Origin of the sequence: Arthrobacter phoenicis, assembly GCF_047238215.1 — a bacterium.
Taxonomy (GTDB): Bacteria; Actinomycetota; Actinomycetes; order Actinomycetales; family Micrococcaceae; genus Arthrobacter.
In genome coordinates this window covers 1,535,647-1,591,754 of sequence record NZ_JBDFMK010000001.1, presented here as the reverse complement: position 1 = coordinate 1,591,754, position 56,108 = coordinate 1,535,647, and the positions used below count along the sequence as shown (strand labels likewise).

55 protein-coding genes and 1 tRNA gene (2 of these 56 only partly in view) are annotated in these 56,108 nt (G+C 70.0%); 39 read left to right on the top strand and 17 right to left on the bottom strand.

Translation table 11 applies throughout. The features are described from left to right. The 6 genes from ABC337_RS07430 to ABC337_RS07405 all read left to right on the top strand — a co-directional run. Positions 1-97, top strand: the 3' end of a protein-coding gene (locus ABC337_RS07430) for a DUF3180 domain-containing protein (protein WP_412884515.1). Its footprint begins 428 nt before the window's first position; only the last 97 of its 525 coding nucleotides appear in the window; its start codon lies off the left edge, out of view; the stop codon is at positions 95-97. After that, a complete protein-coding gene (locus ABC337_RS07425) occupies positions 78-590 on the top strand; it encodes a PH domain-containing protein (RefSeq protein WP_412884516.1) in 513 nt (170 codons plus the stop codon). The genes ABC337_RS07430 and ABC337_RS07425 overlap by 20 nt, the downstream gene beginning before the upstream one ends. Beyond that, the gene (locus ABC337_RS07420) at positions 587-2,206 is read left to right on the top strand and encodes a PH domain-containing protein (RefSeq protein WP_412884517.1); all 1,620 of its coding nucleotides are present in this window, start codon (positions 587-589) and stop codon (positions 2,204-2,206) included. The genes ABC337_RS07425 and ABC337_RS07420 overlap by 4 nt, the downstream gene beginning before the upstream one ends. Next, complete coding sequence (locus ABC337_RS07415; protein WP_412884518.1) at positions 2,199-3,092, top strand: Rossmann-like and DUF2520 domain-containing protein; 894 nt, start codon at positions 2,199-2,201, stop codon at positions 3,090-3,092. Before ABC337_RS07420 ends, ABC337_RS07415 begins: the two co-directional genes overlap by 8 nt. A 25-nt stretch (positions 3,093-3,117) precedes the next feature. Beyond that, on the top strand, positions 3,118-4,002 hold the full coding sequence (panC, locus tag ABC337_RS07410; protein ID WP_412884519.1) for a pantoate--beta-alanine ligase: 885 nt from the start codon (positions 3,118-3,120) through the stop codon (positions 4,000-4,002). A 106-nt stretch (positions 4,003-4,108) separates the two neighbouring features. Further along, positions 4,109-5,668, top strand: coding sequence for an MDR family MFS transporter (locus ABC337_RS07405; RefSeq protein ID WP_412884520.1), 1,560 nt, complete (start codon positions 4,109-4,111; stop codon positions 5,666-5,668). Positions 5,669-5,776: 108 nt separating this feature from the next. Here ABC337_RS07405 and ABC337_RS07400 read toward each other — a convergent pair whose 3' ends face one another. Together ABC337_RS07400 and ABC337_RS07395 are read right to left on the bottom strand one after the other, a co-directional pair. Next, positions 5,777-6,610, bottom strand: coding sequence for an alpha/beta fold hydrolase (locus tag ABC337_RS07400; protein ID WP_377971159.1), 834 nt, complete (start codon positions 6,608-6,610; stop codon positions 5,777-5,779). Between the two features lie 9 nt (positions 6,611-6,619). Further along, positions 6,620-7,243 (bottom strand): thymidine kinase, encoded by a 624-nt coding sequence (locus ABC337_RS07395; protein ID WP_290257006.1) that lies wholly within the window; start codon positions 7,241-7,243, stop codon positions 6,620-6,622. An 89-nt stretch (positions 7,244-7,332) separates the two neighbouring features. On the opposite strand from ABC337_RS07395, the gene lysS reads away from it, so the two are divergent. The 4 genes from lysS (at position 7,333) to ABC337_RS07375 (ending at position 12,356) form a co-directional block, all read left to right on the top strand. Next, a complete protein-coding gene (lysS, locus tag ABC337_RS07390; RefSeq protein ID WP_412884521.1) occupies positions 7,333-8,862 on the top strand; it encodes a lysine--tRNA ligase in 1,530 nt (509 codons plus the stop codon). Positions 8,863-8,864: 2 nt separating this feature from the next. Next, the gene (locus tag ABC337_RS07385; RefSeq protein ID WP_412884522.1) at positions 8,865-9,059 is read left to right on the top strand and encodes a hypothetical protein; all 195 of its coding nucleotides are present in this window, start codon (positions 8,865-8,867) and stop codon (positions 9,057-9,059) included. A 130-nt stretch (positions 9,060-9,189) separates the two neighbouring features. Then, positions 9,190-9,516, top strand: a complete 327-nt coding sequence (locus ABC337_RS07380; protein ID WP_290257003.1) for a histone-like nucleoid-structuring protein Lsr2 — start codon at positions 9,190-9,192, stop codon at positions 9,514-9,516. A 347-nt stretch (positions 9,517-9,863) separates the two neighbouring features. Then, complete coding sequence (locus ABC337_RS07375; RefSeq protein WP_412884523.1) at positions 9,864-12,356, top strand: ATP-dependent Clp protease ATP-binding subunit; 2,493 nt, start codon at positions 9,864-9,866, stop codon at positions 12,354-12,356. Positions 12,357-12,489: 133 nt separating this feature from the next. On the opposite strand, the gene ABC337_RS07370 is transcribed toward ABC337_RS07375, so the two are convergent. Beyond that, a complete protein-coding gene (locus tag ABC337_RS07370) occupies positions 12,490-12,936 on the bottom strand; it encodes a Rieske (2Fe-2S) protein (protein ID WP_412884524.1) in 447 nt (148 codons plus the stop codon). A gap of 124 nt (positions 12,937-13,060) precedes the next feature. Between ABC337_RS07370 and ABC337_RS07365 the strand changes: the two genes are divergently transcribed. The 5 genes from ABC337_RS07365 to dhaM all read left to right on the top strand — a co-directional run bounded on the left by ABC337_RS07365 (position 13,061) and on the right by dhaM (position 18,467). Beyond that, complete coding sequence (locus tag ABC337_RS07365) at positions 13,061-15,181, top strand: S9 family peptidase (RefSeq protein ID WP_412884525.1); 2,121 nt, start codon at positions 13,061-13,063, stop codon at positions 15,179-15,181. 58 nt (positions 15,182-15,239) lie between these two features. After that, entirely contained in the window at positions 15,240-15,749 is a 510-nt protein-coding gene (locus ABC337_RS07360; protein WP_412884526.1) for an amino-acid N-acetyltransferase, read from the top strand. 404 nt (positions 15,750-16,153) lie between these two features. Continuing rightward, on the top strand, positions 16,154-17,155 hold the full coding sequence (gene dhaK / locus ABC337_RS07355) for a dihydroxyacetone kinase subunit DhaK (protein WP_412884527.1): 1,002 nt from the start codon (positions 16,154-16,156) through the stop codon (positions 17,153-17,155). Positions 17,156-17,157: 2 nt separating this feature from the next. Next, on the top strand, positions 17,158-17,799 hold the full coding sequence (gene dhaL / locus ABC337_RS07350) for a dihydroxyacetone kinase subunit DhaL (protein WP_290256997.1): 642 nt from the start codon (positions 17,158-17,160) through the stop codon (positions 17,797-17,799). Next, a complete protein-coding gene (dhaM, locus tag ABC337_RS07345; protein ID WP_412884528.1) occupies positions 17,796-18,467 on the top strand; it encodes a dihydroxyacetone kinase phosphoryl donor subunit DhaM in 672 nt (223 codons plus the stop codon). Before dhaL ends, dhaM begins: the two co-directional genes overlap by 4 nt. Before the next feature lie 23 nt (positions 18,468-18,490). On the opposite strand, the gene ABC337_RS07340 is transcribed toward dhaM, so the two are convergent. Further along, positions 18,491-19,309, bottom strand: coding sequence for an HhH-GPD family protein (locus tag ABC337_RS07340; RefSeq protein WP_412884972.1), 819 nt, complete (start codon positions 19,307-19,309; stop codon positions 18,491-18,493). A gap of 324 nt (positions 19,310-19,633) precedes the next feature. Between ABC337_RS07340 and ABC337_RS07335 the strand changes: the two genes are divergently transcribed. Beyond that, positions 19,634-20,314 (top strand): hypothetical protein, encoded by a 681-nt coding sequence (locus tag ABC337_RS07335; RefSeq protein ID WP_412884529.1) that lies wholly within the window; start codon positions 19,634-19,636, stop codon positions 20,312-20,314. 67 nt (positions 20,315-20,381) lie between these two features. Here ABC337_RS07335 and disA read toward each other — a convergent pair whose 3' ends face one another. Next, on the bottom strand, positions 20,382-21,458 hold the full coding sequence (disA, locus tag ABC337_RS07330) for a DNA integrity scanning diadenylate cyclase DisA (protein WP_412884530.1): 1,077 nt from the start codon (positions 21,456-21,458) through the stop codon (positions 20,382-20,384). A 328-nt stretch (positions 21,459-21,786) separates the two neighbouring features. Between disA and ABC337_RS07325 the strand changes: the two genes are divergently transcribed. After that, positions 21,787-23,400: a peptide chain release factor 3 gene (locus ABC337_RS07325; RefSeq protein WP_412884531.1), complete on the top strand. Its 1,614-nt coding sequence runs from the start codon at positions 21,787-21,789 to the stop codon at positions 23,398-23,400. Positions 23,401-23,586: 186 nt separating this feature from the next. After that, positions 23,587-24,954: a GAF domain-containing serine/threonine-protein kinase gene (locus ABC337_RS07320; protein ID WP_412884532.1), complete on the top strand. Its 1,368-nt coding sequence runs from the start codon at positions 23,587-23,589 to the stop codon at positions 24,952-24,954. Positions 24,955-25,013: 59 nt separating this feature from the next. Here ABC337_RS07320 and ABC337_RS07315 read toward each other — a convergent pair whose 3' ends face one another. Beyond that, positions 25,014-26,216: a PucR family transcriptional regulator gene (locus tag ABC337_RS07315; RefSeq protein WP_412884533.1), complete on the bottom strand. Its 1,203-nt coding sequence runs from the start codon at positions 26,214-26,216 to the stop codon at positions 25,014-25,016. 97 nt (positions 26,217-26,313) lie between these two features. Here ABC337_RS07315 and ABC337_RS07310 point away from each other — a divergent pair, with 97 nt between their 5' ends. Together ABC337_RS07310 and ABC337_RS07305 are read left to right on the top strand one after the other, a co-directional pair. After that, entirely contained in the window at positions 26,314-27,381 is a 1,068-nt protein-coding gene (locus ABC337_RS07310) for a ferredoxin reductase (protein WP_412884534.1), read from the top strand. A 13-nt stretch (positions 27,382-27,394) separates the two neighbouring features. Beyond that, positions 27,395-28,579 carry a fatty acid desaturase family protein gene (locus ABC337_RS07305; protein WP_412884535.1) on the top strand — a complete coding sequence of 395 codons (1,185 nt, stop codon included), beginning with the start codon at positions 27,395-27,397 and terminating at the stop codon, positions 28,577-28,579. 247 nt (positions 28,580-28,826) lie between these two features. Here the strand turns inward: ABC337_RS07305 and ABC337_RS07300 are convergent, their stop codons facing one another. The 3 genes from ABC337_RS07300 to ABC337_RS07290 all read right to left on the bottom strand — a co-directional run bounded on the left by ABC337_RS07300 (position 28,827) and on the right by ABC337_RS07290 (position 33,700). Beyond that, positions 28,827-30,914: a heavy metal translocating P-type ATPase gene (locus tag ABC337_RS07300; protein ID WP_412884536.1), complete on the bottom strand. Its 2,088-nt coding sequence runs from the start codon at positions 30,912-30,914 to the stop codon at positions 28,827-28,829. Between the two features lie 133 nt (positions 30,915-31,047). Next, the gene (gene radA / locus ABC337_RS07295) at positions 31,048-32,421 is read right to left on the bottom strand and encodes a DNA repair protein RadA (RefSeq protein WP_412884537.1); all 1,374 of its coding nucleotides are present in this window, start codon (positions 32,419-32,421) and stop codon (positions 31,048-31,050) included. 151 nt (positions 32,422-32,572) lie between these two features. Further along, the gene (locus ABC337_RS07290; RefSeq protein WP_412884538.1) at positions 32,573-33,700 is read right to left on the bottom strand and encodes an FUSC family protein; all 1,128 of its coding nucleotides are present in this window, start codon (positions 33,698-33,700) and stop codon (positions 32,573-32,575) included. A 271-nt stretch (positions 33,701-33,971) separates the two neighbouring features. Here ABC337_RS07290 and pstS point away from each other — a divergent pair, with 271 nt between their 5' ends. The 4 genes from pstS (at position 33,972) to pstB (ending at position 38,154) form a co-directional block, all read left to right on the top strand. Beyond that, positions 33,972-35,090: a phosphate ABC transporter substrate-binding protein PstS gene (pstS, locus tag ABC337_RS07285; protein ID WP_412884539.1), complete on the top strand. Its 1,119-nt coding sequence runs from the start codon at positions 33,972-33,974 to the stop codon at positions 35,088-35,090. A gap of 193 nt (positions 35,091-35,283) precedes the next feature. Next, a complete protein-coding gene (pstC, locus tag ABC337_RS07280; RefSeq protein WP_412884540.1) occupies positions 35,284-36,216 on the top strand; it encodes a phosphate ABC transporter permease subunit PstC in 933 nt (310 codons plus the stop codon). Then, on the top strand, positions 36,217-37,326 hold the full coding sequence (pstA, locus tag ABC337_RS07275) for a phosphate ABC transporter permease PstA (protein WP_412884541.1): 1,110 nt from the start codon (positions 36,217-36,219) through the stop codon (positions 37,324-37,326). 48 nt (positions 37,327-37,374) lie between these two features. Beyond that, on the top strand, positions 37,375-38,154 hold the full coding sequence (gene pstB, locus ABC337_RS07270; protein ID WP_290256982.1) for a phosphate ABC transporter ATP-binding protein PstB: 780 nt from the start codon (positions 37,375-37,377) through the stop codon (positions 38,152-38,154). Between the two features lie 66 nt (positions 38,155-38,220). On the opposite strand, the gene ABC337_RS07265 is transcribed toward pstB, so the two are convergent. The 3 genes from ABC337_RS07265 to ABC337_RS07255 form a co-directional block, all read right to left on the bottom strand. Beyond that, positions 38,221-39,237 (bottom strand): inorganic phosphate transporter, encoded by a 1,017-nt coding sequence (locus tag ABC337_RS07265; RefSeq protein ID WP_412884542.1) that lies wholly within the window; start codon positions 39,235-39,237, stop codon positions 38,221-38,223. A gap of 1 nt (position 39,238) precedes the next feature. Beyond that, positions 39,239-39,856 (bottom strand): DUF47 domain-containing protein, encoded by a 618-nt coding sequence (locus ABC337_RS07260; RefSeq protein WP_356902961.1) that lies wholly within the window; start codon positions 39,854-39,856, stop codon positions 39,239-39,241. Between the two features lie 322 nt (positions 39,857-40,178). After that, on the bottom strand, positions 40,179-40,835 hold the full coding sequence (locus ABC337_RS07255; RefSeq protein WP_290256979.1) for a hypothetical protein: 657 nt from the start codon (positions 40,833-40,835) through the stop codon (positions 40,179-40,181). Positions 40,836-41,072: 237 nt separating this feature from the next. On the opposite strand from ABC337_RS07255, the gene ABC337_RS07250 reads away from it, so the two are divergent. From ABC337_RS07250 to ABC337_RS07230, 5 genes are all read left to right on the top strand, one after another. Next, positions 41,073-41,145 (top strand) — tRNA-Lys (locus ABC337_RS07250). Positions 41,146-41,274: 129 nt separating this feature from the next. After that, the gene (locus ABC337_RS07245; RefSeq protein ID WP_412884543.1) at positions 41,275-41,778 is read left to right on the top strand and encodes a MarR family winged helix-turn-helix transcriptional regulator; all 504 of its coding nucleotides are present in this window, start codon (positions 41,275-41,277) and stop codon (positions 41,776-41,778) included. Between the two features lie 63 nt (positions 41,779-41,841). Then, positions 41,842-42,168 carry a hypothetical protein gene (locus ABC337_RS07240; protein ID WP_412884544.1) on the top strand — a complete coding sequence of 109 codons (327 nt, stop codon included), beginning with the start codon at positions 41,842-41,844 and terminating at the stop codon, positions 42,166-42,168. Beyond that, positions 42,165-43,073: a serine/threonine-protein kinase gene (locus ABC337_RS07235; RefSeq protein WP_412884545.1), complete on the top strand. Its 909-nt coding sequence runs from the start codon at positions 42,165-42,167 to the stop codon at positions 43,071-43,073. Before ABC337_RS07240 ends, ABC337_RS07235 begins: the two co-directional genes overlap by 4 nt. A 54-nt stretch (positions 43,074-43,127) precedes the next feature. Beyond that, positions 43,128-43,940, top strand: coding sequence for a putative protein N(5)-glutamine methyltransferase (locus tag ABC337_RS07230; RefSeq protein WP_412884546.1), 813 nt, complete (start codon positions 43,128-43,130; stop codon positions 43,938-43,940). A gap of 171 nt (positions 43,941-44,111) precedes the next feature. On the opposite strand, the gene ABC337_RS07225 is transcribed toward ABC337_RS07230, so the two are convergent. The 4 genes from ABC337_RS07225 to ABC337_RS07210 form a co-directional block, all read right to left on the bottom strand. Further along, positions 44,112-44,513 carry a YtxH domain-containing protein gene (locus ABC337_RS07225; RefSeq protein WP_412884547.1) on the bottom strand — a complete coding sequence of 134 codons (402 nt, stop codon included), beginning with the start codon at positions 44,511-44,513 and terminating at the stop codon, positions 44,112-44,114. 123 nt (positions 44,514-44,636) lie between these two features. Continuing rightward, complete coding sequence (locus ABC337_RS07220) at positions 44,637-44,900, bottom strand: GlsB/YeaQ/YmgE family stress response membrane protein (RefSeq protein ID WP_412884548.1); 264 nt, start codon at positions 44,898-44,900, stop codon at positions 44,637-44,639. Between the two features lie 174 nt (positions 44,901-45,074). Further along, positions 45,075-45,284, bottom strand: coding sequence for a dodecin (locus ABC337_RS07215; protein ID WP_290256972.1), 210 nt, complete (start codon positions 45,282-45,284; stop codon positions 45,075-45,077). A gap of 90 nt (positions 45,285-45,374) precedes the next feature. Continuing rightward, positions 45,375-46,226: an SGNH/GDSL hydrolase family protein gene (locus tag ABC337_RS07210; protein ID WP_412884549.1), complete on the bottom strand. Its 852-nt coding sequence runs from the start codon at positions 46,224-46,226 to the stop codon at positions 45,375-45,377. 143 nt (positions 46,227-46,369) lie between these two features. Between ABC337_RS07210 and ABC337_RS07205 the strand changes: the two genes are divergently transcribed. Further along, a complete protein-coding gene (locus ABC337_RS07205) occupies positions 46,370-46,627 on the top strand; it encodes a metal-sensitive transcriptional regulator (RefSeq protein ID WP_290256971.1) in 258 nt (85 codons plus the stop codon). A gap of 105 nt (positions 46,628-46,732) precedes the next feature. Here ABC337_RS07205 and ABC337_RS07200 read toward each other — a convergent pair whose 3' ends face one another. Further along, the gene (locus tag ABC337_RS07200) at positions 46,733-47,443 is read right to left on the bottom strand and encodes a FadR/GntR family transcriptional regulator (RefSeq protein ID WP_412884550.1); all 711 of its coding nucleotides are present in this window, start codon (positions 47,441-47,443) and stop codon (positions 46,733-46,735) included. A 169-nt stretch (positions 47,444-47,612) separates the two neighbouring features. Between ABC337_RS07200 and ABC337_RS07195 the strand changes: the two genes are divergently transcribed. The 9 genes from ABC337_RS07195 to ABC337_RS07155 all read left to right on the top strand — a co-directional run. Continuing rightward, positions 47,613-49,100 (top strand): four-carbon acid sugar kinase family protein, encoded by a 1,488-nt coding sequence (locus tag ABC337_RS07195; RefSeq protein ID WP_412884551.1) that lies wholly within the window; start codon positions 47,613-47,615, stop codon positions 49,098-49,100. Positions 49,101-49,129: 29 nt separating this feature from the next. Then, positions 49,130-50,023 carry an NAD(P)-dependent oxidoreductase gene (locus tag ABC337_RS07190; protein WP_412884552.1) on the top strand — a complete coding sequence of 298 codons (894 nt, stop codon included), beginning with the start codon at positions 49,130-49,132 and terminating at the stop codon, positions 50,021-50,023. A gap of 87 nt (positions 50,024-50,110) precedes the next feature. Then, positions 50,111-51,577 (top strand): GntP family transporter, encoded by a 1,467-nt coding sequence (locus tag ABC337_RS07185; RefSeq protein ID WP_412884553.1) that lies wholly within the window; start codon positions 50,111-50,113, stop codon positions 51,575-51,577. Then, entirely contained in the window at positions 51,577-52,449 is an 873-nt protein-coding gene (locus ABC337_RS07180) for a class II fructose-bisphosphate aldolase (RefSeq protein WP_412884554.1), read from the top strand. The genes ABC337_RS07185 and ABC337_RS07180 overlap by 1 nt, the downstream gene beginning before the upstream one ends. Before the next feature lie 57 nt (positions 52,450-52,506). Next, positions 52,507-52,911 carry a DUF1304 domain-containing protein gene (locus ABC337_RS07175; protein WP_412884555.1) on the top strand — a complete coding sequence of 135 codons (405 nt, stop codon included), beginning with the start codon at positions 52,507-52,509 and terminating at the stop codon, positions 52,909-52,911. Positions 52,912-53,013: 102 nt separating this feature from the next. Then, complete coding sequence (locus ABC337_RS07170) at positions 53,014-54,348, top strand: acyltransferase family protein (protein ID WP_412884556.1); 1,335 nt, start codon at positions 53,014-53,016, stop codon at positions 54,346-54,348. Continuing rightward, complete coding sequence (locus ABC337_RS07165) at positions 54,345-54,689, top strand: GNAT family N-acetyltransferase (RefSeq protein ID WP_412884557.1); 345 nt, start codon at positions 54,345-54,347, stop codon at positions 54,687-54,689. The genes ABC337_RS07170 and ABC337_RS07165 overlap by 4 nt, the downstream gene beginning before the upstream one ends. An 83-nt stretch (positions 54,690-54,772) precedes the next feature. Beyond that, positions 54,773-55,675, top strand: coding sequence for a hypothetical protein (locus tag ABC337_RS07160; RefSeq protein WP_412884558.1), 903 nt, complete (start codon positions 54,773-54,775; stop codon positions 55,673-55,675). 77 nt (positions 55,676-55,752) lie between these two features. Continuing rightward, positions 55,753-56,108: the beginning of an SDR family NAD(P)-dependent oxidoreductase gene (locus ABC337_RS07155; RefSeq protein WP_412884559.1), read on the top strand. 430 nt of this gene lie beyond the right edge of the window; 356 of the gene's 786 nt are visible here — the first part of the coding sequence; its start codon is at positions 55,753-55,755; its stop codon lies beyond the right edge, outside the window.

Below are 56,108 nucleotides of genomic sequence, written 5' to 3'. Positions count from 1 at the left end.
CCCGCCGGAGGACGGCGACGCCGGCAAGCCCCCGGGGGTGGCCGGGAAGCGCGGCAAACCCGAAGCCGAAGGCGAATATGCCTACCGAGGCGATTGACCCGCCGGGCATCTCCTGGCTGCGGGTCTCGCCGCGCTACCTGACGGCCCGCCTGCTGGGCTGGGGCGCCGAAGCCGTGCTCGTCACCGCCGCCGTGGCCACGCCGCTGGCGCTGGTGCTCGCCGGAGCGTGGCGGTGGCCCCCGCTGTGGTTCGCCGTCGCGCTGCCGTCCGCGTACCTGCTGCTGGCCCTCTGGCGGCTGGTGCTGATCCCGCGCCAGGTCCGCGCCGTCGGCTACGCCGAACGCCTCGATGACCTGTTGATCCGCCGCGGCATCCTCTTCCAGCGCACCCTGGTGGTGCCGTACGGCCGGATGCAGTACGTGGACATCGCCGCCGGACCCCTGGAGCGGGCGCTGGGGCTCTGCACGCTGAAACTCCACACCGCCTCCGCCGGGACCAGCGCCGTGATCCCGGGCCTGCCCGCCTCGGAGGGCGCCCGGCTCAGGGAGCAGCTGACCGCCCGCGGCGAGGCCCGGCTGGCCGGACTGTGAACGGCGAGACCGACAACTGGCAGCGGGTGCACCCCGCGTCGCCGTTTGTCCGCGGCTGGCTGGCACTCGCGGCGTTGTTCTTCTTCTTCGGCCGCGACGCCGCCGAACGGCTGCTGCGCGGCGGCCCGGTCTTCGACGAGCGCTTCGCGGGCCGTGCGCCCTGGCTGCTGCTGGGCGGCGGCACCATGCTGCTGCTGGTGGTGGCCGGCTTCGTCCTGAGCTGGTATTTCACCCGCTACCAGGTGGCCGGTGGCTTCGTCCGGGTCACCACCGGCGTACTGGTCAAGCAGCACCGGCAGGCCCGCCTGGACCGGGTCCAGGCGATCGACGTCGTCCAGCCGCTGCTGGCCCGTATCTTCGGCCTCGCCGAGCTGCGCTTCGAGGTGGCCGACGCCGGGCAGTCGGCGGTTCACCTGGCCTACCTGCGCGTCGCGGAGGCCCGCCGGCTGCGCGCCGAGATCCTCGACGCCGCCGTCCGGGACGCCGCAGCGCACGCCGCTGCGGGGCCTTCTGCCCCTGGACCTGACGCGCAGCGACCTGGTGCCCAGCTCGGTGCACAGGCCGCCGCGGGACCTGCGGGACTTGGGGCGCCGCCCGGGCCGCCCGCGCCTGTAGACCCGACCGAGCGGCCGGTCCTGGCCGTGCCGCCCCGACGCTTGGCCGGTTCGCTGCTGCTCAGTGAGCAGGCCGTGGTCCTGCTGCTGGGTGCCGCGGCGTCCGTGCTGCTCTCGGCCCTGACGGAAAACCGGAGTTTCTCCTTCTACCTGGTCCCTGCCGGTCTCGGTATCCTGGCTGGCTTCTGGGCCTCCTTCAGCAAGGGCTTCAACTTCACCGCGGCTGCCTCCCCGGCCGGGATCCGGCTGCAGTACGGGCTGCTGGACACCCTGGCCCAGACGCTCCCGCCGGGCAGGATCCAGGCCCTCCGGATCAGCCAGCCGCCGCTCTGGCGGCCGCTGGGCTGGTACCGCATCCAGGTCAACGTCGCCGGCTACGGGACGCCCGGCCAGGACGGCGAACGATCCGCCCGGACCACCCTGCTGCCGGTCGGCACCCTGCAGGACGTGACCGCCCTGCTGGACCTGGTGCTGCCGGAAGCAGCGGCTGCGCAGCCACGCGCAACTCAGCCCGAAGCCACGAATACCGGACGCCCTGACGCCCACGCCGTCCTCATCGCCGGGCTGAGCGGGCTTGCGCCCGCTGCCCGCGTCCAAGCCCGGCGGAACCCGGCCCAAACCACGGGCGATACCGACGGCGGCTTCACCACCACCCCGCGCCGCGCCCGGCTGCTCGCCCCGCTGGGGTGGCGGCGGAACGGCTTCGCCGAGACCGGCAGCGCGCTGCTGATCCGCACCGGCCGCTGGTGGCGTCACCTGACCGTCGTGCCGCACGGACGCACCCAGTCCATCGCCCTGCACCAGGGCCCCGTGGCGCGGCGCTTCGGCGTCGTGGACCTGGTCCTGCACACCACCTCCGGACCGGTGGCACCCAGAGTCATCCAGGGGGGCCTGGCCGAGGGCCGCGCCCTGCTCCTCGCCCAGGCTGCCCGCCTGAGCCCCAAATCCCAGCCGGCGGGAAACCCCGCCGGAGATCCACAGGAAGGCCCACAGCATGGCTAAGCCAGGACGCCTCGGCGTCGGAATTATCGGCGCAGGAAAGGTCGGTGCCGTGCTCGGCGCCGCCCTGCGCGCCGCCGAACACGCCGTCGTCGGCGTCTCCGCCGTCTCCGAGGCCAGCCGCGAACGGGCGGACACGCTCCTGCCGGGCGTTCCCATCCTGGAGATCCAGGACATCGTCGAACGCGCCGAACTGGTGCTGCTGGCGGTCCCGGACGACGCCCTCGGCCCGCTGGTGGACGGACTCGCGAAACTCGGCGCCTGGCAGCCGGGGCAGCTGGTGGCCCACACCTCCGGGCGCTTCGGCGTCGGCATCCTGCATCCGGTCCGCGCCGCCGGCGCCGTGCCGCTGGCCCTGCACCCGGCCATGACCTTCACCGGCATGAGCCTGGACCTGACCCGGCTGCTCGACTGCACCTTCGGCGTGACCGCGGACCCGGCCATGCTCCCGATCGCCCAGGCCCTGGTGGTGGAGATGGGGGCCGAACCCGTCGCCATCGCCGAGGGGGACCGGCCGCTGTACCACGCCGCCCTGGCCCACGGCTCGAACCACCTGGTCACCCTGGTGGCGCAGGCCGCGGAAATGCTGCGCGAGGTGGGCGTCGAGGAACCCGGCCGCATGCTGGGCCCGCTGCTGCGCGCCAGCCTGGAGAACGCCCTCGCCTCCGGCGAATCGGCGCTGACCGGACCGGTGGCCCGCGGCGACGCGGGCACCGTCGCCGCGCACGCGGAGGCGCTGCGCGACCTCGACGGCGGCTCCGGCGGGGATATTCTGGAGGCCTACCTGGCCATGGCGCGGGCGACGGCCCGCCGCGCGGGCAGCCGTGGGCTGCTCCGGCCGGACCAAGTCGACGGCATCCGCCAGGCGCTCGACGGCGCACCGGACTGATTGATTCCTGAGGAAGGACCCCGATATGCCCATCCAGCTGGTGACCACCGCCGCTCAGCTGCGTGCCGAGAGTGCCCGCCTGCTCACCGAAAAGGGCGGCAGCTCGCAGGGCATCGTCCCCACCATGGGCGCCCTGCACGAGGGCCACGCCGCACTGGCGCGCACCGCCGTCGCGCAGAACGACGTGGTGGTGGCCACCATCTTCGTCAACCCGCTGCAGTTCGGCGAGGCCGTGGACCTGGAACGCTACCCGCGCACGCTCGAGGCGGACCTGGCGCTCCTGGAGGCGGAGGGCGTGGACCTTGTCTTCGCGCCGTCCGTCGAAGAGGTCTACCCCGGCGGGGAGCCGATGGTCAGGATCACCTCGGGCGCGCTGGCCGAGAAGTGGGAGGGCGCGTCCCGTCCCGGGCACTTCGACGGCGCGCTGACCGTGGTGGCGAAGCTGCTGCACTACGGGCTGCCGGGCGCCCAGGCCGACTACCGGGCGTACTTCGGCCAGAAGGACGCCCAGCAGCTGACCCTGGTGCGCCGGATGGTGGCGGACCTGAACTTCCCGGTGGAGATCGTGGCCGTCCCGATCGTGCGGTCAGCGGACGGGCTGGCGCTCTCCAGCCGGAACCGCTTCCTCTCCGACGCCGAACGCGAGGCCGCGCTGGTCCTCTCGCGGGCGCTGCGGCTGGTCGAGGACCGGGCCAACGCGCACGAACCCCTAGACCTGGACTCCGCCCGGGAGCTGGTGGAGTCCCAGCCGCTCGTGGAACTGGACTACTTCGACGTCGTCGATCCGCGCACCCTGGAACCGCTCGCGGAGAACTGCCGCGAAACGCCGTTCCGGGGCGAGGCCCTGGTGCTCATCGCGGCCAAGGTGGGCCCGGTGCGGCTGATCGACAACGTACCGCTGGACTCCTAGGGAACAAATAGTCCGCCGGGAGGGAATGACCTTTCCGGCCTGAGGGTTGAAAATCGTAGTGGCGGCCGTGTCCGCCAATCCGCCATCACATCCCCGAGGGAACCCCATGCCTGAAGAAGCCCGTTCCACCGTCCAGGAGGGCCTGGCCCCGCCCCGGACCGACGCCGAAAGCACCGTCGCCGGAAGCGCCGACGCCCAAAGCACCGGAACCGGAAACCGCGCGGAGACCGCCGCCGGCGCCCCGGCAAACGCCCGCGCAGCCAAACCCGCGCCGGAGAAGCTGTCCCGCGAATCCGTGACGGTCATCGCCACCTTGCTGGTGGCCACCTTCGTGGTGATCCTGAACGAGACCATCATGAACGTCGCGCTGCAGCGGCTCATGGTGGACCTGCGCGTGGACGCCCCCACGGTCCAGTGGCTGGCCACCGGCTTCATGCTGACCATGGCCGTGGTCATCCCCACCACCGGGTTCATCCTGCAGCGGCTGACCACCCGGGCCGTCTTCATGCTGGCCATGGGACTGTTCTCCGGCGGCACCCTGCTGGCCGCCCTCGCCCCGGGCTTCACGGTCCTGCTGCTGGCCCGGATCGTCCAGGCCGCCGGCACCGCCATCATGCTGCCGCTGCTGATGACCACCATCCTGACTCTGGTGCCGATCTCCCGCCGCGGCGCGGTCATGGGCAACGTCAGCATCGCGATTTCGGTGGCCCCGGCCATGGGCCCCACCGTCTCCGGCCTGATCCTGCAGAACTTCTCCTGGCGCTTCATGTTCGTCTTCGTGCTGCCGATTGCCCTGCTGGCCCTGGCGATCGGGGCCAAGTTCCTGCGCAACATCGGCGAGAACGAGAAGATCCGCCTGGATGCGCTCTCCGTGGTCCTGACCATCCCGGCCTTCGGCGGCGTGGTCTACGGGCTGAGCCAGATCGGCGGCGGCGCCTCCGGTCCACCCGCCCCCGCGGTGGCCGCGCTCGCCGTCGGCGTGGTGGCCCTGACCGCCTTCGTGTTCCGGCAGCTGAGGCTGCAGAAGCGCGACGAGCCGCTGCTGGACCTGCGGGCCTTCAACTTCCGGATGTTCACCGTCTCCGTGCTGCTGCTGGTGGTCGCGATGGTCGCGCTGTTCGGCGCCGTCATCCTGCTGCCGCTCTACCTGCAGGAGATCCGCGGCCTGAAGTCGCTGGAAACCGGCCTGGTGCTGCTCCCGGGCGGCCTCGCGATGGGGCTACTGGGCCCGGTGATCGGCCGGCTGTTCGACAAGGTGGGCCCGCTGCCGCTGACCGTGACCGGTTCCGTGCTGATGGTGCTCTCGCTCTGGCAGCTGGCCGGACTGGATGCTCAGTCTCCGGTGGGCTGGATCATCGGCCTGCACGTGACCCTCAGCTTCGGCCTGGCGCTGCTGTTCACGCCCGCCTTCACCACCGGACTGAACCCCTTGCCGCCGCACCTGTATTCCCACGGTTCGGCCATCCTGAGCACCCTGCAGCAGGTAGCCGGGGCGGCCGGCACCGCGCTGCTGGTCTCGATCTTCGCGGTGGTCTCCGTTGCGTCCGGTCCGGCAGCGGGCATGCACGCGGCGTTCCTGACCGCCGCCGCGATCGCCGTCGCCGCGCTCGTGCTCTCGCTGCTGATGCGCAAGACCGAAGGGGCTGCCGGGCCCGCGGGCCACTGAGAAACCCGGCCCACTGAGAACCGGGCCTCTGAGAGGGGGGAGCGGGCAAGTCCCGCTCCCCGCGCCCGGGTCAACAGACGCGGCTGGTGCCGCCGCGGGGGACTTGCGTCAGCCGGCGAAGAAGGCGCTCAGCTCCGAGATGAGCTTCTCCGGTGCCTTGTTCACGCCGTCGTGGCCCATGCCCGGCAGGATCGTGTAGCTCGAACCGGAGAGCACGTCGTGGATCTGGGCGCAGGCCACGCCGAAGTACGCCGGGCTCTTCTCGCCCACCACGATCAGGGTCTCCAGCGGCAGGGCCAGGAACGGTTCGGCCGGCATGTCGGCGGCGATGATCGCCTTGATCTCGCGGACGCCGGTCTTCATCAGTTCGCGCAGCTGCTTGCCCACCGGGGTCCCGGCGGTCAGCTTGTTGGCCAGGGTCAGCATGGACAGCGGCATCCGGGAAACGGCGCTTCCGGTCTCCAGCCCGCGCACCAGCACGGCCAGGGCCCGGTCGTCGTCGCCGGCGGCGGTGAGGCGTTCGTACTCGGGAATCCAGTCAGCGGTGACGCTGTGGTTGACCGAGACGGCCGGGTCGTAGACCGCCAGCCGCTCCACCGGCAGGGTGCGGGCGGCGTGCAGCGCGACGGCGCCGCCGAAGCTGTGTCCGAACACGTCCGTGCTGTTGGTGTGCTTCATCACGGCGTCGAGGTCGTGGATGTCCACGTCCAGCGTGTAGTCCTCCGGCTGCGGGGAGGATCCGCCGCGGCCGCGGCGGTTGAAGGTGTGGACCGGCCGGCCGAGGGAGGCGCTGAGCTTCTGCGCAAACTTGGTGTAGTCGGCGGCGGTCACCATCGAGGCGGACACGACGACGACGCCGGAGCCGGCCGCGGACAGTTCCGCCCCCGTGCTGAACAACTCGAGGGTTCCGCCGTCGGGGGTGTGGATGTTCTCGCGGGTCATGGCTTGAGCCTAGCCCAGCCGGCCGCCGGATACCTCGAGATAGCAGGAGCCGCAGAGGGATTCGTACCAGGCGTCCTGGCCGTCGATGGCGACCTGTTCGCCGTCGAACACCACCCGGTCGCCGATCCGGCGGGTGTTGAAGATCGCCTTGCGGCCGCAGCGGCAGATCGTCTTCAGCTCCTCCAGGGTGTGCGCGATCTCCAGCAGCCGCAGCGATCCCGGGAAGGCGCGGGTCCGGAAGTCCGTGCGGATGCCGTAGGCGAGCACCGGCACGTTGTCCAGGACGGCGATCCGGAACAGGTCATCCACTTGCTCCGGCGTCAGGAACTGCGCCTCATCCACCAGCAGGCACGCCACGGGCGGGGTGTCGACGTGCTGCAGCAGCGCGTCCGGATCGTCCCCGTGCGCCAGGGCGGAGAACAGTTCCCGCGCGGACGCGCCCGCCGGGATCAGGAAATCGACGTCGCGGGTCATGCCCAGGCGGGAGACGACGGCGGTGTCGCCCTTGGTGTCGATGTCCGGCTTGGCCAGCAGCACCCGCTGGCCGCGTTCCTCGTAGTTGAAGGCCGCCTGCAGCAGGCCCGTGGACTTGCCGGAGTTCATCGCGCCGTAGCGGAAGTAGAGCTTGGCCAAGGGGGTCCTTTCAGGAGCGGTCGCCCCCGATTCTAGTGCCACCGGCCGCGATCCCGGGCGCTCAGGAATCCCCGGTAAACTTAGGGATTGTGACTTCCCAAAACACCCCCGCCCCGAACACGCCCGAGCACTCTGACGCCAGCGAACAGACCCTGGTCCGGATGGAAAAGCGCGCGAAGCTGATCGAGCGCGGGATCGAGGCCTACCCCGTGGGCGTCGAGCGGACCCACTCGCTGACCGATATCCGGGAGAAGTACGCCCACCTCGTCGCCGACGAGACCACGGGCGACGTCGTCGGCGTCACCGGCCGCATCGTCTTCATCCGTAACACCGGCAAGCTCTGCTTCGCTACCCTGCAGGAGGGCGGCCTCGACGGCAAGGCGGTCCGGCTCCAGGTCATGCTCAGCCTGGCCAACGTCGGCGAGGAGGCGCTCGCCGACTGGAAGTCCCTCGTGGACCTCGGCGACCACGTCTTCATCAAGGGTGAGGTCATCTCCTCCCGCCGCGGCGAGCTCTCCGTCATGGCCGAGTCCTGGTCCATGGCGTCCAAGGCCCTGCGCCCGCTGCCCGTGCTGCACGCGGAACTGAACGAGGAAACCCGCGTCCGCCAGCGCTACGTGGACCTGATCGTCCGCGACGAGGCCCGCGAGATGGTCTACACCCGCGCCGCGATCACCCGCTCCATCCGCGAAACCCTGCACCGCCAGGGCTACGTGGAGGTGGAGACCCCGATGCTGCAGCTGGTCCACGGCGGCGCCACCGCCCGCCCGTTCGAGACGCACATGAACGCGTTTGACCAGAAGATGACCCTGCGCATCGCCACCGAGCTGTACCTCAAGCGCACCGTCGTCGGCGGCATCGACCGGGTCTACGATATGGGCCGCGTCTTCCGCAACGAGGGCGTCGACTCCACCCACAGCCCCGAATTCACCACCCTGGAGAGCTACGAGGCGTGGGCCGACCAGTTCGTCATGGCGGACCGGATCAAGGAGATCATCCTCGACGCCGCGGACGCCGCCGGCGTGGGCCGGGTGCTGCAGACCGAGGCCGGCGAGATCAACCTCGACGGCGACTGGGCCTGGATGGCCGTCTACCCGGGCCTCTCCGACTTCGTCGGCCAGGAGATCACCCCGGACACTCCGGCCGCCGAGCTGCTGGCACTCGCGGAAAAGCACGAGGTCAAGGTTGACGCGGCCTGGGACGCGGAGAAGCTCGTCGTCGAACTCTTCGGCGAACTGGTCGAACCCACCCTGCTGAACCCGACCTTCGTCTATGACTACCCGCCGTCCGCGCAGCCGCTGGCCCGCCAGCACCGTGAGGACGGCCGCCTGATCGAGGCCTGGGACCTGATCATCGGCGGCATGGAGCGCGGCACCGCGTTCTCCGAGCTGATCGACCCCGTCATCCAGCGCGAACGCCTCACCGAACAGTCGCTGCGCTCCGCCGCCGGCGACGTCGAGGCCATGCAGCTGGACGAGGACTTCCTCCGGGCCCTCGAATACGGCGCCCCGCCGATGGGTGGCATTGGCCTCGGCATCGACCGGCTGGTGATGCTGTTCACCGGTGCGGGCATCCGCGAGACCATCCTGTTCCCGCTGCTCAAGCCCGAAGGCAACTGATCATGGATTACATTGCCGTGCTGCTGCCCTCCGTGGTGGTGGGCCTCATTTTCTGGTTCGTGATGAAGGCAATATTCAACGCCGATAAAGCTGAACGCCAGGCCGAGGCCCGCGCCCAGGCGGAGTCCGACGCAGCAGCAAACGCCCCGGCCGCGAATTCCGCGCCGGATCAGGGGCATTCCCCGGAACAGCCCTAGAAAGTCATTAGCCGACTCTGTTTTCCCACAGCGTAGTTTTCCGCTTTGACTCGGCGCCATAAAGAGATGGATACTTTTTACAGTTACATCCTGCTTTTCTAAATGCTCCTCCTTCGAAAAGAGAGTCTTTATGGCACAGAAAGTTGAAATCATCCTCGTGGATGATCTGGATGGGGGATCCGCGGACGAAACTGTCCGGTTTGGGCTGGACGGCGTCAGTTACGAAATTGACCTGTCGGCCAACAATGCTTCAGAACTGCGTTCGTCGCTCGAACGTTATGTGGGCCAGGCCCGCAAAACGTCCGCCGGCCGGCCAACCCGCACGAAGGCCGCCAGCGGCCGAAATCAGGATTCGGCCCAGATTCGCCAGTGGGCCCGTGACAATGGCTACGCGGTCAACAGCCGTGGCCGAATCCAAGCCGAAATTCAGGAAGCCTACCAAAAGGCCAATTCCTAGGATTGGCGCCGTTTCCGGCCCCTAAGGCCGGAACGAATTGCCCGAAGCGAAGCCCCCGCCATCCGGTGGGGGCTTCGCTGCGTCCGAGGTCCGTACGCTCCTCCCCGGTTACCGGGCGGCTGCGGCTTGCCGGGCCGACGCCGGGGCCCGGCCGGGCCGGAATGCAGCCGTTTCCGGGGACCCCTCGCCCTGGTGCGGCGGAGGTAACCGGGGAGGGACGCACGCACGGGCCGTGCACGCCGCCCGGGTCCCCGCAACCGCCCCGGTTTCCCCTGTGGCGAACAAGCCACAAATTACGAAGACCGCCACGTAGCATCAAAGTACGTCGTAGCTAGGAGTGTGGCGAAATGTTTGAGCGATTTACGGACCGTGCCCGTCGCGTAGTTGTGCTTGCCCAAGAAGAGGCACGCATGCTGAACCACAATTACATCGGTACCGAACACATCCTCTTGGGTCTGATCCATGAGGGTGAAGGTGTTGCCGCCAAAGCCCTCGAGTCCTTGAGCATTTCGCTCGACGGCGTCCGCGAACAGGTGCAGGAGATCATCGGGCAGGGCCAGCAGGCACCGTCCGGTCACATCCCCTTCACGCCGCGGGCCAAGAAGGTGCTGGAACTCTCCCTGCGCGAGGCCCTGCAGCTCGGCCACAACTACATCGGCACCGAGCACATCCTGCTCGGCCTCATCCGCGAGGGTGAAGGCGTTGCCGCACAGGTGCTGGTCAAGCTCGGCGCAGACCTGAACCGGGTCCGCCAGCAGGTCATCCAGCTGCTCTCCGGCTACCAGGGCAAGGAATCGGCCGGAGCCGGTGTCGGCGCCGGCCAGGCCGAGGGTACCCCCGCCGGCTCGGTCGTCCTCGACCAGTTCGGCCGGAACCTGACCCAGGCCGCCCGGGAGAACAAGCTCGATCCCGTGATCGGCCGCGAGCAGGAAATGGAACGCGTCATGCAGGTCCTTTCCCGCCGCACCAAGAACAACCCCGTCCTGATAGGTGAACCCGGTGTCGGTAAGACCGCCGTCGTCGAGGGCCTGGCCCAGGCGATCGTCCGCGGCGACGTCCCGGAGACCATCAAGGACAAGCAGCTCTACACCCTGGACCTCGGTTCCCTGGTGGCCGGCTCCCGCTACCGCGGTGACTTCGAAGAGCGCCTGAAGAAGGTCCTCAAGGAGATCCGCACCCGCGGCGACATCATCCTGTTCATCGACGAGATCCACACCCTGGTGGGTGCCGGCGCGGCCGAGGGTGCCATCGATGCGGCCTCGATCCTGAAGCCCATGCTGGCCCGCGGCGAGCTGCAGACCATCGGTGCCACCACGCTCGATGAGTACCGCAAGCACATCGAGAAGGACGCCGCCCTGGAGCGCCGCTTCCAGCCGATCCAGGTCAAGGAGCCCTCCGTCGCGGACGCGATCGAGATCCTCAAGGGCCTGCGTGACCGCTACGAGGCGCACCACCGCGTGACCATCACCGACGGCGCCCTCGCCTCGGCCGCGAGCCTGTCCGAGCGCTACATCTCGGACCGCTTCCTGCCGGACAAGGCCATCGACCTGATCGATGAGGCCGGCGCCCGGCTGCGCATCCGCCGGATGACCGCTCCGCCGGAGCTGAAGCTGATGGACGAGAAGATCGCGGCCATGAAGCTGGAGAAGGAATCGGCGATCGACGCCCAGGACTTCGAAGGTGCCGCCTCGCTGCGCGACAAGGAGCAGAAGCTCATTGCCGAGCGTGCCGAGAAGGAACGCCAGTGGAAGACCGGCGGCATGGACGACATCTCCGAGGTGGATGAGGACATCATCGCCGAGGTGCTCGCGAACTCCACCGGCATCCCGGTCTTCAAGCTGACGGAGGAAGAATCCTCGCGCCTGCTGAAGATGGAAGAGGAACTGCACAAGCGCGTCGTCGGCCAGGACGAGGCCATCAAGGCCCTGTCCCAGGCGATCCGCCGCACCCGTGCCGGCCTCAAGGACCCGAAGCGTCCCGGCGGCTCGTTCATCTTCGCCGGCCCCACCGGTGTCGGCAAGACCGAACTGGCCAAGGCCCTCGCTGAGTTCCTGTTCGGCGAGGAAGATGCGCTGATCACCCTGGACATGTCGGAGTACTCCGAGAAGCACACCGTCTCGCGGCTCTTCGGTGCCCCTCCGGGCTACGTGGGTTACGAGGAGGGCGGCCAGCTGACCGAGAAGGTCCGGCGTCGTCCGTTCTCCGTGGTGCTCTTCGACGAGGTGGAAAAGGCCCACGCGGACCTCTTCAACTCGCTGCTGCAGATCCTGGAAGACGGCCGCCTGACCGACTCCCAGGGCCGCGTGGTGGACTTCAAGAACACCGTGATCATCATGACCACCAACCTCGGTACCCGGGACATCTCCAAGAGCGTCGCCACCGGCTTCCAGTCCGGCACGGACACGCAGACCGGCTACAACCGGATGCGCGCCCGGGTCACGGAGGAGCTCAAGCAGCACTTCCGCCCCGAGTTCCTGAACCGTGTTGACGACGTCGTGGTCTTCCCGCAGCTGACCCAGGACGAGATCATCGAGATCGTCGACCTGTTCGTCACCCGCCTGGAGCGCCGCCTGAAGGACAAGGACATGGGCATCGAGCTCACGCCCGCGGCCAAGGTGCTCCTGGCTACCCGCGGTTACGACCCCGCGATGGGTGCCCGGCCGCTGCGCCGCACCATCCAGCGCGAGATCGAGGACCAGCTCTCCGAGAAGATCCTCTTCGGCGAGCTGCACTCCGGTGACATCGTGGTGGTCGACGTCGAGGGTGAGGGCGACGAGGCGAAGTTCACCTTCGCCGGCAACGCCAAGCCGAGCATCCCGGAGATCGCGCCGACCCACTAGGGCAGGTTCGCTGCTCCGCAGCACCACACGCAACGGCCCCGGCCGCTTCCCTTACGGGAGCGGCCGGGGCCGTCGTCGTTAAGCCGTTGAGCGCTGGAGCGCCGGGGCTCGCGCCCAGGTTCGCGACGGGTCATCAGGCGGTAACGGTGATCCATTCGCCGTCGATCGCGGCCTTCAGCTTGGCCAGCGGCGCGCGGGCCGGACCCTGGATGACGCTGCCGTCGCTGCCCTTGAAGGAGGAGCCGTGGCAGGGGCATTCGAAGTCGCCGCCGGCCGGGGCCACCGGGCAGCCGGCGTGGGTGCAGGCGGCGTCGTAGGCCAGGACGGTCTTCTCGTCCGGGCGGAAGATCACCACGGCCTTGCCGTTGACCTTGCCGGTGGCGGTCCCGCCCACCTTGACCTCGCTGACCTTCCCGACCTGCACCGGGGTGCCGGCCGGGACAGAAGACGCCGCGGCGTCGCTGGTGGCGGCCGCGTCGGACTCCGGCCCGGAGCAGGCGGAGAGCGTCAGGGCGGTGCCGCCGGCCGCTCCGGCGCCAAGCAACAGGGAACGTCGGGGGAGCATCTGTTCAGGATTCATGGGCCCATTCTGCCAAGCGGCGCTGGGAATTGGCTGCGGACGGGCACCCCGGAATCTTGAAAGCATTGTTTCACTCTTAGTGAACCCGGTGTGAGCGGGAGCACATCGGGTGTTGAATCGGACCATGCCTTCAACCGAAACGCCTGCGACCGGCGGGCTTCCCCAGACACCCTTCCACGACCTGGACCACTACCTGGCCATCCCGCGCATCAGCGGCCTCGCCATGAGCCCGGACGGCCGGCGACTGGTCGTCTCCGTCGCCACCCTGAACGACAAGGGCACCGACTACCGCACCGCGCTCTGGGAGATCGACCCGGCCGGGACGCGCCCGGCCCGCCGGCTGACCCGCAGCGCCAAGGGCGAGGCCGGGGCCGCGTTCGCGGCCGACGGCACCCTCTACTTCACCTCCGAGCGCCCCGACCCGGAGAACCCGGACGCCGACGCGGTCAAGGCCCTCTGGGCGCTGCCGGCCGACGGCGGAGAGGCACGCCTGGCTCTCTCCCGCGCCGGTGGGGTCAGCGGCGTGCTGGCCGCCCGGGACGCCGACGCCGTGTTCGTCACCGCCCCGGTCCTGGCCGGCTCCACGGAGGAGGCCGACGACGAGGACCGCCGGAAGGCCCGCAAGGACAAGAAGGTCGCGGCCATCCTGCACACCGGCTACCCGGTGCGGTACTGGGACGCCGACCTCGGCCCCGGCCAGCCCCGGATCTTCGCGGTCGAACCCGGTGCGGAACCGGAGAACGGCACGCCTGGAACGGTCGACGCCGCCACCCCCGCCATCCTGCGCAACCTCACCCCGGAGGCGGGCAGCGGGCTCCGCGAGGCCGAGATGTCGGTCAGCCCGGACGGGAAGACCGTCTACAGCAGCTTTACCCGGCCGCTGGCCAACGCCGACTCCCGGATCGTCCTGGTGGCCGTGGACGTCGCCACCGGCACCACGCGCGTCCTGCTGGATGAGCCGGGAATGAGCTACTTCCCCGGGCCGGTCAGCCCGGACGGCCGCACCCTGGCCGTGGTCAGCGAAACCGACACCACCCCGGAGCAGGCGCCGCAGGTCCGGCTGCACCTGCTGGACCTCACCGGCCCGGACGGGAAGCTCAGTCCGCTGGCGGAAGGCTGGGACCGCTGGCCGCGCCCGGCCGCCTGGCTGCCGGACGGATCGGCCCTGCTGGTCACCGCGGACGAGGACGGGGCCACCCCGGTGTTCCGGGTGGACGTGGCGGGCTCCGGCACCGGCAGCGCGGCCGCTTCACCGCGCCGGCTGACCGGCGATGCCGCGGCCTACACCGACGTCGTCGTCTCCCCGGACGGGCGCCACGCCTATGCGCTCCGCAGCTCCTACGAATTCCCCGCCGAGGCGGTCCGGATAGACCTCGCCTCCGGCGACGTCACCCGGCTGCATGCTCCCGCCGGGCGGCCGGCGCACCCGGGCCGGCTGGAACGGGTGGAAACCACCGCCGCGGACGGCCGGCGGGTCCCCGCCTACCTGGCCCTGCCCGACGACGCCTCGGCGGAGAACCCGGCCCCGCTGCTGCTCTGGATCCACGGCGGCCCGCTGGGCTCCTGGAACGCCTGGACCTGGCGCTGGAACCCCTGGCTGCTGGTGGCCCGGGGCTACGCCGTCCTGCTCCCGGACCCGGCCCTGTCCACCGGCTACGGCCAGGACCACATCCAGAGCGGCTGGGGTGAGTGGGGCAAGGCCCCCTTCACGGACCTGATGGCGATCACCGACGCCGTCGTGGACCGGCCGGACATCGACCAGACCCGCACCGCGGCGATGGGCGGCTCCTTCGGCGGCTACATGGCCAACTGGGTGGCCGGCCAGACGGACCGGTTCAAGGCGATCGTCACCCACGCCAGCCTCTGGGCGCTGGACCAGTTCGGCCCCACCACCGACGCGGCCCAGTACTGGCTGAAGGAAATGACCGAGGAGATGGCCGCGGCCAACTCCCCGCACCTGTTCGTGGAGAACATCCGCACCCCCATGCTGGTGATCCACGGTGACAAGGACTACCGGGTGCCGATCGGCGAGGGCCTGCGGCTCTGGTACGAGCTGCTCGCCAAGTCCCAGCTCGCCGCGGACGGGGACGGCCGCACCGACCACCGGTTCCTTTACTTCCCGGACGAGAACCACTGGATCCTGCAGCCGCAGCACGCCAAGGTCTGGTACGGCGTCGTCGAGCACTTCCTCGCCCGGCACCTGCTGGAGGAGGACATCCCGGTGCCCGCGGAGCTGGGCGTCTAGCCCGCCGGCAAGGCGGGAGGCGCACGGGGGCGGCGGGGCGGAGCCGTAGGATGGGGCTGTGACTGAGCCCATCCGGATCCGCCCTGCCCGCACCCACGACGTCGCCGCGATCAAGACCCTCGTGGCACCCCTGGCGGACCAGCGGATCCTGATGGCGAAGGAGACGGTCGCCTACTACGAGAGCCTGCAGGAGTTTCGGATCGCCGAGTCGCCCGACGGCGAGATCATCGGCTGCGGCGCGCTGCACGTGATGTGGGAGGACCTGGCCGAGGTCCGTACCCTGGCCACCTCCGACGCGTGGCGCGGCAAGGGCGTTGGCCACCAGCTGGTGGAGCACCTGCTGGATGACGCCCGCGCGCTGGGCGTCTCCCGCGTCTTCTGCCTCACCTTCGAGGTGGAGTTCTTCAAGCGCCACGGGTTCGCCGTCATGGCGGACCAGACGGCGGTGGACCCCGTGGTCTACTCGGAGCTGCTGCGCTCCCACGACGAGGGCGTCGCCGAGTTCCTGGACCTTGCCCGGGTCAAGCCCAACACCCTCGGCAACACCCGGATGATCCGCGCCCTGTAAGGGCCGCCCGGCCTCTTCCGCCACCTCCACTCGGTGGATAAACTGATGCCGGCCCGGCGGGGAAGGGCCGCCGTCGTCCGGAGGCAGACTGTGCAACACCGCGTGATCTTTCCTGACTTTTCCGCGTTCCAGATGTCCGTGGACGCCCCTCCGCTGCCGCCGTGCGACGCTCCCGGCTACGGAGGCGGAACGGGAGGCGGCGCCGGAGCGGACGGCGAACCCGGCGGCGCCCCGGACGCAGGCGTGGGCCCCGGCCGGCGGATGCCCCCGCAGGAGGGACTGGGCCCGGACGCGTGGCCGGAGTTCCCCGCCAAGGTCCAGCCCGGCCCCGGAGCCTACCGCGCGCCGGATGCCGGTAGTAGGGTTCAACCAAAGCAGCCAGGACACCATCCAGGAGCGCAGCCATGAAGAAACTCATCAACGATCCCAAGGCCGTGGTCGACGAATCAGTGGAGGGCTTCGGACTCGCCCACGCGGACCTCGTCACCGTCCACCCCGACCCGAAATACATCGTCCGCAAGGATGCCCCGGTGGCCGGAAAGGTAGGCCTCGTCTCCGGCGGCGGCAGCGGCCACGAACCCCTGCACGGCGGCTACGTGGGGAAGGGCATGCTGGACGCCGCGGTCCCCGGCGCCGTCTTCACCTCGCCCACCCCGGACCAGATCCTGCCGGCCACGCTCGCGTCCAACTCCGGCGCCGGCGTCGTCCACATCGTCAAGAACTACACCGGCGACGTGCTGAACTTCGAGACCGCCGCCGAGCTCGCCCAGGCCGAGGGTGTGGAGGTCCGCACCGTGCTGGTCAACGACGACGTCGCCGTGCAGGACTCGCTCTACACCGCCGGGCGCCGCGGCGTGGGCGGAACCGTCCTGGTCGAGAAGATCGCCGGTGCCGCGGCCGAGCGCGGCGATGATCTGGACGCCGTGGCCGCGATGGGGGACCGGGTCAACCAGAACGTGCGCAGCATGGGCGTGGCGCTGACCGCCTGCACGGTCCCGCACGCGGGCGTCCCCAGCTTCGAGCTGGAGGACAACGAGATCGAGATCGGCATCGGCATCCACGGCGAACCCGGCCGGCACAAGATCCCCATGGAGCCCGCGGACGGCATCACCGACCGCCTCCTGGATCCCGTGGTCAGCGACCTGGGCCTGGCGTCCGGGGACAAGGTCCTTCTGTTCGTCAACGGCATGGGCGGCACTCCGCAAAGCGAGCTCTACATCGTTTACCGCCGCGCGGTGCACCGGCTCGAGGAGCAGGGCGTGAGCGTGGAGCGCTCGCTGGTGGGCAACTACATCACCTCCCTCGAGATGCAGGGCTGCTCCATCACCGTCCTGAAGCTCGACGACGAGATGACAGCCCTCTGGGACGCACCCGTGCACACCGCGGCCCTGCGCTGGGGCGCCTGACCGTGGGGCTGGACGTCGGCTGGGCCGTGCGCTGGCTGACCTTGTCGGCGGAGGCCATGGCCGAGCACCGGGTGGAACTGATCGAACTGGATCGGCCCATCGGGGACTCGGACCACGGCGAGAACATGGACCGCGGCTTCAAGGCCGTGATGGACAAGCTCGCCGAGGCGCCCCCGGAAACCGCCGGAGCCGCGTTGAAGCTGACCGCCATGACGCTGATGTCCAAGGTGGGCGGAGCCGCGGGACCGCTGTACGGCACCGCCTTCCTGCGGGCAGCCACCGCCCTCGGCGACGCCGCGGACATCGACGCCGGCACGCTGGCCACGGCACTGACGGCCGCCCGGGACGGGATCGTGGCCCGCGGCAAGGCCGAATCGGGGGACAAGACGATGGTGGATGCCTGGACCCCTGCCGTTGACGCGGGTTCGGCCGCTGCCGGGGCCGACGGCGGCAGCCCGGGCCGGGTGCTGGCCGCGGCGGCTGATGCCGCGGAAGCGGGGGCCGTCTCCACCGACCCGATGCAGGCGCGCAAGGGCCGCGCGAGCTACCTGGGGGAGCGAAGCATCGGCCACCGCGACCCGGGCGCCGTCTCCACCGCCCTGATCCTGCGCGCCGCCGCCGAGGCCGCTGAGGGCGCCGCATGACGGTGCGGCTGGTGGTGGTCTCACACAGCGCGAAGATTGCCGAGGGCGCCGTCGAACTCGCCGCCCAGATGGCGCCGGACGTGCCCATCATCGCCGCGGGCGGCACCGACGACGGGCGGATCGGAACCAGCCTGGAGAAGGTCATGGCCGCGCTGGAACAGGCCGACGGCGGCGAGGGCGTTGTGGTCCTCACGGACCTGGGCTCCGCCGTGATGACGGCGGAATCCGCCGTGGAGTTCGCCGCGGACCCCTGTTCCATCCACCTGGCCGACGCCCCGCTGATCGAGGGCCTGGTGGCGGCCGCTGTGTCCGCGCAGACCGGGGCCGACGCGGAGACCGTGAAGGAGGCCGCCGAGGCCGTCTACCGGCCGCCGGAGCACCATCACGCCCATGCTGAGAGGTCCGCGGCGCCGGACGCGCAGGGGGACTTCGAACTGGTCAACAAGGCCGGCATGCACGCCCGGCCGGCCGCCAAAATCGCCGGGAGCCTCGCCGGCATGGACGCCACGGTCACCATCAACGGCGTCGACGGGGAGTCCATGACCGAGCTGATGATGCTGGGCGCCGGACAGGGCACCGTGCTGCACATCGAGGCCAGCGGTCCGGACGCGGTCAAGGCCGTGGATTACCTGGGCGGGCTCATCACCGACGGGTTCGGCGAGCCCTAAGCCCCACCTGGTTCCTCGGGCGCTCAGGCCGGCAGCTGAAGTCCGGCAGGATGCTGTTGTGCCAAGCCGTCGGCCAGCAGCCCGGCCACGGCCCGCTCCAGCTGTTCCGGCGGGGCATTCAGCCGGTGCAGGGCGGCCAGCGGGATACCGATCCCAACAGGAGTGAACCCCAGGTCGGCGGGCGCGCGGTCCAGCAGCTCCCGGGGCACCGGCGCCTCGGCAAGACGCAGCACCGCGACAACGGCCCCGCGGACCTGGCGGTCCGTGCCGTGCCAGGCCTGGCCCTTGGGCGTGTAGGTGGGCGCGGGTTCCCCGGCGGCCAGCCACGCGCACGCGTCCCGGACCGGGCACTGCCCGCACTTGGGTGAGCGGGCGGTGCAGACCAGGGCGCCGAGTTCCATCACGGCGGCGTTCCAGCGCACCGATTCGGGGCCGCCGGCGGGCAGCAGCTCCGCGGCCAGGCGCATCTCCGCGGCGGTGAGCGCCGGGGCGGGCAGCGCGGCGCCACCGATCAGCCGGGCGTGCACCCGGCGGATGTTGGTGTCCACCACCGTTTCCCGCCGACCGAAGGCGAAGGCGGCGACGGCGGCCGCGGTGTAGGTTCCGACGCCGGGCAGCGCCAAGAGCTCCTGGTAGGTGCCGGGCACCTGCCCGTCGTGGTCCTTGACGATCGCCGCCGCGGCAGCGTGCAGCCGCAGGGCGCGCCGCGGATAGCCCAGCCGGCCCCACGAGCGGACGGCCTCCCCGGGGGCCTCCCGGGCCAGGTCGGCCGGTTCGGGCCAGCGCCGAAGCCACTCCTCCCACACCGGCAGCACCCGCACCACGGGGGTCTGCTGCAGCATGATCTCGCTGACCAGGACGCCCCAGGGGGTTCGGCCCGCCTCGCGCCACGGCAGGTCCCGGGCCGTGTCCGCGAACCAGGAGTCCAGGGCGGCATGGAGCTCCGCCAGCCGTCCGGCGGGCGGCGCGGCGGGGGCGGTAACTGCCTGCGCGGCGGGGGCGGTAACTGCCTGCGCGGAGGGTGAGCCGGGCGCGGCGGGGGTGGCCACTGTTTCGGGGGAGGAGGTCATGGTTTTGATCGAACCAGCTTAATAGAGACGCGCACCATAGCCGGACCAGCGGCGTGGTGGTGTGTGATCGGAGGCGTGGTTCTCTAGCCTAGAAGAATGGTCAGGCAAGGCAACGCTCGCGGTACGGCCCGGAAACCGGGTAAGGCCGTCTACCGCCGTCGCCGCCTCCTTGCCGGCGCCGTCCTGCTCCTGGTCCTGGCGCTCGCGGTGGCCGGTGTCGTGGCCGTCTCCAACGCCTTTTCCGGTGGCTCTTCCGACGACGCAGGGCAGGCAGGCAGCGCCAACGGAAATGGCGCCACCGCGTCTGCCGCCGCGTCCGGGACGGCCTCCGCCGTCGCCTCCGCCTCCGCGAGCCCTTCCGCCTCCGCGACGCCCAGCCCGGCGTCGGCCTGCGACGACAAGCTGATTACGGTCACCGCCGCCACGGACAAGGCCGTCTACGGTCCGGGCGAGAACCCGCTGCTGACCCTGAAGGTCACCAACGGCAACCAGGTCCCGTGTGAGGTCAATATCGGCACCTCACAGATGGAGTACGTCGTCACCAGCGGCGCGGACCGGATCTTCTCCTCGGCAGACTGCCAGGCCGAGAGCAGCGATTTGGTGAAGTCGATCGGACCCGGCCAGAGCGAGACGGCCAACTTCCCGTGGGCCCGGAACCGGTCCGTCGACGGCTGCAAGGCCGTCACGGCGCAGCCCGGCGGCGGCGGCGCGTACTACGTCTTCACGGCGCGGCTGGGGAACAAGACCAGCCCCAAGGCCGTCTTCCAGCTCGGCTGAGCCGGCCGGTCCGCAAGGAGAAAACCCGGCGGAGCCGGTCTATTGGAGCCGGTTCAGGGCAGCCGGTCTAGAGGAACCGGTCCAGCAGGCTGGCCTCCGCCATCCGGCTCAGGCCCTCGCGGACGGTCCTGGCACGCTGGTCGCCGATCCCGTCCACGGTCATCAGGTCATCGATGGTGGCCGCCATCAGGAACTGCAGGCCGCCGAAGTGGTCCACCAGCCGGTCGGCCACGGCCTTCGGGACCGCCTTGAGGCCGGAGAGCAGCCGGTAGCCGCGCGGCTGGACGACGGCGTCGAGGTTGGCCTCCCCGCCGGCGAACCCGACGATCCCGGCGATCTTGCCCAGGTCGATCAGCTCGGTCGAATCCAGGCTGACGAGTGCCTTGACGGCCTTGTCGATGTCCTCGACGGAGGCGTGCGGGCCCGAGTAGTCCCGGATGATCACATCGCTGCCGGGGCCGCGGCCCACGGTGAGCTCGTCCAGCTGCAGGGACAGCAGGCGGCCGTCCTCGCCGAGTTCCAGCACGTACTGGGAAATTTCTTCGGAGATCCGGCGCACCATCTCCTGGCGCTGCAGGGTGACGGCGACGTCGCGCACAGTCACCATCGCCTCGATTTCGAGGGCGGACAGCGAGCTGGTGACCTGGTCCAGCCGGGACCGGTACCGCTCGAGGGTGGCGAGTGCCTGGTTGGCGCGGGCCAGGACCTTCTCGGAGCCCTCCAGCACGTGCCGCAGGCCGTTGACGTAGAGGGCGATGATCTGCATCGACTGGCTCACGGAGATGACCGGCACACCGGTCTGGATGGCGACGCGCTCGGCGGTCCGGTGCCGGGTGCCGGTCTCCTGGGTCTCGATGCTGGAATCGGGTACCAGCTGGACGCCGGCGCGCAGGATGTTGCTGGCGTCCCTGTCACAGACGATCGCGCCGTCCATCTTCGCGAGTTCCCGCAACCGGGTGGGGGAGAAGTCGATGCCTATCTCGAACCCGCCGGAGCAGAGGGATTCGATGGTCCGGTCCATGCCCAGCACGATCAGCGCGCCGGTGCGGCCGCGCAGAATCCGTTCGAGCCCGTCCCGGAGGGCGGTGCCGGGGGCCACCCTGGCCAGCGTCGCCTTGAGTGCGTCTTCGGGGCTCCGAGCCATGGGTGTTTCCCTTCAAAGGTGCAGGCCTCTGCCTGCCGTGCGCCGGATCCGCGGATTTCATACGGTGGCCGGTCAGAACAAAAATGCCCGGTCTCCCGGTAGCACCATCATAGGGGTACGGCCCCCCGTTTTCCGCACGGACAAGCCCCAAAGTGGTCCATGGGAGCGTTACGAAAGGACCCGGAAAGTGCTCTCCCCGGGCACTCCGGCGGACCACATTTTTAGTCCCGCCGGGGCTGTCCCGCCGCCTGCGATAAACTGGAGTCCTGGGTGTATCGCGGGCTCTCCGCGCAGTGAACCCGCCCCAAGCCGCAGCGAAAGTAGCACCGTGTCCCAAGATGTCCACAGCCCCGCCCGAGTCCAGGAGATTCACAAGCAGGCGGGCCGGCGCCGGACCTTCGCAGTCATTTCCCACCCCGACGCCGGTAAGTCCACGCTGACCGAGGCGCTGGCCCTGCACGCGAAGGTGATCGGCACCGCCGGCGCGTCCAGCGGCAAGGCCAACCGCAAGGAAACGGTCTCCGACTGGATGCAGATGGAAAAGGACCGCGGCATCTCCATCAGCTCCGCGGCGCTTCAGTTCGCCTACCGGGACACCGTCATCAACCTGCTGGACACCCCCGGCCACGCCGACTTCTCCGAGGACACCTACCGCGTGCTCGCGGCCGTTGACTGCGCCGTCATGCTGGTGGACGCGGCCAAGGGCCTGGAAACCCAGACCATGAAACTGTTCGAGGTCTGCAAGCAGCGGAACCTGCCCATCATCACCGTGATCAACAAGTGGGACCGCCCCGGCCTGGACGCGCTGGCCCTGATGGACGAGATCACCGAACGCACCGGCCTGCAGCCCATGCCGCTGACTTGGGCCGTGGGCATCTCCGGTGACTTCCGCGGCGTCTGGGACCTGCGCAACGACCGTTTCGCCCGGTTCCAGCGCAACAACGCCGGCGCCAACATCGCCCTGACCGACTACTTCACCCCGGAACAGGCCGCCGAGAGCCAGGGCGATGACTGGTCCAACGCGGTGGACGAGGCCGGGCTGGTTATCGAGTCCAACCTCGCGTTCGACGTCGAGGCCTTCCACGCCGGCAAGGCCACCCCCATCCTCTTCAGCTCCGCGGCGCTCAACTTCGGCGTCAAGGAGATCCTGGATGCGCTGGTGGACTTCGCCCCGCCCGCCGCGCCGCGCCCCGACGTCGACGGCGACCCGCGCCCGGTGGACGCCCCGTTCGCCGGCTTCGTCTTCAAGGTCCAGGCCGGCATGAACAAGGCCCACCGCGACCACGTCGCCTTCATCCGGGTCTGCTCCGGCGTCTTCGAACGCGGCATGGTCGTGACCCAGGGCCGAACCGGGAAGTCCTTCGCCACCAAGTACGCCCAGCAGGTCTTCGGCCGCGAACGCGAGGTGATCGACGAGGCCTTCCCCGGCGACGTCGTCGGCCTGGTCAACGCCTCCGCGCTGCGGGTGGGTGACAGCCTGTTCCTGGACCAGCCGGTGGAATTCCCCGCGATCCCGCTGTTCGCGCCCGAACACTTCCAGGTGGCCCGCTCCAAGGACCCCAGCCGCTTCAAGCAGTTCCGCCGCGGCATCGAACAGCTCGAGCACGAGGGCGTCATCCAGGTGCTCCGCTCGGACATCCGCGGCGACCAGGCGCCCGTGCTCGCCGCCGTCGGCCCCATGCAGTTCGAGGTGGTCGAGGACCGGATGGCGCACGATTTCAGCGCCCCGATGCGGCTGGAGCGGCTGCCCTACTCGCTGGCCCGGATCACGACGGCGGACGCCATGCCCGCGCTGGCCAACGTCACCGGCGCGGAGGTGCTGCTGCGCTCCGACGGCGAGTACCTGGCCCTCTTCAACGACGTGTGGGCGCTGCGGCGGATCGAGAAGAACCTGCCGGACCTGACGCTGATCCCGATCGGCACCCACAACCCCGCAAAGTAGCCACCGCAATCACCGACCCGGACTCCCGGGGGCTGCGGCGAAATAAACGCCTCGACCCCTACCGTTCCGGCGATTCCGCGTTATCATAAGTAACCTTGCTAATTTGCGGGCGCCGGCCCCAGGCCTGCTCACAGCACCGATCCGCCGAGGTTCAGCGGACCCCGAACGAGGGAACACCTACACGCGTTGACCATCACCATCGAATCCGGAGCCCTGTTTGGCGGGCGCTACCGGATTGAGTCCCTGATCGGCCGGGGAAGCCAGTCCACCGTTTACCGGTGCTACGACCAGCAGCTGCACCGCGAGGTTGCCGTGAAGCTTTTCCGCGCCGACCCGGAGGGCCCCGGCGCCGTCCGGCTGCAGCGGCAGGAAGCCCGCATCCTCGCCGGGATGAGCCACCACGCCCTGGTGATGCTGCTGGACGCCGGATCCGACCACGACGACGACGGCCAGGAGCTTAGTTACCTGGTGATGGAGTACGTCCCCGGCCAGGACCTGCGGCACCGCACTGTCCGCGGCCCGCTCTCCGCCGCGCATATGGCACACATCGGCTACGACCTCGCCGAGGGCCTGTCCTACATCCACCACCACGGCGTGGTGCACCGGGACGTCAAGCCCGGAAACGTCCTGCTGGTGGACTACAGCAACGAGGACCGCAGGCCCCGGGCCAAGCTCACCGACTTCGGCGTCGCCTGCTTCGCGGACGCCCCGGATGACGACCAGGAGGACGGCGGCACCTCCGGAACGCCCGCCTACCTCAGCCCCGAGCAGGCTGCCGGCGGCCCGGCCGGTCCCGCCAGCGACGTCTATTCCCTGGGGCTGGTGCTGCTGGAGGGCCTCACCGGGAACATGGCCTACCCCGGCGCGCCGATCCAGTCCGCCGTCGCGCGGCTCCTCCATGACCCGAAAATCCCCGACGAGCTGGCGCCCAAGTGGGCGGAACTGCTCACCTCCATGCTCTCCCGCGACCCGGCCGACCGGCCGCCCGCCAGGGAGGTGGCCCTGGCCCTCCGGCAGGAGATCATCAGCTCGTCCGGACGTCGACGCCGGCACGCCACGGCGCCCGACGAGGCCGGACGGATGCGGGCCGTGGAACGCTACGGCATCCTGGATACGCCCGCGGACGGCTCCTTCGACCGGATCGCGGCGCTGGCGGCGCGGATGTTCTCCGTGCCGGTGGCGATCATCAGCATCGTCGACCACGACCGGATCTGGTTCAAGACACACCACGGCACCGACGTGACGGAGATCGGCCGCGACCCAGGGCTCTGCGCCTCGGCCATCCTCCAGGACGGCCCGTGGATCGTCAACGACGCCACCCACGACGCGAGGACCCTCGCCAATCCCTTGGTGGCCGGGGACTTCGGCCTCCAGTTCTACGCCGGCATTCCGCTGCGTACCCCGGACGGCTACAACCTGGGCACCTTTTGCATCCTGGACCGGGAACCCCGCGAGTTCAGCGAGGAGGACACCCGCTCCCTCGAGGATCTGGCCGCACTGGTGATGAACGACCTCGAGCTGAGGCTGCGCGGCAGGGAACTGGCCGCGGGCTGAGCCGCCCGGGCCAGGGAGGCAGCGCCGCCGGCCTGCCTCCCACCTAACGCTCGCCTGGCCTAGCGCTTGCCCGCGTTCAGGGCCAGTTCCAGCTCGAAGCGGGCCACCGGGTCCTCCAGCGCGTCGCCGAACAGCTCCCGCAGCTGCACCGCCCGGTACCCCACGGTCTGCGGGTGGATCCCGAGCTCCGCCGCCACCGGGCCCCGCTGGCCCCAATGCCGGAGCCAGGACAGCAGCGTCTCGGCCAGCCGTTCGCGCTGCGCGGGACGGAGTCCCTCCAACGGTGCCAGCCGACGGCTGGCCAGCTCGGCGATGGCCGACGGTTCGGCGCCCAGCACCACGGCGGCCAGGTGCTCGTCCGCCCAGATCGGGGGATCCTCCGGGGCGTCGCGGTGCGGCAGGACCGACGCCGCCAGCACGGCCAGGCGCAGTGAGTCGGGCACCTTTTCCCAGCCACCGGCCGGCCCCACGGCGGCCCCGCGGCCCCGCAGTGCGTTGTCGACGTCCCGCCGCGCGGCCGCCGAACGGGGTGCGGGGACCAGCACGACGGCGTCGGTCTCCCGTTCAATCACCAGGGTCCCGGGGCCCAGCCGCAGGCGCAGCCCCGCCGCCCGGTCCAGCGGCAGCGTCACCACGCACATCCGCCGCGGCAGCGCCCAGTCGGCCATCGCGGCGGTCTGGCGGAGGGCCGCCTCGTCCGCCTGGCCGAGCAGCAGCAGGTCCAGCAGCTCCGTCCGGCGGCGGTCCACCGCGCCTGCCCGCTCCGACTGTTCGAAGGCGTAGGCCTCGGCGCTGACGGCGGACAGCTCGTCGATGTAGGCCAGGATCGACTCGCCCAGGTCCACCACCACGTTTTGGCCCAGGTGCTGGTCCATCGAGACCTTGGACATCTCCCGGAATGTCACCCGCGCGCCCATCCGGTAGGCGCTCAGCAGTGCGTCCATGCTCCTGCCCTGACGGAATTCGCCGCTGCCAAGCCCTGCCACCAGTTCCCGACTTTCCTCCGAGAGTGCCGGCAGTGCCGTGCCGGGCAGCTGCAGGAAACGGTCGAGGGCCGCGGCCACCCCGCGCCTCAGCCCCCGGCCGAAGCGGCCTTCGATGGGGCGGGCGTAGGCCGGCACCAATTGCGGCACCGCGTCGATGATGGCCTCCACAATTCCCGGCATCCGGGGCCGGAGCACGTCGCTGACCTCCTTGGGCAGAGCCAGCCAGGGCGGGTCGTAGGCGGGGTAACCGGTGCCGGAGGTGGGTGTCGCATCCATGGTGGACTCCAAAAACTGTTGTGTAGCGATAGTTTCTATGTCCCGATCGTATGCCCGGGGTGAAGAATTATGACTCATCCCGACATACACTTGATGAATGATCCGGCTCCGTAAGCTGGCGCGCGCCGCATCTCTGCTGACCACCCCGCTAGCCCCAGAAGACATTCTGTCGCTATTCAACCCCGTGTTTTCCTCCCGCCAATTGCGCGGCGTGGTTACCAGGGTGGTCCCGGAAACGGCCGACTCCGCCACCATCTTTTTTCATCCCGGCCGCGGCTGGCAGGCGCACCGCGCCGGCCAGTGGGCCCGCATCGGCGTCGAACTCAACGGCGTCCGCCATTGGCGCTCCTACTCGCTCAGCGCACCCGCCGGCGAGGATCCCGCCATCACCGTCACGGACATGGGCGCCGTCTCCGGCGCGCTGGTCCGCAACACCAAGCCCGGCGACGTGCTGTTCCTGGCCCCGCCGCAGGGGCACTTCGTCCTGCCCGAGCACCCGCGGCCCCTGCTGATGCTTACCGCCGGCAGCGGCATCACCCCGGTGATGTCCATGATCCGCACGCTGGTCCCGCACCGGCCGGATGCCGACGTCGTCCTGATCCACACCGCCCGGACCCGGGAGGACTCCATCTTCCTGGAGGAGCTCGCCGAGCTGGCCGACCAGTTCCCCAACTTCACGGTGACCCAGTGGTTCACCGGCGAACGCGGCCGGGCCGACTTCAGCTCCGGCGCCGAACTGGACCGTCTGTGCCCGGACTGGCGGGACCGCGCCGCCTACGCCTGCGGGCCGGAGGGATTCCTGGACGACGCCGAATCGCTCTGGGCGATCGAATCCGGCACCAACGAGCCCGGAACCGACCTCACGATTGAACGCTTCAGCACCAATCTGGGCGGCGGCGAGGGGCACGACGGCGGCCTGGTCACCTTCGAGGCCTCCGACCGCGAGGTCGAAGCCGACGGCGCCACGCCGCTGCTCGACGTCGGCGAGGACGCCGGCGTGCTGATGCCCAGCGGCTGCCGCATGGGCATCTGCCACAGCTGCCTAACCCCCCTCCGGGCCGGCCAGGTCCGTGACCTTCGCAGCGGCGAGGTGCACGGCGAGCCCGGCCAACTTATCCAGACGTGTGTCTCGGCAGCCGCCGGGCCCGTGAACCTCGACCTCTGAGGAGAGCCACCCTATGACCACGCTTGCAGAAAACCCCACCGTCGACGGCGAAGCCGCCGCTCCGGCGTCAGCCGTCGCCAAGCCCCGCAAGGGCGCCCTGGCCGAAACCGGCAGCCCGCTGGTCCGCCCGCCGGCCGCCGCGCACCTCTCCGATGAGCAGGTCGCGGAGCTCGGCCGGGAACTGGACGCCATCCGGGACGCCGTGCTGGCCAAGCGCGGCGCCGAGGACGCGGCGTACATCCGCCGGATGATCAAGATCCAGCGCGGGCTCGAGATCTCCGGCCGCGCGGCCCTGCTGGTGAGCAAGAACAAGGCGGCATGGGCCACGGGCACCACCCTGCTGAGCCTCGCCAAGATCCTCGAGAACATGGAACTGGGCCACAACATCCTGCACGGCCAGTGGGACTGGATGCGGGATCCGGACATCCACTCCACCACCTGGGAATGGGACTTCGTCACCCCGTCCCGGTCCTGGCAGCACACCCACAACGACCTCCACCACCGCTGGACCAACGTGGTCGGCAAGGACAACGACATCGGATACAACCTGCTCCGGATGGATCCGCAGCAGGAATGGAAGCCCTTCAACCTGGGCAACCCGGTCTACAACGCCCTGCTGGCCCCGGTCTTCGAATGGGGCATCGCCGTCTACGACCTGGAACTCGTGGAATACCGCGAGGGCAAGAAGAGCAAGGAGGCCCTGCTCAAGGACCTCAAGGCCCTGGGCATCAAGGCGGTCAAGCAGTTCACCAAGGACTACGCCGCCACCCCCGCCGTCGCCATGCTCAGTGGCTCCGGCAAGCAGGCCCTCTACGGCACCCTGGCCGCCAACGCCATCCGCAACGTCTGGGCCCACGCGGTCATCTTCTGCGGGCACTTCCCGGACGGGACGGACACCTTCACGGAGGAAATGGTCGACGGCGAGACCCGCGGCGACTGGTACGTGCGCCAGATGATCGGCTCGGCCAACATCTCCGGCTCCCCGTTCATGCACCTGATGACCGGCAACCTCTCGCACCAGATCGAGCACCACCTCTTCCCCGACCTGCCCTCCAACCGGTACGCCGAGGTGGCGCCCAAGGTCAGGGACATTTGCCGCCGCTACAACCTGCCCTACAACACCGGCCCCATGTGGAAGCAGGTCGGCTCCACCTGGGCCAAGATCTTCAAGCTCGCACTGCCGCCGAAGAAGGCCTAGCAGCTTCGTAGGTCCTGTTGGACCCGAAAAGGGGCGTTCGCCAGTCCGGCGGACGCCCCTTTTTCGTGCTTTTTTCCGTGCCCCATTTATTCGTGCCCCCGGCTCGCCCGGTTCCGTGCGCTCCCGCCCGGTTACCCGCCGGGCCAATGGCCGCCGCGGCCGCGGCCGCGGGTCCCGCGGAAATCCGGGGTTTCCGGGGGGTGTCGTCGAATTGGGAGCGGAGTAACCGGGGAGGAGCGTACGCCGATTAGCGGACCTGGGCCGGGTTGAGCGTCAGCCGCCGCAGCCACTGGGCGTTCAGGGCCACCACCACCGTCGAGGCGGACATCAGGATGGCGCCGGCGGCAGGGGAGAGGACGAACCCGGCGAAGGCCAGGACACCCGCGGCGAGGGGCACGGCGAGCACGTTGTAGCCGGTGGCCCAGATCAGGTTCTGCCACATCTTCCGGTAGCTCGCCCGGGACAGGTCCACCATGGACAGCACCGCTCTCGGATCGTTTCCGGCCAGCACCACCCCGGCAGACTCCACCGCCACGTCGGTGCCGCCGCCGATCGCGATGCCCACCTCGGCCCGGGCCAGGGCGGGGGAGTCGTTCACGCCGTCGCCCACCATGGCCACCTTGAGGCCCCGGGCCTGCAGTTCGGCAACCTTCTTGTCCTTGTCCGCCGGCAGGACCTCGGCGAAGACCTCATCGATACCGAGTTCTTCCGCCACGGCATCCGCCACCTGCCGGGCGTCGCCGGTGATCATGGCCACCCGGATGCCGCGGCGCTGCAGGGCCTCGACCGCCTGCCGGGATTCCTCCCGCACGGCGTCCTCGAGCCCGACGGCGCCCAGCACCCGGTCACCCTCCATCAGGTGCAGGACGGCCGCGCCGCGCTGGACCCACCCGGCGGTGGCTGCCGCCAGGTCGGCGGGCTCCGCCAGGCCCAGTTCCTTCAGCAGCGCCGGTCCGCCGACGTGAAGTCGGCGGCCGCCGACGTCGGCCCGGACGCCGCGGCCCGTCAGGGAGGTGAAGTCCCTGGCTGCCGGAACCTCCAGCCCGCGCCCGCGGGCGGCGGCGACGATCGCGCGGGCCACCGGGTGCTCGCTGTCGGCCTCCACCGCGGCCGCCAGCGCCAGGACCTCGTCCCGGTCCGAACCTTCCGCCGCGGCAACGTCCCGCACTTCCGGAGCGCCCTTGGTGAGCGTTCCGGTCTTGTCGAAGAGGACCACGTCGACGGTGCGCATCCGCTCCAACGCCATCCGGTTCTTGATCAGGACGCCGGCGCGCGCGGCCCGCTCCGTGGAGAGGGCGATCACCAGCGGGATGGCCAGGCCCAGGGCGTGCGGGCAGGCGATGACCAGGACGGTGACAGTGCGTTCGACGGCGTCGGCCACGCTGCCCAGCAGCGTCCAGGCGATGAAGGTCACGACGCCCGCGCCCGCGGCGAAGTAGAACAGGAACCCCGCCGCCCGGTCCGCGAGGGCCTGGGCCTTCGAGGAGGAGGACTGCGCCTCGGCCACCAGGCGCTGGATCCCGGCCAGTGCGGTGTCCTCGCCGGTGGCGGAGACACGCACCCGGACGCTGTTGTCCGTCGCGATGGTCCCGGCCACGACGGCGTCACCGGGGGAGCGCAGGACGGTGCGGGACTCGCCGGTGATCATCGATTCGTCGAACTCGGCCTGGCCCTCCGTCACCTCGCCGTCGGCGGGCATCCGGCCGCCGGGACGGACCAGGATCGTGTCCCCCTCGGCCAGGTCGGAGACTTTCACCGTCTCGGTACCGGCGTCCGTGATCCGTTCCGCCTCGTCGGGCAGCAGGGCGGCCAGGGCATCGAGGGCCCCCTGCGCCGAGCCCAGGGCGCGCATTTCGATCCAGTGGCCCAACAGCATGATGACCACCAGGAGGGCCAGCTCCCACCAGAAGTCGAGGTCAAAGCCGCCCTGGCCCAGGCTGGTGGCCCACGACGCGGCGAACGCCACCGTGATGGCCATCGCGATCAGGAGCATCATGCCGGGCTTGCGGGACTTCAGCTCGCCGACGCCGCCCTTGAGGAACGGCTGGCCGCCGTAGAGGAAGACCACCGTGCCCAGCACCGGCGGAATCCAGGCGGAGCCGGGGAACTGCGGGGGTTCGTAGCCCAGCAGGTGGCCGAACATCGGGCTGAACAGGACCACGGGGACGGACAGGACCAGGGTCAGCCAGAACTTGTTCCGGAACATCGCCACGCTGTGCCCGGCATGCTGGCCGTGCTGGTGGACGGCATGGTCGTCGTCCTGGGGCGGGTGCTGATCCGGGTCGTGGTGCTGGCCCCGGAGCTGGTCCGTGTGCCCGCCGTGCTGGTGTTCCATGGTGCTGCCTCCTGAAAACTCATCGGCATCGTGCACCATTCAATATACCCCTAGGGGGTATGCGTGGCAAGGGCCCCACGGCCGGGCACCCGTCGTCCGGCTGCTGCCGGGGACGGTGCACGGCCGGAGGCGGCTAAGCGATCAGCAGACTCAGCGCCTCCGTCAGGTGGCCCACCTCGCGGACCGAGAAACCCTCCGGGACCGGACCGTGCCCTGCCGGGCTCGCGGGAACCACGGCGTGGGTGAACCCCAACCGGTGCGCCTCCTGAATCCGTTGGTTGATCCCGGGGACGGGCCGGACCTCGCCGGCCAGGCCCACCTCGCCGAAGGCGATCAGCCGTTGCGGCAGCGGCTTCCTGGCCTTGGCGCTCGCCACCGCGAGGGCGACGGCGAGGTCGGTGGCGGGCTCGCTGAGCTTCACCCCGCCCACCGTCGCCACGTAGGAGTCGTCCTTGTGCAGCTGGCAGCCGGCGCGTTGCTGCAGCACCGCCAGCAACATCGCGACCCGCGAGCTGTCCAGGCCACTGGTGGCGCGGCGGGGCTGGGCGTTGGCGCTCTCGGCCAGCAGCGACTGCACCTCGGCCAGCAGCGGCCGGCGGCCCTCAAGGGTGACCGTGATGCAAGTGCCGGAGACCGGATCCTTGATGCGGGAGACGAACAGCCCGCTCGGATCGGCGAGGCCGGTAATGCCGTCCTCGTTCAGGTCGAAGCACCCGACGTCGTCCGTGGGCCCGTAGCGGTTCTTGACCGCCCGCAGCAGCCGGAGCCGGGAGTGCCGCTCACCCTCGAACTGGCAGACCACGTCCACCAGGTGCTCCAGCAGCCGGGGCCCGGCGATGGAGCCGTCCTTCGTCACGTGGCCCACCAGCAGGGTTGTCATGTTGCGCCGCTTCGCCGCCGCGATCAGGGAGGCGGCCACCTCGCGGACTTGGGAGACGCCGCCGGCGCTGCCGTCGACGTCGGCGCTGCTGAGTGTCTGCACCGAGTCCACCACCAGCAGCCTCGGCTCGAGCTTCTCCACCTGGCCCAGCGCCTGCCCCAGGTCCGTCTCCGCGGAAAGATACAGCGACTCGGCGACGGCGTCGATCCGGTCCGCGCGCAGCTTCACCTGGGCGGCGGACTCCTCGCCGGTGACGTAGAGGACGTCCTGGGCGGTCCGGGCGAACTTGGCCGCGACGTCCAGCAGCAGGGTGGACTTGCCGACGCCGGGTTCGCCGGCGAGCAGGATCACGGCGCCGGGAACCAGGCCGCCGCCGAGCACCCGGTCCAGTTCGTCCACGCCGGTGGGCAGGAAGGCGGCGGTGGTGGCGTCGACGTCGGCGATCCGCCGGGCCGGCTCCAGCACGGTGGTGGCGGCGGTGGTCCGGGCCACCGCGGCGCCGGTTTCCTCCACGGTGCCCCATGCCTGGCACTCGCCGCAGCGGCCCACCCACTTGGCCGTGGTCCAGCCGCATTCCGCGCATTTATAGCCCGGCGCCTTGGCGGCCCGGGAAGTCTTTGTAGCCATTGCTCCACCCTAACCTCGGGCACCGACAGCGGACGGCGGGCGGGAGGCGGGTCCCGCCGGCGGGCTGGAGACGGGTCACGACGACGGCGGGCGCAGGGCAGCGGACGGCGGCGATAGGCAGCGCGCGAACGCCGGTCCCGGCGATGGGCGGCTAGAGCGCCGGCAGGATGTCCCGGGCCTCGTCCGAGTTCACGCCGGAGGCCTCCAGCAGGTCCACCATCAGCGGACGGAAGAGCATCACTACGGTCTCGCCCTCCAGCCGCTGCACGTCCAGCAGGCGCGGGTGCAGGCGGCCGGCGATCTCGCTGAGCTCCACCCGGGCGGTGCGCAGGTGGGCGCGGCGGACGCCGTCGTGCACCTCCGCCAGGCCCAGCCCCAGCTCGTCGATCGCCGCCGCCGTTTCCATCAGCACCTCGGCGATGTTCTCGGTGGCGTCGTCGGAGAGGGCGGCGTGGTTGATGGCGCTGGTCAGGCGGCGGGCGAAGACGCGGCTGTTGCGCAGGGCAAGGTCGATGTAGTCCAGCGACTGGGACAGCTGGTCCAGTTCATCTCGGTAGCGCCGGTAGGCCGGCGCCAGGGCGGCCACCTCGCCGGAGGAGCGCAGGCTCTGCCGCATCGCGTCCACCAGCGGCTGGCAGTTCCGGCCGCGGATCAGCGCGTGCCAGGCCTGGGTGGCTTCGCTGCGGGTCAGCGCCTCCGAACATTCCCGGAGCACCTCGGCGAGTTCGTGCAGCAGCTTCTTGACGTCGTTGCGCGGTTCGCGGCGCGGATCCCGCGGGATCAGGAACGTCACCAGCAGGGCGCAGACTCCACCCACGACGGCGTCGATGCTGCGGGTGAACGGCCCGCCGGCCGGGGCCGGCAGCAGCACCACCAGCAGCGACTGCAGGCCCAGCTGGGTGGTGAAAATCGTTCCGCTGTCCAGGAACCGCGCCAGTAGAATCGAGAAGAGAAGCACGACGGCGGCCTGCCAGATTCCCGCGCCCAGCCAGTGCAGCAGCAGGTCACCCACCACAATGCCGATGGTGCAGCCCAGGCCCACCTCCACGACGCGGCGCAGCCGCGGATCACGGGAGAAACCCAGGGCGATCAGGGAGGAGGTGGCGGCAAACAGCGGCCCCGTGTGGCCCAGGACGTACTCGGCGAAGGCGTAGGCGCCGACGGCGCACGCCGTCATCTGGACCGCCGGCAGCAACGAGTTCCGGCTCCGGACGAAGCCGGTACGAATCCGGCCACGCAGGAACCGTGCGCTTGCGGAAATCCCTGTAGCGGCGGCCATGGGGTCCAGTCTATTTGCTGGCCCCGGTACCCGCTCCGCGCGGCGCGGCTCTTACGACCGGTCCGCCCGCAACGCAACCATCAACGGTCGAAATCGGTGCAGATGTCAGCCGATGGCCGGGATTCGTTAACCCGCCGTTCACTTTGGACCCCAATTCTCTTCACTTGGGGCACTTAGCGTCGGTAAAGGTACAAAACGTACCCACCGTCTTTTCTGTACGGACGTCTCCGGTCCGGCACGCATCTGAATATCCCTGGAAGGGGTACATCTAGTGAAGGCATCACGCTTCGGCCGCAACGCGGCCATCGCTGTTATCGCAGCCGGCGCCCTGGCGCTCACCGCTTGCGGCTCCGACAACGCGACCAACTCCACCGCGGGCACCCCGGCCGCCTCCGGCCCCAAGGTCACCGGCACGCTGACCGGCATCGGTTCCTCCGCGCAGGGTGCGGCCATGGACGTGTGGAAGACCAATTTCGCCTCCGCCAACCAGGGCGCCCAGGTGCAGTACTCCCCGGACGGCTCCGGCGCCGGCCGCAAGGCCATCCTCGACGGCTCGGCCCAGTTCGCCGGCTCCGACGCGTACCTCAAGGACGACGAGTACGCCTCCTCCAAGGCCAAGTGCGGCCCCGACGGCGCCCTGAACATCCCGGTCTACATCTCCCCGATCGCCGTGGCCTTCAACCTGCCCGACGTCAAGGGCCTGAAGCTGGACGCCGCCACGGTCGCCAAGATCTTCCGCGGCCAGATCGCCAAGTGGAACGACCCGGCCATCGCCGCCCTGAACCCGGACGCCAAGCTCCCGGACCTCAAGGTCACCCCGGTCAACCGCTCCGATGACTCCGGCACCACGCAGAACTTCACGGACTACCTGTCCGCCGCCGCGTCCGACGTGTGGACCGACAAGTCCTCCGGCGTCTGGCCCGCATCGCTCAAGGGCGAGAACGCCAAGGGCACCTCCGGCGTCGTCAAGACCGTCACCGACACCCCCGGTGCCGTGACCTACGCCGACGACTCCGCCGTCAGCGGCAAGCTGGGCGTCGCCCAGATCAAGGTGGGCAACGGCTTCACCACGATCTCCGCCGATGCCGCCGCCAAGGCCGTCGACGCCGGCAAGCCGGTCGAGGGCCGCGCCGCCAACGACCTCTCCATCAAGCTGGACCGCAAGACCACCATCGACGGCGCCTACCCGATCGTCCTGGTCTCCTTCCACGTCGTCTGCAGCACCTACGACAGCAAGGAAACCGCCGACCTGGTCAAGGCCTTCGAGAACTACGTCGTCTCCGACGCCGGCCAGAAGGCCGCCGCCGAGTCCGCGAAGTCCGCGCCGCTGTCCAAGGCACTGCAGGACAAGGCCGCTAAGTCGATCGAATCGATCAAGGCAAAGTCCTAGGGAATCCGTTTCCCCGCAAGGCATAGTGGAAACACCAGCCTGAGCCAGGTTCCCTGTCCCGGCCGGGCGGTCATTGACCGCCTGACCGGGGCAGGGAACCTAGCCGTTTGTCCGCCGTACCCCAGATTGACCGCCGCGCAGCGGACGTGACCCGTCCGCCGCGCAGCGCAGATCGAAGCTGAAGGATCGTGAAGTGACCACCACCTCCCTGACCACGTCCCGGGGCGCAGGCCGCGCCGGTGACAAAGTCTTCTCCGCAGCCACCCTGGCCGCCGGGTGCCTGATCCTTGCCGTCCTCTTCGGCGTGGCGCTCTTCCTGGTGATCCAGGCCGTCCCGGCGCTCGTCGCCCCGCCGGACAAGATCCAGGGCGGAGCGGGCTTCTTCGCCTACATCTGGCCGATCGTGATCGGCACCCTGATCGCCGCCGTGATCGCCCTCGTCATCGCCACCCCCGTGGCGATCGGCGTCGCGCTCTTCATCTCGCACTTCGCCCCCCGGCGGCTCGCCTCCGGCCTGGGCTACGTGATCGACCTGCTCGCCGCCATCCCCTCGGTGGTCTACGGCGCCTGGGGCGCGGCCTTCCTGGCCCGCGAAATCTCCCCGGCCTACGGCTGGCTCGCGGCCAACCTCGGCTGGCTGCCGATCTTCCAGGGCCCGGCGTCGGCCACCGGCAAGACCATCCTCACCGCCGGAATCGTCCTGGCCGTCATGGTGCTGCCCATCATCACCTCGCTCTCGCGCGAAATCTTCCTGCAGACCCCCAAGCTGCACGAGGAAGCCGCGCTGGCCCTGGGCGCCACCCGCTGGGAAATGATCCGGATGGCCGTGCTTCCCTTCGGCCGCCCCGGCATCATCAGCGCCATCATGCTGGGCCTGGGCCGCGCCCTCGGCGAGACCATGGCCGTGGCCCTGGTGCTCTCCTCCGGCGCCCTGACCGCCAGCCTGATCCAGTCCGGCAACCAGACCATCGCCGCCGAGATCGCCCTGAACTTCCCGGAGGCCAGCGGCCTGAAGGTCAGCACCCTGATCGCGGCCGGCCTGGTCCTGTTCATCATCACCCTCGGCGTGAACATGCTCGCCCGGTGGATCATCACCCGGCACAAAGAATTCTCGGGAGCCAACTAAATGACTGCCACCCTGACCCCCGTCAAGAAGCGCTCTGCCCTCACCAAGGGCCAGCTGCCCAAGGCCGCGCCGTACATCGTCCTGGCCCTCGCCCTGATCCTCGGCGCCGCCATCCTGGCCCTGATCGGCTTCAACGCCTTCGGCTGGGGCATCGTCTCGGCCATCCTCTTCACCGTGGGCCTGGTCGGCTGGAGCGCCGCCGTCGAAGGCTCCCGCCGAGCCAAGGACAAGCTCGCCACCTGCCTGGTGGTGGGCGCGTTCCTGATCTCCCTGCTGCCCCTGGTCTCCGTCATCTGGACCGTGCTGGTCAAGGGCCTCCCCGGCCTGCTGGACCCCGGCTTCCTCGGCACCTCCATGAACGGGGTGACCGGCGCGTTCGACAACAAGAGCGTCGACTACGGCACCCCCGTGGTCGGCGGCATCTACCACGCCCTCATCGGCACCGTGCAGATCACCCTGCTGGCCACGGTCATCTCCGTCCCGGTGGGCCTGCTGACCTCGATCTACCTGGTCGAGTACGGCGACGACCGCCCGCTGGCCCGCGCCATCACCTTCTTCGTCGACGTGATGACCGGCATCCCCTCGATCGTGGCCGGCCTCTTCGCCGCGGCGTTCTTCTTCGCCGTCTCCGGCCCGGGCACCAAGACCGGTGCCGTCGCCGCCGTCGCCCTCTCCGTGCTGATGATCCCGGTGGTGGTCCGCTCCAGCGAGGAAATGCTGAAGATCGTCCCGAACGAACTGCGCGAGGCGGCCTACGCCCTGGGCGTGCGGAAGTGGCGCACCATCCTCAAGGTGGTCATCCCGACGGCGATCTCCGGCATCGCCTCCGGCGTCACCCTCGCGATCGCCCGCGTGATCGGCGAGACCGCCCCCATCCTGGTCACCGCCGGCTTCGCCACCTCGATCAACAACAACGTCTTCGGCGGCTGGATGGCCTCGCTGCCGACGTTCATCTACACGCAGATCCTGAACCCGACCTCGCCGTCGAACCCGGGACCGTCGGACCAGCGCGCCTGGGGCGCGGCCCTGGTCCTGATCATCCTGGTGATGCTGCTCAACCTCGCCGCCCGCCTGGTGGCCCGCATCTTCGCCCCGAAAGCCGGCCGCTAGGCCCGCGCCGGCTCCCGGACCCTCAATCTCTCCCAGTGAAGGAACAGCATGTCTAAGCGCATCGACGTCAAAGACCTCAACGTCTACTACAGCAAATTCCTGGCCGTCGAGGACGTCAACATCAACATCGACGCCAAGTCCGTCACGGCCTTCATCGGCCCGTCCGGCTGCGGCAAGTCCACCTTCCTGCGCACCCTGAACCGGATGCACGAGGTGATCCCGGGGGCCCGCGTGGAGGGCGAGGTGCTGCTCGACGGCGACAACCTTTACGGCCCCGGCGTGGACCCGGTGACGGTCCGCTCGCAGATCGGCATGGTCTTCCAGCGGCCCAACCCGTTCCCCACCATGTCCATCCGCGACAACGTGCTGGCCGGCGTGAAACTGAACAACAAGAAGATCTCCAAGGGCGACGCCGACGCGCTGGTGGAACGCTCGCTGCGCGGCGCGAACCTCTGGAACGAGGTCAAGGACCGCCTGGCCAAGCCCGGCTCCGGCCTCTCCGGCGGCCAGCAGCAGCGCCTCTGCATCGCCCGCGCGATCGCCGTGGAGCCGCAGGTCATCCTCATGGACGAGCCCTGCTCCGCGCTGGACCCGATCTCCACCCTCGCCATCGAGGACCTCATCAACGAGCTCAAGGATGAGTACACCGTGGTGATCGTGACCCACAACATGCAGCAGGCGGCCCGCGTCTCGGACAAGACGGCGTTCTTCAACATCGCCGGCACCGGCAAGCCGGGCAAGCTGATCGAGTACGGGGACACCCACACCATCTTCAGCAACCCCACCGTCAAGGCCACCGAGGACTACGTCTCCGGCCGCTTCGGATAAATCCGGCAGGCTGGCCCGCTGCAGCGGGCGCTTGGCGGCTTTGCCGGCCGCTGGCCTTGCCGGGTGCTACAGCCCGGAGAGCGGCGAGAGCGCCAGCTCCAGCACGAACGCCACCGCGGCGGTCACCAGCGGCGTGAGCGTCCAGAACGCCAGGATCCGCAGCACCAGCCGCCGGTTGGTGGCCGCGTAGCCCTGATTCGCCCCGGCGCCGAGCACCGCCGCGGTGACGGTGTGCGTGGTGGACACCGGCCAGTGCAGCCCGATCGCGCCCACCAGCAGGATCAGGCTGCTGTAGAGCTGGGCCACGGACCCGCGCAGCGGATCGATCCGGACCAGCCGGTGGCCCAGGGTGTAGGAAATCCGCCACCCGCCCGCCAGCGTCCCGGCGGTCAGCATCGCGGCGGTGAGCAGGGCCACCCACACCGGCATGGCGCCGCCGTCGGCCAGGCCCGCGGCGATCATCGCCAGGATCAGCACGGCGCTGGTGCGCTGGCCGTCCTGCAGCCCGTGGCCGAACGCGACGGCGCCCGCGGCCACGGCCTGGGCGCGCCGGGCACGGCTGTTGACGACGCCGGGCGGGGTGTAGCGCGCGGCCCACGTAGCCGGCCAGACCAGCAGGTAGGAGCCGGCGAAGGCGATCGCGGGGGAGATCAGCAGCGGCAGCACCACCTGCACCATCAGCGACTGGTCCACGCCCAGCACCGAATTGCCGCCCACCGCAACGCTGGCGAGGCCGGCGCCGGCCAAGCCGCCGACCAGGGCGTGCGTGGACGACGACGGGATGCCCCGCCACCAGTTGTAGATGCCCCACAGCACGGCGCTGAGCAGCCCGGCCATCAGGATGGTCAGGCCGTTGCCGCCAGCGGGCAACACTACCCAGGTACGGCTGACCTCCAGGGCCATGGCCGCGCTGAGCGCAGCCCCGACGAAGTTGAAAAGCCCCGCGAGCAGGACGGCGATGGTGGGGGTCAGCGCCCGGGTGCGGACGGCCAGGGCCACGGAGGAGGAGGCGTCCCGGAAACCGTTCAGGAAGGCGAAGGCCGCGGCGAACAGCGCCACCGCGGCGAAGAAGACCAGGGACACGTCAGGATTCCTTGACGATGATGCTGCCTACCTGGGTGGCGATCCGGCGCATGTCCTTGGTGACATCCACCAGCTGGTCGGCGATGTCCCGGTTGCGGGCGTACTGGGCGTGCTTCATGTCCTTGAGCATGTCCGCCACCCAGACCCGGTGCGTGCGTTCGGCCCGCTTGGTCAGGCGCAGCACCTCGATCCAGTAATCCTCCAGCTCGTCCAGGTTGTTCAGCTGGCGCATCGCCTCGACGGTCAGTTCCGCCTGCCGGCTGATGATTTCCAGCTGGTCCGCGGCGCGGCGGGGCAGCCGGTCCAGCTTGTAGAGGAAGACCAGGTCCGCGGCGGCGTCGAGCTTCTCCATCGCCTCGTTCAGGTAGCGGGAGAGGGCGTACATGTCGTCGCGGGGGACCGGGTTGAGGAAGCTGCTGCGCATGTGGGTCAGCAGCGCGAAGTGCAGCTCGGCCGCCTTCGCCTCGTGGTTGTGCATGTCCTCGACCAGGCGGGAGTGTTCGGCCGCAGGCGCGCCGAGGATCTCCGAGAGCGTGCCGGTGGCCAGCAGGATCTGCCGGGCCATCTGGGACAGGAGGTTCAGTCCCGCAGGTTCCTGGGGGAAAAGTCGCAGCTTCACGTGGGGTTACCGGTCTCCGAATGCGTACACAGGCGTGGTCCGCCGGCCTTGATTCGAATTGATCGGCCCGCGCATGAAGATCACTTTACCGTCCGGTGGACGGCGGCCCTGCGGGGGCGGAAGAGAAGGGGAAAAGTAGATGGTGCCGAGCCGGATACGCCTCTCGGCGGTAGGCCGCTCTAGGCGGCTAATTGTTGAAGCCCGGGGGTTTCGCAGCTCGGCACCGGTTTTAGTTTTCTACGCCCGGCGGACCAAGTCAAGATTGACAGCGGGCCCCCGGCGGGCGTATCCGGACCCCTCCGCGGCGGCTCCGGCGGCGGGCCTAATCGAGCTCGCCGAGGCGCCACGCGTTGGCCGCGTGCTCCAGGTCCTCCGCGGTCTTGACCAGCAAATGCGAGTTCCGCGTGAGTTTGGTGGCGTGCCCGGCGTTGCTGTGCTCGGCGCCGTCGGCGAGGGTGGCCTGCCCCAGGGCAACCACCCGGCAGAACGCCGCGGACCGTTCCAGCGCGACGTCGAACTCGCCGTCGAACGCCCCGGACAGGATGGCATCCGCCATGGTGCGCATCTCCTCGGCGCCCGGCGGCTCGGCGGCACCGGCGACGGCGTGGGACACCTGAGCGGTGTCCTTGCCGGCCCGGAAGTACACCGATATCCGTTCCGGATCCTGCACCGTCGCGGCGCGCAGGGCATACAGGCGCCACAGGGCACCGGGCAGTGAACGGGCCGGGCTCTCGGCCCACATCTCGGCGATCGCCTCGAGGCCCTGTTCGTCGGCGAGCTTCACCAGGCGTTTGGTGACCTTGGGATCGTCACTGTCGCGGCCGCGGCGGACCAGCGCTTGGGCGGCCAGGTGGGCCGCCTCGGACACGCGGGCCGGGTCGGCGCCTCCTGCGAACGGCTCGAAGTCGATCGGCGCGAAGGGCTTCGGCTTGTGGTGACGGACGGGGCCGGGGTTGCCGGTACCTGCTTGCTCGCTCATGCCACCACGCTACTCCTGTGCCATCGGGGAATCGAGCGTCCGGCGGGTGCCCGGCCGCCCGTACGGGGAACCGGTCCGGGGCGCCTGTGCCGCCGCGGAATCGGCCCGTTACGGCGCGTCGGCGGTGAAAAGCGCGGCGTGGTCTGCGGTACAGTGTTAACGTCCAGAAATGGATGGCGCTGCCACTGCGCCCGGAGCCGGTTTCTGCCGCGTTTTCCGTGCAGCGGCGGCTTGAGGGGGCCTTTAGCTCAGTTGGTAGAGCATCGGACTTTTAATCCGTGGGTCGTGGGTTCGATCCCCACAGGGCCCACTCTTTTAGCGAAGAGTGGAAATTCCCCCGGCATCCTGGCGACAGGACGCCGGGGGTTTTTTGCGTCCCCGCACCCGACAGGCAACGTTAGGAAGCCTGTCTAGTTATCAGCTCGGCTAGGATTGGTCTATGGACTCCCATGTAACGGCAGACTCAGGCTACTGGTACGGCTTGGAGGGGCAGGTTGACGCCCCCACCGCCGTGCTGCAGGCGCTCCGCGGCTACCGCTCCGCCGAGGTCGCCACCCGGCGCTCCACCAGGGACTCCATGGGGATGGGCGAGACCGACCTGCTGGCGCTCCGCTACCTGCTCCGCGCCAAGTCCTCCGGGGAGCGGGTGGGGCCGAAGGACCTGAGCCGCATGCTGGGAATTACGACGGCGTCTACCACTTCCCTCATTGACCGCCTGGTGCTCAGTGGCCATGTCCGCCGCGAGCCGCACCCCACGGACCGGCGCTCCCTGGTGATCGTCCCCACGACGGAGACCGACACCGAGGTCCGGGAGACGTTGGGACGGATGCACCGCCGGATGCTCGAGGTCGCCGAGGGCCTCACACCCGAGGAAAGCCGCGTGATCGTGTCGTTCCTGCGCAAGATGACCGAGGCGTTGGACGAGCACACCGCCGGCCACTGAGCAGAGCAAAGTTCTGCTCTCCAAAACTAGCTAGTTCAGCTAGCGATATGTATGCTTATCAATGTGTTGGACAACCTATCGCGCAAGAATGATGAGTCGCGGCTGCTGACCATCGACCACGGCTTCGGGCCCGAGGCGGGTTCCCTGGATGTGAACCTGGACGACCAGGCGCAGCCCGCGGACCGTACCTCCGCCGCCATCCGCGCGCTGGCCCCCAGCCACTGCGGTGTCCCGATGCAGTGGGAGGCCCCGGCGCTTGCCACCATGGCCGACTACTCCTTTGAGCCCGACGGCGGACCGGCGTCGCTGCCTCCGGTCTGGCGCTGCTCCTGCGGCTTCCAGGTCGATGGCATTCTCCACCCCTCCAACGCACTGGCCTCCCTTTCGTGAGCGCCGTTCCGGTTACCGAGACACTCCTGCCGGCAGCCGGGCTGCCCGGCCTCGACGCCAGCCTGCTGGGGCTCCCCAACGAACCGCAGGGCCGCTTCCTGGTCCACGAGCGGCTGGGCCGCGGCGCAACGGCCACGGTCTACCGCGGCAGCGACCTGGCCACCGGCCGGCCGGTAGCCATCAAAGTCGCCGAGGGGCCGGCCGACAAGGACGCCTCCCGGATCCTCGACGAGGCGCGGGTCCTCGCCTCCCTGAACCACCCCGCCGTCGTCCGCTTCGTCGCGGCCGGTACCGTACCCGACGGCGACCGATGGGCCGGCCGGCCCTACCTGGTGGAGGAATACGCCAGCGGTGGAAGCCTGAGCGACCGCATCCACCAGGGCATCACCGAGCCCACGACCGTCGCTTCGTGGGCCAGCGACGCCTTCGCCGGCCTCGACCACGTCCACGGCAAGGGATTAGTCCACAGGGACATCAAGCCCGCGAACATCCTTGTCAGCCAGCTGCGGCGCAGCTCGGTGCGGCTGGCCGACTTCGGCATCGCCGTAACCGCCGGCACCACTCCCGAGGCCGGCATGTCCTCCGGGACGGTGCACTACATGAGCCCGGAGCAGGCCAAGGAACAGCCCCTCCACCCCGCCACCGACATCTACGCCCTCGGCCTGGTGCTCCTTGAGTGCCTCACGGGGGAGAAGGCCTACCCCGGAACCCCCGTGGAGTCGCTCGTGGCGCGCACCCTGCGCAGCCCGGCGATCCCCGCCGGCCTGGGCAACGGCTGGACCAGCCTGCTGAAGTCGATGACGGCCATGAATCCCGCGGACCGGCCCACCGCCGCTGCCGCCCGCAAAAAAGTCCTCCGCCTGATGCCGACCCGCCCGCAGACGCCCCTCCAGGTGGTGGGCTGACCCGGACCGCGCCGCTAGCATGAAGTTCCCTACCCGCGGCGGACGGAACGGCCTATGCAGCACACCGGTACCCGGCGGCAGGACATCATCCGGCGTCTCCGGAACGCCGGCTGTGTCTTCGCCGAAGAAGAAGCTGACCTGCTGCTGGGCGCTGCCGCGGACACGGATCAACTCGAAAGCCTCGTGGACCGCCGCGTATCCGGCCTCCCGCTGGAACACCTGCTGGGCTGGGCGGATTTCTACGGGCTGAGAATCGCCGTGGATCCCGGCGTCTTCGTCCCCCGCCGCCGTACGGAATACCTTGTCCGGCGCGGCGCGGCCCTTCTGCGGGAGCTCGACGCCGGTCCCGGAAGCCGGCCGCCCGTGGTGGTGGATCTATGCTGTGGCTCCGGAGCGGTGGGAGCGGCGCTGCTCGCCGCCGGCCCGCTGGAGCTGCACGCCGCGGACCTTGACCCGGCCGCCGTCGCCTGTGCGCGGCGGAACCTCAGTGCACCGGGCGCCGTCGTCCACACCGGCGACCTGTTCGCGGCCCTGCCGGAGGAGCTTCGGGGCCGCGTGGACCTTCTGGCGGTGAATGCGCCGTACGTGCCCACCGATGCCATCGCCGCGATGCCCCCGGAGGCCAGGCTCCACGAACCCCGGATCTCGCTCGACGGGGGAGTGGACGGCCTCTCGCTGCACCGGCGCATTGCCGCCGGCGCCGCGGACTGGCTCGTCCCGGGTGGCTGGCTCCTGATCGAAACCAGCCGGAGCCAGGCCCGCGCCACCCGCGCCATCCTCACGGACAACGGTTTCGCCGCCCGGATCCGCACCTCTGCGGCGCTGGACGCCACGGTGGTGGAAAGCCGACTGCCGCCCGGAGCGTAACTCCAGGCGGCAGTCGAGGCCTCTCCGGCGGGGTGAACCCGCGCCGGGGAGAGTCCCTATTTCGCGGCAAATCCGGAATTTTGCTGCGGTTTCGGACGGACGCACCCCGGATCCGGCGGGCGCCTGTCCGAAACCGCAGCGAAAACCGCAGCGAAAACCGCGGAACGCGGACTAGTTCGGCGTGACGTGCTTTGGCGCCTCGTCGGTGCCGAGGTTAGGGGTGCCCACGTGGGTGCTGTGGGCCGGGACGGCGCCCGTCGGTTCGGCCGTGGCGGTGTCCTCACGGGTTGCGGCGTTATCGGTCTTCGTGGCGTCGGCTGCGTCGCCGTCGTGGTGGACCTTGGAAGTGATGACCGTTCCGGCGCGGCGGGCCGCCTCGGCCAGCTGGCCCGAAACTTCCGGGGCCTTGTCCTTGACCGCCTCGGTGGCCGCGGTGACGCCGTCCTGCACCGGCTTGCTCTGCCATAGCTCCGACGCGCGGGTCTTCAGCTTCTCGTACGCGGCGCGGCCCGAGCGGGACCCCAGGATGTAGCCGGCGGCAAGGCCCGTACCGAAAACAAGCTTGTTCTTCATACTGCGCTCCTAATCCGTGCTGATTGGTGAAAATTCGCGGTGGTTCGATGACCCCCGTGGATATCCGGGAACAAAAAACCGGCCCCGGGAGCAATTCCCGGAGCCGGTTCTGAGTGCTCCGACTTAGCGGTGCGAACGGCGGGTGATCATGCCGTAGATGAGCAGAACGATGATCGAACCGACGATCGCCAGCAGCCAGGTGGTCAGCGAGAAGAACTCCTGCAGACCGGTGCCGAAGAGTGCGCTGCCGATGAAGCCGCCCAGGAGGGCGCCAACAACGCCGAGGACCATCGTGATGACCCAGCCGCCGCCCTGACGGCCCGGCAGGATGGCCTTGGCGATTGCGCCGGCGATAAGACCCAGAATCAAGAATCCGAGAATACCCATTTGCTGTCCTTCGCTTTCTGTTGAGGAGACACCCGGGTTGCCGGGTGCGCTTCATCCTTCTGACTAAATACTAATCATGCTTACTATCAAATAGCCACCCGGCAGCGGAAAAAGCCCGCGCAGGGCGGGATTCGGGTGAGCAGGAATTCGTCAGAAAGCGCTCCGGGCGGTGGGTCAGCGCTCCAGCCGGAAGCCAAGTTTGATGGTCACCTGCCAGTCGGCCACTTCGTTGTTTTCAAGGTGTCCCCGGATCTCCTTGACCTCGAACCAGTCCAGGTTCCGCAGGGTCTTGGCGGCCTCGGCGATGCCGTTGCGGACGGCCGCGTCGACGCCCTCCGTCGAGGTGCCGACTATTTCGGAAATGCTGTAGGTGTGGTTGGACATCTTCGCTCCTCGGGATCGTCGTCGGTCCGTTGACCCGGCCTCGGCGGCCGGGGGCCGTTCCTGCAGGCTAGCGGACCGGACCTCCCCGGACTAGGGGCTGCCGGCGGGGGAAACGTTGACCCGCAGCACCGGGCCGGGGTCCGGGCGCTTCGGCGCGGCCGGGCTCTCGGGAGCGTGCGGCCGGAGCCGCTGGGCCATCCACGGAAACAGGTAGTGCGTCGCCCAGGACAGGTCCTCGGTGCGGGTCTGGCGCCAGCCGGGCGCGGGCAGCGGCTTGGGCCGCAGCGGCACCAGGGTGTGCGGGACCTGCAGGGTGTCCAGCACCATGCCCGCAATGGTGTGGTGGCCCAGCGGCGAGAAGTGCAGCCGGTCCGGGTCCCACATCCGCGGATCACTGAGTTCCCGCATGGTCCACAGGTCCGCGATCACGCCATGGTGGCGTGCAGCGATAGTCCGGATGTTCTCGTTGAACACCGCCACCTTCCCGCGGATGCGGCCAAAGACGGGCGTGTGGCCCCAGTCCGGGCCAGTGAAGATCACCACGGTCGCCCCCGTGGCGGACAGGGCGGCGACGGCGGCATCCAGGTCGTCGGCGAGGCGGTCCGGGTCGCGGCGGTGGAAGACCAGGTCGTTGCCGCCCGCGGAGAGCGTCACCAGGTCCGGTTGAAGCGCGATGGCCCGCTGCAACTGCAGGTCGACGATCTCCTGCAGCACCAGCCCGCTGACGGCCAGATTGGCGTAGGAAAAGTCGGGACGGAGGGCGGCGAGCTCCTTGGCAGTCCGGTCTGCCCAGCCGCGGATGCCGCCCGGACTGCCCGGTTCCGGGTCGCCCAGGCCGGCGGTGAACGAGTCGCCCAAGGAAACCAGCCGCCTCCAGTGGCCGCCGCCCGGCGCGGCGTTGCCGAAGGGGAGTGCCGGATCAAGGAATGCTGCCGAGTTCACAAGCTCAGAAATACGCCGGGGCCGACGCCGGTGCAAGGTACTTTCGGCCCCCGCAAGCGGATTGCGATACCTGCCCGGGGTATGCAGGATACGGCAGGGGGTATATGATAGAGGGTAATCCACCACTTTTCCGGGAGGCTCCCATGGAACTCGATCCCACGGACATGAAGTCCGTCATTAACCGGCTTCGCCGCGCCCAGGGCCAGCTTGCCGCCGTTACCCGCATGCTCGAGGAGGGCCGCGACTGCAAGAGCGTGGTGACCCAGCTCGCGGCGGTCTCCAGCGCCCTCGACAAGGCGGGCTTCTCCATCATCGCCACCGGCCTGCAACAGTGCATGCAGCAGGAGGACCCCAGCCTGGACCGCGCCGAGCTGGAGAAGCTCTTCCTCTCCCTGGCTTAGAACAGGCCCGGGGCGCCGGGTAGCCCCGCCCACAGGGCTTGGCCGGTTCCCCGGCGCGCCCGGACTTCAGTGCGACCGGCGAGCTTTCAGGGCGGGCCGCTGGCGTCAGCCCGCCGGGGCCGCCAGCACGTAGGTCCGCAGGTCATCCAGCGTCTGCTGCATGTGGGCGTCCATGGCGTCGCGCGCCAGCCGCGGGTCGCGGGTGGCCAGCGCCGCGGCAATTTTTCCGTGCTGCTCGATCGCGTGGGCCTGGATCTCCCGCACCTCGGAGGTCTGGGTCCGGCGCCGCTCTAGTACCCGGTGCAGCGGCGCGAACAACACCGCCGCGAAAACATTCTCCGAGGCGCGCAGGATCAGGTCGTGGAAGGCGAGGTCCGCGGCGACGAAGGCCGCGACGTCGTGGTGTTCGTGGGCGGCACGCATTGACTCCACCTGGCCGCGGAGGGTTTCCAGATCGGCGTCGCTGATCCGCGAGGCGGCCAGTTCGCAGGCCCCCGATTCCAGCATCCGCCGCAGCTCGATCAGCTGGACCGCCGTGGCGGCGTCGTTGGTGCCCTCAGAGGCCGCCCGCAGCACGGCCTCCAGCGATGCCCAGTGGCTCAGTGGGTTGACGAATGTGCCGCGCCCGCGCTCGACGCTCAGGATGTGCTGGGCCTCCAGGGTCTTGATCGCCTCACGGACGGTCATCCGGCTCACGTCGTGCCGGGCGCTCAGCTCAAGCTCGCCCGGGACCGGGGAACCGGGCGGGAACTCGCCGGCGATGATGCGGTCCAGCAGCTCGTCGGCCACGACGCCTACCAGCGATTTCCTAGCCAAATCTCCCCGTCCAACGTCATCCACACGCGTGCCCGACAAGTCTACTTGCGCGTCTCTGTGCCTTATGCCACACTAACACTCACTTGTTAGATGTCAGACATCTTACAAATATGGCTGGAGACCAGCCGCGCAGATTCTACCGCAACAGAGTTTCCACAATGGAGTGCACGTGCCCTTAGCAGCAGAGCCCTTAGAGGCAGATGTCCTGGCCGCCTTCCCGGCGGAGGTCCCGGTACCGGCAGCCCTGGTGGCCGACGGCGTGGCCGCAGCCGCCGCGGCGGGCCCCCGCACCCTCGTGGTGCTGGATGATGACCCCACCGGCACCCAGTCCGTCGCCGACCTCCCCGTCCTGACCCGATGGGAGGTGAAGGACTTCGCCTGGGCCTTCTCCCACCGCATCAACGGCCGTCCCGCGGACGCCGTCTACGTCCTGACCAACACCCGCAGCCTGGACCCGGCCGAGGCCGCCGCCCGCAACGAGGAAATCGTCCGCAACGCGCTCGCCGCCGCGCAGGCCGAGTCGCTGAGCGTGGGCTTCGTCAGCCGCAGCGATTCCACCCTCCGCGGCCACTACCCGCTGGAGCCGGACGTCATCGCCGCCACCGTCAGCGCCGTCGACGGCGGGACCACGGACGGCGTCGTGATCGTCCCGGCCTTCCCGGACGCCGGCCGCGTCACGATCGGCGGGGTGCACTACATGCGCGCCGGCGGCACCGGCCGCCTCACCCCGGTGGCGGACACCGAGTTCGCCCGCGACGCCAGCTTCGGCTTCGCCAACTCCGAGCTCGCCCGCTACGTCGAGGAAAAGTCCGGCGGCCGCTTCAGCGCCGGCTCCGTGATCGTCCTGGACCTGGACACCATCCGGGCCGGGGACCCCCAGACCTCGGCCCGCGCCATCGCGGACGCCATCGACGCCGCCACCGACTCCGCCCCGATCGTGGCCGACATCGTCTCCGAGAACGACCTCCGGCTCCTGTCCCTGGGCCTGCAGGAGGCCGAACGCCGCGGCAAGAAACTGCTCTACCGCGTCGGTCCGCCGTTTGTCCGCGCCCGGATCGGGCAGGAAATCCGCTCCGAACTCACCGGCGCCGAGGCCTACGCCGGCAACCAGCCCTCGGAGGCCGGCGGCCTGATCGTGGTCGGCTCGCACGTGGGCGTCACCACCCGCCAGCTCAATGCCCTGACCGCCCAGCACGGGTCGGCCCGGATCGTGGAGATCGACGTCGAACAGCTCCTGGACGACCGCGCCGCGGAGCACCTGGACGCCACGGTCGCACTCGTCGTCGACGCGCTGCACGGCGCGGACGTCATCCTGCACACCAGCCGCCTCCTGATCAAGGCCGACGACGCCGCGGAGAGCCTGCGGATCGCCCGCACCGTCTCGGCCGCCGTCGTCGCGGTCGTCAACCGGACGCTGAAGACCTTCCCGCCCCGCTTCGTGATCGCCAAGGGCGGGATCACCTCCTCAGACGTCGCCGCCCACGGCCTCGAAATCCGCCGCGCGATCGTCCGCGGCCCGATGCTCCCGGGCATCGTCTCCCTCTGGGAGCCGGTCGACGGACCCGCCAAGGGCATCCCGTACGTCGTCTTCGCCGGGAACGTCGGCGACGACGAATCCCTCGCACAGGTCACGCGCAAACTCAGCGCCACCTTCTAACCAGCCGCACCCTTTCAACGGAGAAAACCATGAACTACCAAGTCACCGTCCTCGGCCTCGGCGCCATGGGCCTGCCGATGGCAGCCCGGCTGGCCACGGAACTGACCGTCCACGGCTTCGACATCGCCGAGCCCCGCCTGCAGCTCGCCGAAGAGGCCGGCGTCCGCACCTTCGGCTCCGCCCGTGAGGCCGCCGAGGGCGCCGACGCGCTGCTGCTGGCCGTGCGCAACGGCGAACAGCTGGACGAGGTCCTCTTCGGCGCCACCGGCGTCGCCGGGGTCCTCAAGCCCGGCGCCGTCGTCATCCTCGGCAGCACCGTGGGCACCGACGCCGTTCCCGCCACCGTCGCCCGGCTGGCCGAGTACGGCGTCAGCCTGGTGGACGCCCCGCTCTCCGGCGGCCCGAAGCGCGCCGGCGAGGGCGACCTGCTGATCGTCGTCGGCGCCGAACCGGCCGCCCTGGAAGCCGCCCGCCCGGTGCTGGAACTGCTCGCCTCCACCCTGACCGTGGTGGGCGACAAGCCCGGCGACGGCCAGGCGCTCAAGACCGTGAACCAGCTGCTGTGCGGCGTGCACATCGCCGCCGCTGCCGAGGCGATGGCCCTGGCCGACGCCCTGGGCCTGGACCAGGCGAAGACCCTCGCCGCGCTCGAGGCCGGCGCCGCCGGGTCCTTCATGCTCTCCAACCGCGGCCCCCGCATCCTCGAGGCCTACACCGAGGACGGCGCGGAGGTGCTCAGCCGGCTGGACATCTTCGTCAAGGACATGGGCATCGTCGGCAAGGCCACCCGCGCCGCCGGGCTCGCCGCACCGGTCGCCGCCGCCGCCGAACAGCTCTACCTCCTCGGCCAGGCCCAGGGCCTCGCCGCCGCGGACGACTCGGCCGTCATCAAGGTCGTCGCCCCCGCAAAGCGCACCGCCTAAGCCTTCAGCCCCCCCGACTCCGGCCGCGGCGGCCCCCAACGCCGCGGCCGGACCCCTCCCTCCCGCCTGTCAAAGGAGACACCCCCGATGAACCCCCTGCTCAATTCCCTGATGGTGGGCGCGGCCGACGCGCCCGTCATCAAACCGGCCGTGGAGCTGGGCACTCCGCTGCTGCTGACCATCGCCGCCGCCGGCGTCGCCCTGCTGCTCCTGTTGATCATCCGCTTCAAGGTCCAGGCCTTCGTGGCCCTCCTGACGGTCAGCATCCTGGTGGCTGTCGCCGCCCAGATCCCGCTCAAGGACGTCTTCACGGTCGTCTCCAACGGGGTCGGCAGCACCATGGGCAAGGTCGCTCTGCTGATCGCCCTCGGCGCCATCCTCGGCCGCATGATCGAGGTCTCCGGCGGCGTGCAGTCCCTCGCGGACCACTTCACCGCGAAACTCGGTGCCAAGCGCGTGGCGGTGGCCCTCACCGCCGTCGGCTTCCTCGTCGCCATCCCCGTGTTCTTCGAGGTCGGCATCATCGTCCTCGTGCCGATCGTCTACGCCTTCGCCAAGATCGCCAAGGTCCACCCGGTGAAGTTCGGCCTGCCGATGGCCGGCATTATGCTGGCCATCCACGTCGCCGTCCCGCCGCACCCGGGCATCGTGGCCGGCGCGGGCGTCTTCGGCGCCGACATTGGCCTGATCGCCCTGATCTCTCTGGTCATCTGCGTCCCGCTGGGCTTCCTGTCCTACTGGGTGGCCTCGATCATGAACCGCAAAGACTACGAACTGCTGCCCGCGGTCAAGACCCAGGTGGACGAGTTCGGCACCAAGTCCCTGGTGAAGGTGGGCCATGACGGTCCCGGCGCCGCCGCCGTCGCACCGCCGCGGCCGGGCCTGATCATCTTCCTGATCGCCACCCCCATCGTCCTGATCCTGCTCGGCACCGTCGGCACCCTCACCATCGCCAAGAGCAGCGCCTGGTACGGCGTCGCCTCCTTCGTCGGCAACCCGTTCTTCGCCCTGCTGGTGGCCGTGGCCCTCTGCTTCTTCCTGCTCGCCGTCCGCCGCCGCTGGTCGCTGACCGAGACCGGTGAAATCTTCGAGGGCGCGCTGCCCCCGATCGCCTCGATCCTCATGGTGGTGGCCGCCGGCGGCGTGTTCGGCAGCGTCCTGCAGGTCTCCGGCATCGGCCAGGCCCTCTCCCAGACCCTCGACACCCTCGGCGTGCCGCTGCTGCTGCTGGGCTTCATCATCTCCCTGGCCCTCCGCGCCGCGCAGGGCTCGGCCACCGTGGCGATCGTGACCACCTCCGGCCTGCTGTCTTCCGCGGTCGCCTCCGGCGGCTACACCCCGGCACAGATCGCCGTGCTGGTCATCGCGATCGGCTTCGGTTCGCTCGGCCTGTCCCACGTCACCGACGCCGGCTTCTGGGTGGTGGTCCGCTACTACGGCCTCACCGTCGCGGACGGCCTGCGCACCTGGACCGTCCTGACCACCGTGCTGGGCGTGGCCGGCTTCGCGCTGACCTTCGTGGCCTGGCTCCTGGTCTCGGGCCTCAGCGCCTGATGCGTACCCGTCTGGACACCCTGGTCGCCGGGGCCCTGCAGCAGGGCTCGGCCGTCCCGGCCTTTACCTGCTACGACTTCACGACGGCGTTGGCCGTGGTGGGCGCGGCGGAGGAGGCCGGGCGGGGCATCATCCTGCTGGTGGCACCGAAGACCGCGGGCACCCCCGACGGCCTGCGGCTGATCACGGCGCTCCGCGGCCTGGCCGACGACGCCGGCGTCCCCGTCGCGGTCCAGCTGGACCACGCCGCGGACCCGCAGCTGATCCTGGATTCCGTCGACGCCGGGGCCGATTCGGTGCTCGTGGACGGCTCCGCGCTGCCCTACGAGGAGAACATCGCCTTGGTCCGGGACGTCCGGGCCCGGCTCGAAGCGCAGGGCCGGGACGACGTCGTGATCGAGGCCGAACTTGGCGGCCTCGCCGGCGACGAGGACCGCGCCTTCGGCCCCGACGCCGGCGGGAACGCCGGCGGTGACGAGGCGGGCCTGACCGACCCGGGCCAGGTGGAGGACTTCGTGGCCCGCACCGGCGCCCGGCTGCTGGCCGTGGCCGTGGGCAACGTCCACGGCAAGTACCGCGGCGAACCCCGGCTGCGCTGGGACGTCCTCCAGGAGGTGGCCGTTCGCGTCCGGGTGCCGCTGGTGCTCCACGGCGCGTCCGGAATCCCTGCCTCCGAGCTGGCCAAGGCCGCGGCGATGAACGTGGGCAAGGTGAACTTCAATACCGAGCTGCGCACCGGCGTGCTGCAGGCCCTCACCGAGCAGCTGCCCGCGCACCGGGCCGACGGCGAGAACCTGCAGGGCCTGTTGGGGCACTGGACCGGCTCCGCCCGGAGTTTCGCGGCAGCGTCCCTGGCGGCCCTGGCCCGGTAACACGGGTACCCGGCCACGCAGGAAGTCTGCAAAGCGGCGGGAGGCTAGGATCAACCCATGATCCTGGCCTCCCTCGTCTTTGCCCTGCTGGCAGCCCTGCTCCACGTCTACATCTTCATCCTGGAGTCCTTCCAGTGGACCCGGCCCGCGACGTGGCAGCGGTTCGGCCTGGCCTCGCAGGCGGACGCGGAAACCACCCGGCCGATGGCCTACAACCAGGGCTTCTACAACCTGTTCCTGGCCATCGGCGCGTTCGTGGGCGCGGGCTGCGTGGCCTTCGGCGGGGCCGGAACGTCCGCCGCCGTGGTCGGCTGGACCCTGATCCTCAGCTGCTGCGGCTCGATGCTGCTCGCGGCCCTGGTGCTGGCCCTCAGCGGCGGGAAGTACCTCCGCGCCGCCGCCACCCAGGGCACGCTGCCGCTGCTCGCCGTCGTGCTGGGCCTCGCCGCCATCCTCGCCTAGGCGCGCCTGGCCGCGCTCGCCGGTCCTTCCCGCCCTTACCCCGCCCCGCGGCGCTGGGCCACAATGGTGCTGTGAACAGCGTGAGGGCGGTGTAGCCCCGCCATGACCGGGGGCTCCGGGCAGCGGCGGACCGGATCCCGGAGCACGGACGGCCGTGATCCGGCGATCGACCTCGCCCGACTGTTCTGCCTGGCCCTGGTGGTGGCCGGCCACACGCTGATGGTCAGCCCGGTGCTGCACCCGGACGGCACGGTCACCTCGGAGAACACCCTTGGCAACGAACACTGGTTCGAACCCGTGGTATGGGTGCTGCAGGTGATGCCGCTGTTCTTCGTGGCCGGGGGCGTGACCGGGCTCTACTCGTGGCGGCGGCTGCGCTCCCTCGGCGGAACGGCCTCCGAATTCATCCAGTCCCGGCTGCTGCGGCTGATCCGCCCGGCCGCGGTGCTTCTGGCGATGATGTTCACCGGGTTGTGGGCGGCCCGGCTGGCGGGGGTGGACCCGCAGGTGGTCCAGCTGCTGGCAAGCGGCGCGGGCATGCCGCTGTGGTTCCTCGCCGCGTACCTCGCCGCGCAGCTGAACCTTCCGTGGCTGGCCGCCCTGCACACGAGGTCGCCGTGGCTGACACTGGCCGGGCTGGTGGCCCTGGTGCTGGCCGTGGACTGTCTCCGCGGCGCGGTGCCCGGCCTGGCGTACGCCAACATGGTGTTCCTCTGGTGCGCCGTGCAGCAGCTCGGATTCCTCCTGGCCGACGGGACGCTGCGGCTGGGCCCGGCGGCCCTGCTGGGCCTGGTGGCCGGCAGCAACGCCGTCCTGGGCGCGGTGGTTGTGCTGCGCCTCTACTCGGGCAACATGCTGGTGAACCTCAACCCGCCCAACTTCACCCTCTTCCTGCTGGCCGTCTCACAGGCCGCGGCCCTGCAGTTACTGCGTCCCTGGCTGGTCCGGCTTGCGGGCCTCCGGCCGGTCCGTGCAGTCCTCGCCGGCGTCGGCCGCCGGTCCATGACCATCTACCTCTGGCATCTGCCGTTGATCGCGGCCCTCTCCGGGGTGCTCCTGCTGACCCGCCTGGCCCTGCCCGCCGGCGGCAGTGCGGCCTGGTGGTGGACCCGGCCGCTGCTGCTGCTCGCCGTCGTCGTCCTGCTGCTGCCCGTCCTGGCCCTCTTCGGAAGGCTGGAGGAGCGGCCGGCGGCGCCCGGGCCGCCCCGTTCCAGGCCCGCCACCGCCGTGGCCACCGCCGCCGTGGCGGTCTTCCTCCCGGTGGTCCAGGCCGCCGTCGACGGCCTGACCGTGGGGCTGCTGGGCGGCGGAGCAGCTTGCTTCGCGCTCGCTGTGCTGCTGCTGGGCCGCGTTCCGGTGCGCGCCCCGGCGCCGGGTCCGCGCCGGGCCGGGGACCCATTGCCACCCCCGGAGATACATGCCAAGGTCGAACCATGACCGAGAGCGCGGCAAGAACCGAAGACACCTTTGGCCCGGACGTCACCACCACCCGCAACGACGCGCTGCACCGGTACGAGCTGCACGTCGGCGGCGAGCTCGCCGTGCAGGCCCGGTATATCGACCGCCCGGGTCACGTGGACTTTACCCACACGGAAACCGAGGAACGGTTCGCCGGCCGGGGACTGGCCAAGGTGCTGGCGCACTTCGCCCTGGACGACGTTGTCGCGTCCGGCAAACGGATCATTCCGCATTGCCCGTTCATCTACCGCTACCTGCGCAAGCACGAGGCCTACAATCAGTGCGTCGACTGGCCGGAGCAACCACCCACCGGTGCCTGACAGCTTGTGAGCCCGGCAACAAGCTCGTATGGTTAGCGTTGGGTTATGCAGTTGGCTCATGGACGTGTCTTTTGGAGTATCCCATGAACCACAAACTGCGAGTGCTTGTCCGCGTTGATGCCGATACCGGCCACGTGACCCTGGAGGCCTCGGGTTGCCTCACCCAGGACAGCTACCCCGCACTGCTGCACATCATGCGGCGTTCCAGCCGCCTTGCCGCCGGCGCGGACGTGACCCTTGACCTGTACAGCGCCTCCCACCTCGATCCGGAAATCCTGCTGTCCCTGCGGGAATCCTCGTCTTCCCGGGCGGAGGGTTTTGCGCTGGAACTGCTGGAGCCGGCGGACCTGCCGGTCTGCCTGGCGCACGTGGGACCGGCCGCCGGGGAGCTTGCCGACGACGCCGAGGTCGACGCCTCGATCGATGAACAGCTGGGCGATCCTTACACCACCGCCGATGCGGACGAGGACCCGGTGGACACCGGGGAGCGCATCCAGGGCCTGGAGCTGGCCCAGTACTTCGAGGGGACCCTGGACCCGGCGGTGACCGTGCGGGCGCTCTCCGACGACGCCCTTGGCCAGCTGGCCGATGCCCTGTACCGACACCTCGACACCGCACACCCCTACTTCGGCGCGCTCACCTGGTACGACCTGGCCGCCGAAGAGCTGCAGCACCGGTACCGCCGCGAGGACGGGCTTGCCGGGGCCGGCGCCGCGGAGCTGACCTCCGGTCTGGCCACCAATGTCGCCGCCGGGCTGACCCCCGAGGACATCTCCGCCATGGATCTGGCCGCCGAGGTGCTCGCCGGGGAAGACCTCGACGAGGCTGGCCCCGAGGTCACCGAACGCGCCGCGGCCGAACTGGCCGTCCGAGCCCCGGACCCCTCCCCACTCCGCTCGGCTGCCGTCGTCGAAGGGGACAACGTCGAAGAGGGCAATGACGACACCTCCGACGGCGAACGCACCGCGGGTCCGGTTTCTGCTTGAGCCTGTTTCTCTCTGAGACGGCTTTGCCTGGGCCTGTTTTGCCTGAGTTCAGGCGAGGCCGGGACTAGGCTTCAGCTATGACAGCAGAGACCCCCGGAGCCACGCCCGCATCCACCGCCCTGGTCACCGGCGCCACCGCCGGGCTCGGGGCCGAGTTCGCCCGCCAGCTGGCCGGGCAGGGCCACCGGCTGGTCCTCGTGGCCCGCGACGCCGGGCGGCTGCACGCCGTGGCCGAGGAGCTGGAGAACAGCTTCGGCGTCACGGCGGAGGTGCTGCCGGCCGACCTGACCGACGACGCCGGCGTGGCCGCGGTCGTCGCGCGCCTCGCCGATCCCGCCCGGCCGGTGGAGATCCTGGTCAACAACGCCGGCATGGGCCTGCTCCGCTCGTTTGCCGAGAACCCGATCGAGGACGAAAAGCGCCACCTCAAGCT

Bases quoted from the DNA above. Each gene is read 5' to 3' on its own strand.
- ABC337_RS07425 (WP_412884516.1), top strand. From the start codon at position 78: ATGCCTACCGAGGCGATTGACCCGCCGGGCATCTCCTGGCTGCGGGTC.
- ABC337_RS07415 (WP_412884518.1), top strand. From the start codon at position 2,199: ATGGCTAAGCCAGGACGCCTCGGCGTCGGAATTATCGGCGCAGGAAAG.
- panC (WP_412884519.1), top strand. From the start codon at position 3,118: ATGCCCATCCAGCTGGTGACCACCGCCGCTCAGCTGCGTGCCGAGAGT.
- ABC337_RS07405 (WP_412884520.1), top strand. From the start codon at position 4,109: ATGCCTGAAGAAGCCCGTTCCACCGTCCAGGAGGGCCTGGCCCCGCCC.
- ABC337_RS07400 (WP_377971159.1), bottom strand. From the start codon at position 6,610: ATGACCCGCGAGAACATCCACACCCCCGACGGCGGAACCCTCGAGTTG.
- ABC337_RS07385 (WP_412884522.1), top strand. From the start codon at position 8,865: ATGGATTACATTGCCGTGCTGCTGCCCTCCGTGGTGGTGGGCCTCATT.
- ABC337_RS07380 (WP_290257003.1), top strand. From the start codon at position 9,190: ATGGCACAGAAAGTTGAAATCATCCTCGTGGATGATCTGGATGGGGGA.
- ABC337_RS07375 (WP_412884523.1), top strand. From the start codon at position 9,864: ATGTTTGAGCGATTTACGGACCGTGCCCGTCGCGTAGTTGTGCTTGCC.
- ABC337_RS07370 (WP_412884524.1), bottom strand. From the start codon at position 12,936: ATGAATCCTGAACAGATGCTCCCCCGACGTTCCCTGTTGCTTGGCGCC.
- ABC337_RS07365 (WP_412884525.1), top strand. From the start codon at position 13,061: ATGCCTTCAACCGAAACGCCTGCGACCGGCGGGCTTCCCCAGACACCC.
- dhaK (WP_412884527.1), top strand. From the start codon at position 16,154: ATGAAGAAACTCATCAACGATCCCAAGGCCGTGGTCGACGAATCAGTG.
- dhaM (WP_412884528.1), top strand. From the start codon at position 17,796: ATGACGGTGCGGCTGGTGGTGGTCTCACACAGCGCGAAGATTGCCGAG.
- ABC337_RS07340 (WP_412884972.1), bottom strand. From the start codon at position 19,309: ATGCTGCAGCAGACCCCCGTGGTGCGGGTGCTGCCGGTGTGGGAGGAG.
- ABC337_RS07335 (WP_412884529.1), top strand. From the start codon at position 19,634: ATGGTCAGGCAAGGCAACGCTCGCGGTACGGCCCGGAAACCGGGTAAG.
- disA (WP_412884530.1), bottom strand. From the start codon at position 21,458: ATGGCTCGGAGCCCCGAAGACGCACTCAAGGCGACGCTGGCCAGGGTG.
- ABC337_RS07315 (WP_412884533.1), bottom strand. From the start codon at position 26,216: ATGGATGCGACACCCACCTCCGGCACCGGTTACCCCGCCTACGACCCG.
- ABC337_RS07310 (WP_412884534.1), top strand. From the start codon at position 26,314: ATGATCCGGCTCCGTAAGCTGGCGCGCGCCGCATCTCTGCTGACCACC.
- ABC337_RS07305 (WP_412884535.1), top strand. From the start codon at position 27,395: ATGACCACGCTTGCAGAAAACCCCACCGTCGACGGCGAAGCCGCCGCT.
- ABC337_RS07300 (WP_412884536.1), bottom strand. From the start codon at position 30,914: ATGGAACACCAGCACGGCGGGCACACGGACCAGCTCCGGGGCCAGCAC.
- radA (WP_412884537.1), bottom strand. From the start codon at position 32,421: ATGGCTACAAAGACTTCCCGGGCCGCCAAGGCGCCGGGCTATAAATGC.
- ABC337_RS07290 (WP_412884538.1), bottom strand. From the start codon at position 33,700: ATGGCCGCCGCTACAGGGATTTCCGCAAGCGCACGGTTCCTGCGTGGC.
- pstA (WP_412884541.1), top strand. From the start codon at position 36,217: ATGACTGCCACCCTGACCCCCGTCAAGAAGCGCTCTGCCCTCACCAAG.
- pstB (WP_290256982.1), top strand. From the start codon at position 37,375: ATGTCTAAGCGCATCGACGTCAAAGACCTCAACGTCTACTACAGCAAA.
- ABC337_RS07255 (WP_290256979.1), bottom strand. From the start codon at position 40,835: ATGAGCGAGCAAGCAGGTACCGGCAACCCCGGCCCCGTCCGTCACCAC.
- ABC337_RS07245 (WP_412884543.1), top strand. From the start codon at position 41,275: ATGGACTCCCATGTAACGGCAGACTCAGGCTACTGGTACGGCTTGGAG.
- ABC337_RS07230 (WP_412884546.1), top strand. From the start codon at position 43,128: ATGCAGCACACCGGTACCCGGCGGCAGGACATCATCCGGCGTCTCCGG.
- ABC337_RS07225 (WP_412884547.1), bottom strand. From the start codon at position 44,513: ATGAAGAACAAGCTTGTTTTCGGTACGGGCCTTGCCGCCGGCTACATC.
- ABC337_RS07220 (WP_412884548.1), bottom strand. From the start codon at position 44,900: ATGGGTATTCTCGGATTCTTGATTCTGGGTCTTATCGCCGGCGCAATC.
- ABC337_RS07215 (WP_290256972.1), bottom strand. From the start codon at position 45,284: ATGTCCAACCACACCTACAGCATTTCCGAAATAGTCGGCACCTCGACG.
- ABC337_RS07205 (WP_290256971.1), top strand. From the start codon at position 46,370: ATGGAACTCGATCCCACGGACATGAAGTCCGTCATTAACCGGCTTCGC.
- ABC337_RS07190 (WP_412884552.1), top strand. From the start codon at position 49,130: ATGAACTACCAAGTCACCGTCCTCGGCCTCGGCGCCATGGGCCTGCCG.
- ABC337_RS07185 (WP_412884553.1), top strand. From the start codon at position 50,111: ATGAACCCCCTGCTCAATTCCCTGATGGTGGGCGCGGCCGACGCGCCC.
- ABC337_RS07180 (WP_412884554.1), top strand. From the start codon at position 51,577: ATGCGTACCCGTCTGGACACCCTGGTCGCCGGGGCCCTGCAGCAGGGC.
- ABC337_RS07175 (WP_412884555.1), top strand. From the start codon at position 52,507: ATGATCCTGGCCTCCCTCGTCTTTGCCCTGCTGGCAGCCCTGCTCCAC.
- ABC337_RS07170 (WP_412884556.1), top strand. From the start codon at position 53,014: ATGACCGGGGGCTCCGGGCAGCGGCGGACCGGATCCCGGAGCACGGAC.
- ABC337_RS07165 (WP_412884557.1), top strand. From the start codon at position 54,345: ATGACCGAGAGCGCGGCAAGAACCGAAGACACCTTTGGCCCGGACGTC.
- ABC337_RS07160 (WP_412884558.1), top strand. From the start codon at position 54,773: ATGAACCACAAACTGCGAGTGCTTGTCCGCGTTGATGCCGATACCGGC.